The sequence below is a fragment of the Rothia sp. HMSC071B01 genome (assembly GCF_001808945.1).
GTDB lineage: Bacteria > Actinomycetota > Actinomycetes > Actinomycetales > Micrococcaceae > Rothia.
Genome location: NZ_KV795081.1, coordinates 230,620 through 288,290, shown reverse-complemented (window position 1 = coordinate 288,290; position 57,671 = coordinate 230,620). Strand labels below are relative to the sequence as shown.

42 protein-coding genes, 1 tRNA gene and 1 riboswitch (2 of these 44 only partly in view) are annotated in these 57,671 nt (G+C 61.0%); of the genes, 34 read left to right on the top strand and 9 right to left on the bottom strand.

Translation table 11 applies throughout. The annotated features are described in order from the left end of the window. A protein-coding gene (locus HMPREF2527_RS09300) for a DnaJ domain-containing protein (RefSeq protein WP_070507931.1) crosses the window boundary here: on the top strand, positions 1-866 show its 3' portion. The gene continues 127 nt to the left of window position 1, outside the view; 866 of the gene's 993 nt are visible here — the last part of the coding sequence; the start codon falls outside the window, past its left edge; the stop codon is at positions 864-866. A 3-nt stretch (positions 867-869) separates the two neighbouring features. Further along, positions 870-1,376: a heat shock protein transcriptional repressor HspR gene (locus HMPREF2527_RS09295; protein ID WP_070507929.1), complete on the top strand. Its 507-nt coding sequence runs from the start codon at positions 870-872 to the stop codon at positions 1,374-1,376. A gap of 258 nt (positions 1,377-1,634) precedes the next feature. On the opposite strand, the gene trmB is transcribed toward HMPREF2527_RS09295, so the two are convergent. Together trmB and HMPREF2527_RS09285 are read right to left on the bottom strand one after the other, a co-directional pair. Further along, positions 1,635-2,441, bottom strand: a complete 807-nt coding sequence (trmB, locus tag HMPREF2527_RS09290) for a tRNA (guanosine(46)-N7)-methyltransferase TrmB (protein ID WP_070507927.1) — start codon at positions 2,439-2,441, stop codon at positions 1,635-1,637. Positions 2,442-2,647: 206 nt separating this feature from the next. After that, positions 2,648-3,046, bottom strand: a complete 399-nt coding sequence (locus HMPREF2527_RS09285; protein WP_070507924.1) for a hypothetical protein — start codon at positions 3,044-3,046, stop codon at positions 2,648-2,650. A 500-nt stretch (positions 3,047-3,546) separates the two neighbouring features. Here HMPREF2527_RS09285 and HMPREF2527_RS09280 point away from each other — a divergent pair, with 500 nt between their 5' ends. Together HMPREF2527_RS09280 and HMPREF2527_RS09275 are read left to right on the top strand one after the other, a co-directional pair. Then, positions 3,547-5,028: an amino acid permease gene (locus HMPREF2527_RS09280; protein WP_070507920.1), complete on the top strand. Its 1,482-nt coding sequence runs from the start codon at positions 3,547-3,549 to the stop codon at positions 5,026-5,028. 460 nt (positions 5,029-5,488) lie between these two features. Continuing rightward, on the top strand, positions 5,489-6,964 hold the full coding sequence (locus HMPREF2527_RS09275; RefSeq protein WP_070507917.1) for an amino acid permease: 1,476 nt from the start codon (positions 5,489-5,491) through the stop codon (positions 6,962-6,964). 148 nt (positions 6,965-7,112) lie between these two features. On the opposite strand, the gene HMPREF2527_RS09270 is transcribed toward HMPREF2527_RS09275, so the two are convergent. Beyond that, the gene (locus tag HMPREF2527_RS09270) at positions 7,113-8,738 is read right to left on the bottom strand and encodes a dehydrogenase (protein WP_070507914.1); all 1,626 of its coding nucleotides are present in this window, start codon (positions 8,736-8,738) and stop codon (positions 7,113-7,115) included. Positions 8,739-9,151: 413 nt separating this feature from the next. Here HMPREF2527_RS09270 and HMPREF2527_RS09265 point away from each other — a divergent pair, with 413 nt between their 5' ends. Continuing rightward, entirely contained in the window at positions 9,152-11,704 is a 2,553-nt protein-coding gene (locus HMPREF2527_RS09265) for a helix-hairpin-helix domain-containing protein (protein ID WP_210390390.1), read from the top strand. 217 nt (positions 11,705-11,921) lie between these two features. On the opposite strand, the gene HMPREF2527_RS09260 is transcribed toward HMPREF2527_RS09265, so the two are convergent. Further along, positions 11,922-12,758 (bottom strand): aldo/keto reductase, encoded by an 837-nt coding sequence (locus HMPREF2527_RS09260; protein WP_049350026.1) that lies wholly within the window; start codon positions 12,756-12,758, stop codon positions 11,922-11,924. Positions 12,759-12,976: 218 nt separating this feature from the next. Next, positions 12,977-17,149, bottom strand: a complete 4,173-nt coding sequence (locus HMPREF2527_RS09255; protein ID WP_070507911.1) for a DEAD/DEAH box helicase — start codon at positions 17,147-17,149, stop codon at positions 12,977-12,979. A gap of 265 nt (positions 17,150-17,414) precedes the next feature. Then, positions 17,415-17,549, top strand: a riboswitch (SAM riboswitch). Between the two features lie 35 nt (positions 17,550-17,584). On the opposite strand from HMPREF2527_RS09255, the gene HMPREF2527_RS09250 reads away from it, so the two are divergent. The 3 genes from HMPREF2527_RS09250 to HMPREF2527_RS09240 all read left to right on the top strand — a co-directional run bounded on the left by HMPREF2527_RS09250 (position 17,585) and on the right by HMPREF2527_RS09240 (position 20,876). Beyond that, positions 17,585-17,812 carry a hypothetical protein gene (locus HMPREF2527_RS09250; RefSeq protein WP_005506796.1) on the top strand — a complete coding sequence of 76 codons (228 nt, stop codon included), beginning with the start codon at positions 17,585-17,587 and terminating at the stop codon, positions 17,810-17,812. Positions 17,813-17,822: 10 nt separating this feature from the next. Beyond that, positions 17,823-18,257: a PIN domain-containing protein gene (locus HMPREF2527_RS09245; protein WP_070507908.1), complete on the top strand. Its 435-nt coding sequence runs from the start codon at positions 17,823-17,825 to the stop codon at positions 18,255-18,257. A gap of 129 nt (positions 18,258-18,386) precedes the next feature. Continuing rightward, positions 18,387-20,876 (top strand): cell division protein PerM, encoded by a 2,490-nt coding sequence (locus HMPREF2527_RS09240; protein WP_070507905.1) that lies wholly within the window; start codon positions 18,387-18,389, stop codon positions 20,874-20,876. Positions 20,877-20,888: 12 nt separating this feature from the next. Here the strand turns inward: HMPREF2527_RS09240 and HMPREF2527_RS09235 are convergent, their stop codons facing one another. Continuing rightward, positions 20,889-21,407, bottom strand: a complete 519-nt coding sequence (locus tag HMPREF2527_RS09235; RefSeq protein ID WP_070507902.1) for a 4-hydroxyphenylpyruvate dioxygenase — start codon at positions 21,405-21,407, stop codon at positions 20,889-20,891. Positions 21,408-21,655: 248 nt separating this feature from the next. On the opposite strand from HMPREF2527_RS09235, the gene purN reads away from it, so the two are divergent. The 5 genes from purN to HMPREF2527_RS09210 all read left to right on the top strand — a co-directional run bounded on the left by purN (position 21,656) and on the right by HMPREF2527_RS09210 (position 27,545). Next, positions 21,656-22,222, top strand: a complete 567-nt coding sequence (purN, locus tag HMPREF2527_RS09230) for a phosphoribosylglycinamide formyltransferase (protein ID WP_070507899.1) — start codon at positions 21,656-21,658, stop codon at positions 22,220-22,222. Positions 22,223-22,434: 212 nt separating this feature from the next. Continuing rightward, entirely contained in the window at positions 22,435-24,045 is a 1,611-nt protein-coding gene (gene purH / locus HMPREF2527_RS09225; protein ID WP_012904095.1) for a bifunctional phosphoribosylaminoimidazolecarboxamide formyltransferase/IMP cyclohydrolase, read from the top strand. Between the two features lie 268 nt (positions 24,046-24,313). Further along, positions 24,314-24,895 carry a TetR/AcrR family transcriptional regulator gene (locus tag HMPREF2527_RS09220; protein WP_049341495.1) on the top strand — a complete coding sequence of 194 codons (582 nt, stop codon included), beginning with the start codon at positions 24,314-24,316 and terminating at the stop codon, positions 24,893-24,895. A 291-nt stretch (positions 24,896-25,186) separates the two neighbouring features. Then, positions 25,187-26,461, top strand: coding sequence for a serine hydroxymethyltransferase (glyA, locus tag HMPREF2527_RS09215; RefSeq protein ID WP_012904094.1), 1,275 nt, complete (start codon positions 25,187-25,189; stop codon positions 26,459-26,461). 205 nt (positions 26,462-26,666) lie between these two features. Then, on the top strand, positions 26,667-27,545 hold the full coding sequence (locus tag HMPREF2527_RS09210; RefSeq protein WP_005508973.1) for a bifunctional methylenetetrahydrofolate dehydrogenase/methenyltetrahydrofolate cyclohydrolase: 879 nt from the start codon (positions 26,667-26,669) through the stop codon (positions 27,543-27,545). Positions 27,546-27,667: 122 nt separating this feature from the next. Here HMPREF2527_RS09210 and HMPREF2527_RS09205 read toward each other — a convergent pair whose 3' ends face one another. After that, the gene (locus tag HMPREF2527_RS09205; RefSeq protein ID WP_049350032.1) at positions 27,668-28,501 is read right to left on the bottom strand and encodes a GntR family transcriptional regulator; all 834 of its coding nucleotides are present in this window, start codon (positions 28,499-28,501) and stop codon (positions 27,668-27,670) included. An 80-nt stretch (positions 28,502-28,581) separates the two neighbouring features. On the opposite strand from HMPREF2527_RS09205, the gene HMPREF2527_RS09200 reads away from it, so the two are divergent. The 3 genes from HMPREF2527_RS09200 to HMPREF2527_RS09190 all read left to right on the top strand — a co-directional run bounded on the left by HMPREF2527_RS09200 (position 28,582) and on the right by HMPREF2527_RS09190 (position 31,238). Continuing rightward, positions 28,582-29,457: an exodeoxyribonuclease III gene (locus HMPREF2527_RS09200; RefSeq protein WP_005506814.1), complete on the top strand. Its 876-nt coding sequence runs from the start codon at positions 28,582-28,584 to the stop codon at positions 29,455-29,457. An 86-nt stretch (positions 29,458-29,543) separates the two neighbouring features. Continuing rightward, positions 29,544-30,608, top strand: coding sequence for a tryptophan--tRNA ligase (gene trpS, locus HMPREF2527_RS09195; protein ID WP_049350033.1), 1,065 nt, complete (start codon positions 29,544-29,546; stop codon positions 30,606-30,608). A gap of 51 nt (positions 30,609-30,659) precedes the next feature. Further along, positions 30,660-31,238: a 2'-5' RNA ligase family protein gene (locus HMPREF2527_RS09190; RefSeq protein ID WP_070507896.1), complete on the top strand. Its 579-nt coding sequence runs from the start codon at positions 30,660-30,662 to the stop codon at positions 31,236-31,238. Positions 31,239-31,342: 104 nt separating this feature from the next. Here HMPREF2527_RS09190 and HMPREF2527_RS09185 read toward each other — a convergent pair whose 3' ends face one another. Together HMPREF2527_RS09185 and HMPREF2527_RS09180 are read right to left on the bottom strand one after the other, a co-directional pair. After that, entirely contained in the window at positions 31,343-32,755 is a 1,413-nt protein-coding gene (locus HMPREF2527_RS09185) for a hypothetical protein (protein WP_371440209.1), read from the bottom strand. Between the two features lie 286 nt (positions 32,756-33,041). Then, positions 33,042-34,151, bottom strand: a complete 1,110-nt coding sequence (locus tag HMPREF2527_RS09180; protein WP_070508013.1) for a mannose-1-phosphate guanylyltransferase — start codon at positions 34,149-34,151, stop codon at positions 33,042-33,044. Positions 34,152-34,498: 347 nt separating this feature from the next. On the opposite strand from HMPREF2527_RS09180, the gene sdhC reads away from it, so the two are divergent. From sdhC to ilvA, 18 genes are all read left to right on the top strand, one after another. After that, positions 34,499-34,957, top strand: coding sequence for a succinate dehydrogenase, cytochrome b556 subunit (gene sdhC, locus HMPREF2527_RS09175; RefSeq protein WP_005508964.1), 459 nt, complete (start codon positions 34,499-34,501; stop codon positions 34,955-34,957). Between the two features lie 3 nt (positions 34,958-34,960). Continuing rightward, entirely contained in the window at positions 34,961-35,446 is a 486-nt protein-coding gene (locus HMPREF2527_RS09170) for a succinate dehydrogenase hydrophobic membrane anchor subunit (RefSeq protein ID WP_005506820.1), read from the top strand. 51 nt (positions 35,447-35,497) lie between these two features. Beyond that, a complete protein-coding gene (gene sdhA / locus HMPREF2527_RS09165) occupies positions 35,498-37,261 on the top strand; it encodes a succinate dehydrogenase flavoprotein subunit (protein ID WP_070507889.1) in 1,764 nt (587 codons plus the stop codon). A gap of 1 nt (position 37,262) precedes the next feature. Next, positions 37,263-38,051 (top strand): succinate dehydrogenase iron-sulfur subunit, encoded by a 789-nt coding sequence (locus HMPREF2527_RS09160; RefSeq protein WP_005508960.1) that lies wholly within the window; start codon positions 37,263-37,265, stop codon positions 38,049-38,051. Positions 38,052-38,293: 242 nt separating this feature from the next. Then, positions 38,294-39,544, top strand: coding sequence for an amidohydrolase (locus HMPREF2527_RS09155; RefSeq protein ID WP_049346821.1), 1,251 nt, complete (start codon positions 38,294-38,296; stop codon positions 39,542-39,544). A gap of 248 nt (positions 39,545-39,792) precedes the next feature. Beyond that, positions 39,793-43,515, top strand: a complete 3,723-nt coding sequence (locus HMPREF2527_RS09150) for an ornithinee aminotransferase (RefSeq protein WP_070507886.1) — start codon at positions 39,793-39,795, stop codon at positions 43,513-43,515. A gap of 88 nt (positions 43,516-43,603) precedes the next feature. Continuing rightward, on the top strand, positions 43,604-44,350 hold the full coding sequence (locus HMPREF2527_RS09145; RefSeq protein ID WP_070507883.1) for a nucleoside triphosphate pyrophosphohydrolase: 747 nt from the start codon (positions 43,604-43,606) through the stop codon (positions 44,348-44,350). 371 nt (positions 44,351-44,721) lie between these two features. Next, complete coding sequence (gene eno / locus HMPREF2527_RS09140; protein WP_005506838.1) at positions 44,722-46,002, top strand: phosphopyruvate hydratase; 1,281 nt, start codon at positions 44,722-44,724, stop codon at positions 46,000-46,002. Positions 46,003-46,225: 223 nt separating this feature from the next. Continuing rightward, complete coding sequence (locus HMPREF2527_RS09135) at positions 46,226-46,870, top strand: septum formation initiator family protein (protein ID WP_070507879.1); 645 nt, start codon at positions 46,226-46,228, stop codon at positions 46,868-46,870. A gap of 84 nt (positions 46,871-46,954) precedes the next feature. Continuing rightward, a complete protein-coding gene (locus HMPREF2527_RS09130) occupies positions 46,955-47,554 on the top strand; it encodes a DUF501 domain-containing protein (RefSeq protein ID WP_049352121.1) in 600 nt (199 codons plus the stop codon). 153 nt (positions 47,555-47,707) lie between these two features. After that, positions 47,708-48,661 carry a Ppx/GppA phosphatase family protein gene (locus HMPREF2527_RS09125; RefSeq protein WP_005508954.1) on the top strand — a complete coding sequence of 318 codons (954 nt, stop codon included), beginning with the start codon at positions 47,708-47,710 and terminating at the stop codon, positions 48,659-48,661. A 63-nt stretch (positions 48,662-48,724) separates the two neighbouring features. Beyond that, positions 48,725-50,323 carry a S8 family peptidase gene (locus HMPREF2527_RS09120; protein WP_070507876.1) on the top strand — a complete coding sequence of 533 codons (1,599 nt, stop codon included), beginning with the start codon at positions 48,725-48,727 and terminating at the stop codon, positions 50,321-50,323. Positions 50,324-50,779: 456 nt separating this feature from the next. Further along, positions 50,780-52,165, top strand: coding sequence for an NAD(P)/FAD-dependent oxidoreductase (locus HMPREF2527_RS09115; protein ID WP_012904069.1), 1,386 nt, complete (start codon positions 50,780-50,782; stop codon positions 52,163-52,165). A 261-nt stretch (positions 52,166-52,426) separates the two neighbouring features. Continuing rightward, a tRNA-Leu gene (locus HMPREF2527_RS09110) sits at positions 52,427-52,500 on the top strand. Between the two features lie 312 nt (positions 52,501-52,812). Next, positions 52,813-53,697: a Cof-type HAD-IIB family hydrolase gene (locus HMPREF2527_RS09105; protein ID WP_044150733.1), complete on the top strand. Its 885-nt coding sequence runs from the start codon at positions 52,813-52,815 to the stop codon at positions 53,695-53,697. A gap of 197 nt (positions 53,698-53,894) precedes the next feature. Next, positions 53,895-54,884 carry a Bax inhibitor-1/YccA family protein gene (locus HMPREF2527_RS09100; protein WP_044150729.1) on the top strand — a complete coding sequence of 330 codons (990 nt, stop codon included), beginning with the start codon at positions 53,895-53,897 and terminating at the stop codon, positions 54,882-54,884. A gap of 172 nt (positions 54,885-55,056) precedes the next feature. Then, on the top strand, positions 55,057-56,331 hold the full coding sequence (locus tag HMPREF2527_RS09095) for an AI-2E family transporter (protein ID WP_049358313.1): 1,275 nt from the start codon (positions 55,057-55,059) through the stop codon (positions 56,329-56,331). Between the two features lie 233 nt (positions 56,332-56,564). Continuing rightward, positions 56,565-57,671, top strand: partial view of a threonine ammonia-lyase gene (gene ilvA / locus HMPREF2527_RS09090; RefSeq protein ID WP_049358314.1) — the 5' portion only. The gene runs 147 nt beyond the window's last position; only the first 1,107 of its 1,254 coding nucleotides appear in the window; the start codon lies at positions 56,565-56,567; the stop codon falls past the right edge of the window.

Here is a 57,671-nt window from a genome sequence, read left to right as displayed (position 1 = left end):
CCGGCGACGCCGCAGCAGAGAAGAAGTTCAAGGAAATCTCGGAAGCATACGACGTGCTCTCCGATAAGAAGCAGCGCGAAGAGTACGACCAGATTCGCCGCTACGGTGCCGCAGGCATGGGCGGATTCGGAGGCGGCGGCTTCGGCGGTGGCAGCTACACCGGCTACCCCGGCGCGGACGCATTCGGCGGCTTCAGCAACGGCGGCGCAGGCATCAACATTGACGACCTGCTCGGCGGCCTCTTCGGCGGTAGCGCAGGCGGCTCCCGACGCTCCGCAGGCTTCACCAGCGCCGACTTCGGCGGCATGGGCGGTGGCGGTTTCGGCGGCGCACAGCACGCAGCCCCCGAGGAAAGCACCACCAGCACCCGCATCAGCCTCGCTCAGGCATACACCGGCGCGACCGTGACCGTGTTCCTGCCGGACGGCTCCCACACCGAGGCACGCATCCCCGCAGGCATTAAGGACGGCCAGAAGGTCCGCCTGCGCGGCAAGGGCCTGCGCGGCGGCGACCTGAAGGTCACCGTGCGCGTCTCCGATGACTCCGTGTACTCCCGCGAGGGCAACAACCTGATCCTGCGCGCACCCGTCACCCTCGCCGAGGCCGTCGACGGCGCAGTGATCGAGGTGCCCCTGCCCGACGCATCCACCGTGAAGCTGCGCCTGGCACCCGGCCAGGTCGGCCGCCGACTGCGCGCTAAGGGTCGCGGCTTCAAGGCTAAGGGCGGCGACGGCGACCTGCTGGTCATCCCGGAGATTGTACTGCCCACCGAGCTGAGCGCAGAGGCACAGGAAGCATTCGATAAGTTCGTAAAACTGGCACCGCAGGAGAACCCGCGTAAGGATCTGTTGAAGAAGGCGAAGTAAACCATGGCATCTCGAGAATCATCATCTAAGTCCCGTAGCGGCAAGCCGTTGCACAGTGTGGACCTGCCGGTTTTCGTGATTTCTGTGGCGGCTGAGCTGGCGGGCATGCACCCGCAGACCCTGCGCCAGTACGACCGCATTGGCCTGGTCCAGCCTTCGCGTGCGCCCGGTAAGGCGCGCCGCTATTCGCAGCGTGACGTGAACCGTCTGCAGCAGATTCAGCAGCTCTCGCAGGAGGGCGTCTCCCTGGAGGGTATTCGCCGCATTATTGAGCTGGAGTCCCTCGTGGAGGAGCAGCAGGAGCAGATTGCGGCGCTGCAGCGTCAGGTTGAGGATGCGAAGGTGAAACTGGGCATGGTGGAGCGCGTGTTCGCAGCCGGTACCAGTGGCGATGTGGTGCATATTGCCCGCGGCACCCGCCCGGCGCCTCGTCAGCGTTCTTCGGCGGTGGTGCTCTACCGTCAGCGTCACCAGCCGGCTACGGCGGATGATACGAAGCCGCAGCGCTAAACCGGCTAAACCCGCTACACTGGGATAATCGGTTCGGCTGTTCTAGCTCATTTGCGCTAGTCAGCCACCCATATAGGCTTGTGCGTCTTTGTGTATACGCCGCGAGGGAGGGTAGACCCCCGCCCCGCATGCACTCAGACCCACACACAAGGAGGTGAGGCTCCCCGAATAATCGGGGAGCCTCACCTGCTTTAACGTATGCACTTTGCGCGGTGGCGGGAAATCACCTGGCGGTAACTCTCGCTAACGCTGACCCGCTTACTTACGGCGGTAGGTCAGATCGTGCGCGCGGCGGCCTGCCTCCTGAGCCTTACGCTCAAAGCTGGTGAGGGTACGACCCTCCCAACGCGGAGCCCAACCACCCAGCGGATCCTCCTCGGTCGCACCGGCGCCGGGGTTCACGTTCTCAAAGTCGGGGTGCGCCTCCAGAACCTCACGCATGACCAGGGCGTACTCCTCCCAGTCAGTCGCCAGACGCCAAATGCCGCCGGGCTTGAGCACGCGCGCAACCTTATCAGCGAACGCCGGGGACACCAGGCGGCGCTTGTGGTGGCGGGACTTGTGCCAGGGGTCCGGGAAGAACACCCACAGCTCGTCCACGGAGTTCTCCTCAAGCATGTTGTCGAGCAGTTCGGGCGCGTTCGCCTGAGCCACACGCACGTTCTCCACGCCTGCGTTGCCCATCTTCAGCAGCAGGTCCGCAATACCGGGGGTGTACACCTCAACGGCGAGGAAGTTCGCCTCGGGCACCTCAGCTGCACGGTGCACGATCGCCTCGCCCAGACCGGAACCGATCTCGACGACCTGGTACGCCTCGCGGCCGTAAATCTTGACCGGGTCGAAGGTCGCCTCGGGGGATACGGAGGTGTCGGTGCGCAGGCGCGGAATGTCCAGCACGTGGGTGGGGGAGTAGGTGTCCCACGCCTTCTGGCGGCGCGCGGTGAGGCGGTCGCCGCGGCGGACGAAGGAGTAGGGCTGGCGGAAGAATTCCTCAGGAACCGGCTTCTTGACCTTTTCTTCGGTGGATTCGGGTGCCTGGCTAGGCTGCGTGTTCTCAGTAGACATACCTAAAAGAATAGCGTAGCGCCGCTACACCGTGCGGTTTCGCGGCGCGCAGGGCTGGCGTGACGCTGAACTAGCCGGGCGTGGGGTGGGTGCGGTGTACGTCCGGCGGGCGTAGAAATTTAGCGCGCAGACAAAAGTGCGGCGGGAACGAATACTGTTCCCGCCGCACTTTCGTGAGGTCGTCTGAGTGAGTTAGCGTGTGGGGCTTACTTCTTGGAGCCCAGCAGCGCCAGACCCGCGCCGAGCATCACGATGTTGTTTGCGAGCTGCTGGCCGTCCTGGGTGGGGCGGAAGTACTCGTCGTGCATGTCCGGGTTGCGGAAGTACATGGTCATCAGGTTTGCCGCGAATGCGGTCAGGCCTGCACCCGCCAGGCGGGAGGGGACGAAGGGGGTCAGCAGGGTTGCGCCGAGTGCGGTCTCTGCGCCGGAGATGAGCTTACCGAAGGTTGCTGCGTCCAGCTTGGAGACTGCGGGAACACCGGTTGCCGCCATCTGCTGCAGGAAGGCGTAGGTGCCTTCGTCTGCCTTGAGCTTCTTGACGCCTGCGTCGAGGATGAGTGCGCCGGCGGTGATGCGCAGTGCTGCGTTGGAGAACTTGCCCATGATGTTGTCCTTCTGTTCTGTAGTTGGTTGGTTAGGTTTTTGTTGAACGGTTTCTACTCTAGACCCGGTTTCTCGCCTTGTAAAGTTTTACACGTAAAGTTTCTAAATATTTTTGAAAACCCGGCAGAAGCGTGCAGAGAAGGGGTGCAATCTAAGGGCGATGCGGGGCGTGTTTCGGGTGGAGGTTGAGAGAAGCCGCAGGCTCGCCCCGTCTCAATTGCCCCGTCTCAAAAATCTGGTGATGTTGTATTCCTTGTACTTGTGTGGGTATGAGGGGGTAAAATTTGAAATTATGCATTCTCTGCATAACCCTTTATCGGCGATGCAAGAAATCGGAAGCCCCGCGAAATCGGAGCCCACAAGCCCAAGCGCACCGCGCCGGCTCGGGAAGCGCGGGAACCGCCTCTTGGCGCGCCGTTCAGGATTATGCACGAATACCAACCACCCGGACTCGCCCCCGAGTGAAATTTAGGGCGAATCGACGCAGAAAAGAGGAATACGTGACACAGCAGCCAACGCAGCACAACTCCGTCACTGGCCTAGACTCCGAAGCTGAGCACTCCAAGCTTCAGCGCGGACTAAGCTACCGACACATCCAGCTGATCGCTATTGGCGGCGCCATCGGCACCGGCCTTTTCCTCGGCTCGGCAAAGACCATCGCCCTGACCGGCCCCTCCATCGTCTTTGTCTACGCCATTATCGGTAGTGTCATCTACTTTGTTCTGCGCGCCATGGGCGAGATTCTGCTCTCCAACCCCAAATACAAGTCCTTCACCGACTTCATCACCGACATCCTCGGCCTGCGCGCCGGCTTCTTCGTCGGCTGGTCGTACTGGTTCTTCTGGGTCGTCACAGGTATCGCGGACGTCATTGCCATTACCGGCTACATCAAATACTGGTGGCCGGAAATCCCAGCCTTCATCCCGGCGCTGACCGTTATCGTGGCTCTGCTGCTGCTGAACCTGCCCTCGGTGAAGAACTTCGGTGAAATCGAATTCTGGTTCGCAGTCATTAAAATCGTCGCGATTGTCGCCCTCATTATTGTTGGTGCGCTCATGGTTGCCTTTAGCTTCACCGCGCCCGACGGTACCGTCGCCTCTGTGGCAAATCTCTGGGATCGCCCCGGCCCCTCCGGTAGCGGTATCTTTACCCAGGGCCTGACGGGCTTCCTGGGTGCCTTCCAGATTGCGCTCTTTGCCTTCGTGGGTGCTGAGCTGGTCGGTACCGCCGTGGCGGAAACCGAACACCCCGAACGCACCCTGCCCAAGGCGATTAATGCGGTACCCTTCCGCATTGGCCTCTTCTACGCGCTGCCGCTGCTGACCATCCTCGCCGTCACCCCCTGGGACAAGTTGGATAAGTCCATGAGCCCCTTCGTGGGCATGTTCTCCCTGGCTGGCATTGCTGTTGCCGCCTCCCTGGTGAACTTTGTGGTGCTGACCTCCGCGGCGTCCTCGGCGAACTCCGGTATTTTCTCGACCTCCCGCATGGTCTACGGTTTGGCGCACGACGGTGCCGCACCCTCCGCGCTGGGTAAGCTCACCAAGAACGGTGTGCCCGCTAACGCCCTGTACCTGACCACCGTGATGCTGCTGTTTAGCCTGGTCATGCTGTATGCCGGTAGCGGCATCATGGAGGCGTTCACCGTGGTGACCTCCGTGGCGTCGATGATGGGTATCTTCACCTGGAGCATGATCCTGATTGCGTACCTGGTCTACCGTAAGAAGTTCCCGGAGCGCCACGAGGCGTCCGCGTACAAGATGCCTTGGGGTATTGGCATGAGCTGGTTTGGTCTGGTCTTCTTCGCCGTCATGGTCTACGCCCTGAGCCTGTACCCGGACACCGCAATCGGCCTGGCACTGACCCCCATCTGGTTCATCGCTCTGGCTATTGGCTACGAGATTCTGACCCGCCGTCACGCGGCGAAGCGTGCTCGTGCGCTGGCTGCTGGCAATGTTGTTGACAAGGCTGGTCAGCAGTAGTTTCTGTTCTTTCTGCGGCGTTTATGTAGTGTTTCTGCGGCGCTGTTGGTAAGCCCCGTTTCTGCATTCTTTTAGGATGCGGAGGCGGGGCTTTCGCGTGCCCTCGTGCCTGCCTGTTTACGTTCCGGGCGGCATTTTTTACACCGCTTGATATGACGTAAATAATAGAAACAGGTCACATTTTTGCCGTAAATCCTGTTTTCTTGCACTTAACACCTGTAGAATAACTATCCAAGTAGCTGTGAGGGCTCTCAGAAAAACTCCGCGTCAATCGATAGCGTGACACTTTCGAGCACCGCGCGGTAGCTGGTAGAGCCCCAGCCTCGCCCCGAAATCCGGGGACACCCCGCAAAGCAATGACCGCATATTCATGCACTAGCTATACCTCCTGAATCTTAATGATTCTCATTACACTAGGGGTACATGCGGCACGGGGTACAACCGCTGAAAAGAGGACGTCGTGACTGAACAGAACAACGTCAGCCTGAATCCTAAAGCTCCCGAACAGGGAGAGCGACTGCACCGCGGTCTGAGCAACCGCCACATCCAGCTCATCGCCATCGGCGGAGCCATCGGCACCGGCCTGTTCATGGGCTCCGGCCGCGCCATCTCCATGGCGGGTCCCTCAGTTATTTTCGTGTACATGCTCATCGGCGCCGTCATCTTCCTGGTACTGCGAGCTATGGGCGAGATTCTGCTCTCCAACCTGAGGTACAAGTCCTTCTCTGACTTCACCACCGACCTTGTCGGCCCCATGGCGGGCTTCTTCCTCGGCTGGTCCTACTGGTTCATGTGGGTGGTTACCGCCGTCGCGGACATCATCGCAATCGTCGGCTACCTGCACATGTGGTGGCCCGACCTGCAGCCATGGATCCCGGCGCTCGCCGTCATCGGCGTTCTGCTGACCCTGAACCTGGTCTCCGTGAAGAACTTCGGAGAAATCGAATTCTGGTTTTCCATGATTAAGATTGTCGCCATCGTCGCCCTGATTATCGTTGGCGGCGGCATGATTGCCGTCGGCTTCACCTCGCCCAGTGGCGCACAGGCCTCCGTTGCAAACCTCTGGAATGACGGCGGCATGTTCCCCAACCACTTCATTGGCTTCCTCGGCGCGTTCCAGATTGCTGTCTTCGCGTTCATGGGCTCAGAGCTCGTCGGTACCACCGCCGCAGAAACCCAGGACCCCGAAAAGACCCTGCCCAAGGCAATTAACGCCGTGCCGGTACGTATTATGGTCTTCTATGTGGGCGCGCTCGCCGTGATTCTGATGGTCACCCCCTGGCGCCTGGTCAGCCCCGATAAGAGCCCCTTCGTCGCCATGTTCACTCTGGCGGGTCTGGGGATCGCCGCGCACATCATCAACTTTGTGGTGATTACCAGCGCGACCTCCTCAGCTAACTCCGGTATCTTCTCCACCTCGCGTATGGCATTCGGCCTGGCACGCGAGCGCAGTGCACCGCAGTTCCTGGGCAAGATTTCCAAGAATGGCGTGCCGCATAACGCGCTGTTCCTCTCCGCCGTGATGCTGCTGTCCTCGATTGTGCTGCTCTACGCGGGTGACTCGATCTCTCGTGCGTTCAACCTGGTCACCACCGTGGCTGCGGTGCTCGTGATTTTTGCGTGGGCCATGATTATGGTCAGCTACCTGATGTACCGCAAGAAGTTCCCCTCGCGCCACAAGAAGTCGAAGTTCCGTCTGCCCGGCGGCCGTTTCTCCGCGTGGCTGGCTCTGGCGTTCTTCGCTTTCACCATTGGTGTGCTGACCATGAACGAGGAAACCCTCATGGGTCTGCTCGCGATGCCCGTCTGGTTCGTGATTCTGGGTATCGGCTGGGTCTTCAAGCGCCGCGCTGATGCCCGCCGTCACGAAGCAATCTCGACCCGCACCGCGCAGATTGCGATTGTGGAGGCGTCCGAGATTTTCTCGGCACGCTAAGCACCCCACGCTAAGCCATACTGGTTGCCAGTACCGGCTATCAGCGCATGCGTAAAGCCCGCGTCACCTGCTCCTCTCAGGGAGCGGGGACGCGGGCTTTCGCTGTCTCCAGGGATGAATCCGACGAGAGGCTCACGGGAGTGCGCGCTTAGACGGAAGCCACCTCAGCCTCTTCGGCAAGCGGGTCGTTGTCGTCATCGGTGCGGTAGAAATCCCAGCGTTCACAACCGCAACCGGAACGCATCGCCTCAATGACGGCGGCAGCTGCCTCCAGCGGGTCGAGTGCGTGCAGGTTCCACAGTGCATGCACCGGTACCGGGTGCCTCCAGCCGTGCTCCTGCAGGAACTCCGGGTCGAAGGCGGGCAGCGCCTCGACGGTGGGTTCGAGCTCGCAGAGGAAGCCGGTGGGGGAGCGGAAAACCGTCACCACGGGGGTCGGGTCGGCGTCTTCCAGGCAGGCGCCGTCGAAGAAGTAGTATGTGCTCAGGCGGCGGTTCCAGGCAAGCTGCGCGAGGCGTTCGCCGAAGACTTCCACCGTCTGCTCCCACTGGGTGCGGTGGTACGCCGCCAGGTCGGTGTGGGCGGTCTGCACCACGCCGATGCCCTGCTCGGTGAGTTCGCGGGCGCTCAGACGCGCGGGCTCTGCCGGTTCTGCGGGATCTGCTGGTTCCGCGGGAGCGTCCGCAGGGGAGCCGCCGTCCGGGGTATCCAACTCTGCTAGTTCTGCTTCGGGGAGCTCAGCGTTAGTCAGCTCAGCGTCGAGGAGCTCAGTGTTAGTCAGCTCAGCATCGAGGAGCTCAAGCTCCTCAGCCGCGCTCGCCTCGGTCTCGTTCGACTCAGCGGCAGCTGCGTTTGCTTCGTTCTTCGTCCACAGGCGCAGCTCGCGGGCAATCTGCGTGCGTCCGCGATGCAGAGTCGTCTGCCAGGAGCCGAACTTGGCGCGTACCGCACCCAGCGGCGGCACCTGCTCAATGAGCGTGGGAATGGTAGACCAGTAGCCGTAGTTCAGCGCCGTCGGCTCGCGGTCGTAGCGGGCGCAATAGCTCAAAAACAGGCTCAGAGTCTTCGGCGCAAAATCCTCGGGTACCGCCGCGGCGTCGATATACCACTCGTTCTCGAGCGCCTCCGCCGGGTAGATGCCGGTGCGGAGCATGCCCAAGGACCAGTCGCCGTCACCGAGGTAATCGTTGACGGTCTGAACCGGTGCCGGCCACGCGGATTCGCCCTCCATACTGGCGGCGAGCAGGGTGTACAGGCTACCGCCCTCGGTGCCGATTTCTTTCACGCCGCGCCGCCTGATGTCCTCGAGGGTCTGCGCGTAGGCTTCTTCCTCCAGCTGGGAGTAGGGGTGTGCGGCAAGGTACTTGAGCGTTGCACCAATCTTCGCCAGAACGTGCGCAATGTCTTCATTGTTGAAGTGGCGTGCCTCCAGCGCGGACGGCAGGTCGTGAATAATATCGCAATCAAGAATCAGCGCCGCGTACTCGGGCTCCGGAGGCAAATCATAGGCTTCCGCGAAAACGTACCAGAGGCCGCATGCGAGCACCGTGTAGCTCGGGGCGTCTGCCGTGACCGGGCCAAACTGCCAGATGCCGGAGCTCAGCGCATAGTTCAGGTACTTCTTGTTGATGTGCGGGTACAGAAAGTTGAGGCGGCGGAGAACCTGGGTAGGGGTGAACCCCAGCGCGGCGAGTTCGGCGATGAGTTCCGCGTACTCGTCGTGAAAATCTAAGTAGCCCTCCGGCGCGTTTGATAGCGCGGCTTGTTCGCGCATGGGTCCCTCTTTCATCTGCAGGATGTGGCGGCACCATGTCGTACCGTGCCGCCGAAACCCTGAACGTGTGCACGCAGATAAGGGTGTTTGCGTGGCGTGAGTCCAGCTCTTATCTGCACGAATAAGAGATATTTTTTCAAAAAAATATGCTCTTTTATCTAAATTTATCGCTGAAACTAAGCACTATTCAAATACGTGAACCCCTAACACGGTTTCTTACGGAAAGATGACAAAGTTTAGCGCACTCACAGGGCAAAATGTGCGCAAAGACTCGTAATCTGCACTGGAAGATGCGATGGAAAAATACGCTTGCTCGCACCCGCACAGGCGAGCAAAATATGCCCCGGGCTGACTCTTATCCCAGCATTACCGGCCAACCCATGAGCCGCGGCGAAATATGCGAAACTGGAGGGATGAGCGAACACCCCCTCCCGAGCAGCATCCGCCCGCGCGCGGATCGAGCTGCAGACCCCGCGCCCAGTAGCGCCGCCGGCAATGAACCCAGCAGCGCCGCACACCGTGAAAAACACGAAACCGGCGGCAAGACTGAGCAGCCCACCGAGCACCTCATCAACGCGCTCGCCATAGAAACCGGCATTGCGCCGCACCGCATCCGCGCAGCTGTGGCACTGCTTGATGCCGACAACTCCGTGCCCTTCATCGCCCGCTACCGCAAAGAAGCGACGGGCGCACTCACCGACACCCAGCTGCGCACCATCCAGTCGCGCCTGGGCCAGCTCCGCGCCCTCGAAGAGCGCCGCAACCGCGTGCTCGAAGCGCTCACCGAACGCGCCGACGAAGGCCTCATCGACCCGCTCACCCTGCTGCAGCTGCGTTCCTCGCTCATGAACGCCGCCACCATCGCAGACGTGAACGCTATTTACGCCCCGTACCGCAGCGAGCGTGTGACCCGCGCCCAGATGGCGCGTGCCGCCGGGCTTGATTCCCTCGTCGAAGACCTGCTGGAGGTGCCCCTCGCCGAGGCGCACGCCATCGCCGCCGCATACATTACCGACGGCACCGAAGACGACGGGGACGATGGGGATGATGAGGACGAGAGCATTGAGGTTGCAGAGGCGGACGAAGCCCTGCAGATTCACAGCGCCGAAGAGGCCCTCGACGGTGCCCGCGCGATCCTGGTTGACCGCGCCCTCACCGACCCGGTGCTGAGCGAAAAGCTCCTCAAGCGCCTGCGTGAAGGCGGCGTGATTGAGTCCCGCGTGATTGCCGGTCAGGAAAGCATTGGTGCGAAGTTCTCCGACTATTTCGCCTTCTCGGACCGTATTCGTTCGATTCCGCCGCACCGCGTGCTGGCGCTGCACCGCGCCAAGGACGCCGGCGTAGTGCGCCTCAAGGTGGATGTGGCACCCGCCCCCGTGGCGCTCAGCCGCCTGCGCGGTGCCGCCCGCGCCGAAGCTGAGGCCGCCGCAGAAAATTACGAGAACGTCCGTTCTGCATACGAGCGTGAAGTCGCCGCCGCGCTACGCATCCCCGTGCAGGTGCTCAACACCGTCGACGACGAAGACCGCGTACTCGGCTGGCTCGCCGCCACCGTGCGCACCGCATGGCGCAGCCACCTGCGCCCGCGCCTCGCCGAACGCATCCGCCACCAGCTCCTCGACGCCGCCGCGCAGAACGCTACCGAGGTGTTCGCATCCAACCTGCGCGATATTCTGCTCGCCGCACCCGCCGGCCACAAGACCACCCTCGGCCTGGACCCGGGTCTGCGCCACGGCGTGAAATACGCCGTGGTTGACGGCACCGGTGAGCCGCTGCGCGTGGGCACCGTCTACCCGCACGCCCCGCGCAACCAGTGGGCAGAAGCACTGCGTGAGCTCGCCACCGCCTGCCGCGAGCACGGCGTGGAACTTATCGCCATCGGCAACGGCACCGCAAGCCGCGAAACCGATAAGCTCGCCAGCGAACTGATCCGCACCCTGCGTGAGGAAGGCGCCGAAGCACCCCAGAAGGTGACCGTCTCCGAGGCGGGCGCCTCCGTCTACTCCGCCTCCGCGCTGGCTGCCGCCGAGCTGCCCGACTATGATGTGACCGTACGCGGCGCCGTCTCCATTGCCCGCCGCCTACAGGACCCGCTCGCCGAGCTCGTCAAAATCGATCCGCAGTCCATCGGCGTGGGGCAGTACCAGCACGACGTGCCGCCCGCCGCCCTGCGCCGCGCCCTCAACGACACCGTCGAAGACTGCGTGAACGCCGTGGGCGTGAACCTCAACAGTGCCTCCGTGCAGCTGCTCGCGCACGTGGCGGGAGTGGGCACCGCAACCGCCGAACGCATCGTCGCCTACCGCACCGAACACGGCGCCTTCGCGAACCGTCAGCAGCTGCTGAACGTGCCGCGACTGGGCGCGAAAACCTTCCGCCAAGCGGCAGGATTTATTCGCATCCGCGGCGGTGAGGAGCCGCTGGACGCCTCCGCCGTGCACCCGGAAGCCTACCCGCTCGCGCGCCGCATTATTGCCGACGCGCAGGCGCGCAATGGCGCCCACTGGGTTGCCGGCGCCCTGGGCACCTCGGATGGAACCGACCCGCTCGACGGGCTGAACCCCGCCGACTACGTGCAGGATAGCGATACTCAGGCGAGCGCGGACGAAGGCACCGCCGGCGTGTACACGGTCGAGGACATCTTCGCCGAGCTGCGCCGCCCCGGCCTGGACCCGCGCGGTAGCTTCCGCACCGCCCGCTTCTCCGAGTCCGTCTCGCACTTCGAGGACGTGCGCCCCGGCATGGTGCTCGAAGGTACCGTCTCGAACGTGGCGGCATTCGGCGCGTTCGTGGATATTGGTGTGCACCAGGACGGCCTCGTGCACATCTCGCAGATGAGCCGCGGCTACGTGGCGAACCCGCACGATATTGTGCGCAGCGGCGACATTGTGCAGGTGCGCGTGGTGGAGGTTGACCCGGTACGCCGCCGCATCTCCCTCTCCCTGCTGGTGGAGGACGAGAACTAGCGGTGAAAGATAAGCTGCGGAGCGCTCGCTAAGGATAGCTCTACAAAAACCATCCAATCCGAGAACTCCAATCCGAGAACGAGCGTTCGCTAAAAACTTGCCCCTGAGAGCGTCAACCCTGAGAACGCAATAAAGCCCCGACAAGCACTATCTGTGCCTGTCGGGGCTTTACTCTGCCTAGCTTCAAGCCCCTAGACGCGGGACTCTACGCTCCAGCTTAGAAATCAATGTTCGCCGGGTCAGCGCCAATACGACCCTCGGGGCTGGAAAGCGCATCCACAGCCGCGATGTCCTCGGCGGTCAGCTTCACGTTCACCGACGCCAGGTTCTCCTCAATGCGGGAGGGGGTCGCGGACTTCGGGATAGCCACGGTGCCCTTAGCCAGGTGCCATGCCAGCACGACCTGCGCGGGGGTTGCGCCGTGGCGCTCCGCAATCTCAGCCAGCACGGGGTTCTGCAGCAGATCGCTACCGTTGCCCAGCGGGCTCCATGCCTGAGTCGCGATGCCGTACTCAGCGTGAACAGCACGCAGCGCCTCCTGCGAGAAGTAAGGGTGCAGCTCAACCTGGTGGATGACCGGAACCACGCCGGTCTCCTCGATAATCTCGCGCAACTGCTCCTCGGGGAAGTTCGAAACACCAATCGAACGGACCTTACCCTGCTTCTGCAGCTCAATCAGCGCACGCCAAGAATCCAAGTACAGGCCCTGCTGCGGCTTAGCCCAGTGAATCAGATACATGTCAACGTAGTCGGTACCCAGCTTCTCCAAGGAAGCCTCGAACGCCTCGAAAGCGCTCTCGTAACCCTGGTCAGAGTTCCACAGCTTGGTGGTGAGGAAGATGTCTTCGCGAGCCACGCCGGAGTTAGCGATAGCGCGGCCCACGCCCGCCTCGTTGCCGTAGCTAGCGGCGGTGTCGATGTGGCGGTAGCCGATCTCCAGGGCGGTGCTCACAATCTTCTCGGCGACCTCGTCCTCAATCTGCCACACGCCGTAGCCCAGCTGCGGAATGGATCGGCCGTCGTTGAACTTTACATTGGGTACGTTGTAGCTCATGATGCTCCTTTTGAATCTGTGGGGAGGCGGCGCCTCCGTAAGTAGTCGTACCAGGTTACGCCTCAGAGCCCCCGTTGAGAAGGGCCACAGCAGAATCGGGCGTGAATCTAGCCCGAGGCGTAACCAAGTAACGAAAAATGACGGGCGTCAGGCATATCAGCAGACCCGAAGTCTACCGCTCAGTCTGGAAGGCGGCTACCGCTCAGATTGGAGGGCGGCTATCGCTCGATAGCCGGCGCAAAGAGCTCACGCACATCCTCAGCCGTCACCGCTGCGGAGGCGAACTCGCCCTCACCGACCACCGCATCGAAGAGCGCGGCCTTCGACTCCTTGAGCTGCATGACCTTCTCCTCAATGGTGCCCTCGGCGACCAGACGGTAGACGTGCACCTCCTTGTCCTGGCCGATGCGGTGAATACGGTCCACCGCCTGCTGCTCGGCGGCGGGGTTCCACCACGGATCCATGATGAACACGTGGTCCGCCTCGGTCAGGTTCAGGCCGAAACCGCCAGCCTTGAGCGAAATGAGGAACACCGGCTCCTGCCCGCTCGTAAACGCCTCGATAACCTCGGCACGGTTGCGGGTCGAACCGTCCAGGTACAGGTGACCGATGCCCTCCTTAGCCAGGCGTGCCGAAATGCTCTTGAGGTAGCCGGTGAACTGGCTGAACACCAGCACTCGGTGGCCCTTCTCGAGCAGGTCGGGCAGCTGCTGAACCAGGTAGTCACGCTTGACCGACGACACCCCGGCGTAGGCTTCCGGATCAATCAGCGCGGCATCGAGCGCCAGGCGGCGCAGCAGGGTCAGCGACTGGAAGATCGTGAACCGGTTCTTGTCCATATCCTCCAGTAGACCCAGCACCTTCTGACGTTCACGCTGCAGATGCGTGTCATAGATGCGGCGGTGACCGGGAGCCAGCGGCAGGTTCACGCGCGTATCGTTCTTCGCCGGAAGCTCCGCCGCCACCAGCTCCTTGGTGCGGCGCAACATAAGCGGGCGGATGCGCCGGCGCAGACGAGCCGCCGTCGCCGCGGCGTGCGCCGGGTCCTCAGCGGACTCCGCCGGGCGAGCGTACAGGTCACGGAACGCACGGGCGGAGGGGAACAGGCCGTCCGCCACAATTGCCAGCAGCGCCCACAGCTCCATGAGGTTGTTCTCAATGGGCGTGCCGGTCATCGCGATCTTGGTACGGGCGGGCATCGCGCGGGCGATGGACCAGGCGCGGGTACCGGTGTTTTTGACGAATTGCGCCTCGTCCAGCAGGAGCGCGCCCCAGCCTTCGGGGGCGGATAGTTCGCCCGTGGAATCGTCAACGGCGCGGCCTAGCGTGCGAGCGTAACCGGTGTAAGCGTCCTCATCCATGCGCAGCAGCGTGTAGCTGGTCAGCACCAGATGCGCCCCGGCGATGCGCTCGGCAAGCGGGGTCTTACCGGCGGTGGTTTCGGTGATGGTCACGACCTTCGCCTCGGGCAGGAAGCGTTCGGCCTCCGCCGCCCAGTTCGCAACTACGGAGGTCGGCGCAACCACGAGGAAGGGCGCGAACGGCTCAACGCTCTCACCGCGCTCGGCGGCACGCTCAGCTGCGGCGCGGTGCTCCTCGATGGCGTGGGCGAGCAGGGCGAGAGCCTGCACGGTCTTACCCAGGCCCATGTCATCTGCGAGGATGCCACCCAGACGGTGCTCGTACAGGAACGACAACCACTGGAAACCCTCCACCTGGTAGGGGCGCAGGGTCGCCTGCAGACCGGTGGGCACCGGGCAGCTCGGAATAATCTGGCGGGGGTTCTTCTGGCGGGAGGTCTTCTTGCCGGAAGTTTTCTGGAGCGCGGGGGAATCCTGAGAGCCCTTGTCAGGCACCTTTTCGGTGCTTTCTTCGGCATCCTCCAGACCCTCAACCAGCTCCAACAGCGAACGCACCTGCGCATCCCACCGCGCGGTCGTATGCACGCTCGCCGCCAGCGACTCCAGCTCCGAGAACAGCCCCGCCTGGTGCCGGTTAATGCGCAGCTCACCGCCCGCATCGTCGAGTTCTCGAGCCTCCGCAATGAGGGTGCGCAGGGTCTTAAACTCGGGTCGACGTAGCGAGAAATAGGTGCCGTTACCGAGCAGAATACGGTCCGCCCCGCGGTCCAGCGCCTCAAAAATCTGGGCGAAGGGCACGGTCCAATTGTTGACCTTCACGGCAATGCCCAGACCGAACCAGTCGCGAGAATTACCCTCGCTCACGGTGATTTCGATGAGCGCGTCGGTTGCCTCCACGAACTCCGGCGGGGTGCCGTTAAAACGCACCTGAAAAGCGGAAACGCGGCGAAGCTTCGGCAGAATCGCGCTCAGCAGCTCGCGGGTTTCCCAACCCTCGATGCGGCGCTCCTCCAACCCGGAAAGCGCCGGATGGGCGGCAAGAATTGCGCGCACCGAACGCAGCACGCGCGCCTCAAAACGCTCATCGCGAATCTCGCCGCCCTCTTCACCGGGGTAGCCGAAAACGGGCAGGGACTGCACCTCGGAGGCACCCGCAGAATCCTGCGCGCTCGCCTCCTCTGAGCTGTCCTCCGCGAAGGGGTTCAGCGGGTACTCCCAACGCCAGCTCAGCTGCGCGTCGTGGCGTACCTGCTCGTCAAAGCTGATTTCAAGCACCAGATGCGGCGGCTTCACGCGCGGCAGCGCCAGCGCCGGATCGGGGGTTAGCGAGGGAATGGAACGACTGAGCGCGGGCAGGTACTCCTTCTGGAACGTGGCGCGTTCCGCGGCGGGAATGTGCACGGTTCCGGCGCTAATGAGCGATTCGGAGGCGGCATCGAGCGGCTCGACCAGGGGGATGAGCGCCAGTTCCACGCCCTCGGACAGTTCGGGCACGGCGGGGGAGTAGCGCACCCGCTCACCCTGTACTGGGGCAATCGTCGGTGCGCTATTCTCGGCTTCCTCAGTCGGCGCCTTCAGCGCGTCCTTTTGCACGAAAGATTCGCGACCCACTTCATCCAGTGCGCCGGGGCGCGCGGTCTTCCAGTGCACCGCCTTTGCCGCCTGCTCGTACTCCTGCTGAACCAGCCCGCCCAGGGCAAAGAAGCCGGTGCGCGGGGTGCCGATGGGGTGGCAGTGCGCGGCGGGTAGCCAGAGCTGGCGTAGCAGTTCGCCTTCGCGTCCTTCCCAGCTGAGCGCTGCTTGAAGCTGCAGACCGGCGCCCTCGTCGTGCGCATCCTCGCTGGCGGCGGCGTGCAGGCGCACCTGTGCGGGGCTCAGCACGGCGTAGTTCACCTCGCGACCGTTGACGAGCAGGGGCAGGCCAATATCCTCCGCGCGGGCGAGTACATCCCAGAGCAGAGTGGAGGCAGAAGCGCTGATTGAGATCCAGTCGCGGTGTGAGGAGTACATGTTCTGCCAGGGGCGGGCAATCGAGTAGAGTTCGGCGAAGAATCGTTCATGTTCGGGGTAGATTTCGTGCCGCCCGACGGGTCCGCCCACGCTAGAGGCGAAGGTTTCCCAGCTGAGTCCGCCCTTGATCCAGCGCCCGGTTTTGGACGCCATGAGCGGGCGGGCGAGCAGGTTAATGCTGGGGGTTGCCCCGGGCATATTGCGGCCGCGCGCGTAGGAGCCGGAGACGCTCAGCGAGAAATCCAGGGCGCCGCTCACGCGCATTGAATCAATGCCCGCAAGGTCCTGACGTGCGGAAAGAACGGAGGAGAGGTCGCGTCGCCATGCCGAGATTTTGGTGGCGGATGCCTCTGCCTGCAGGCTCGGGGAGGCGCCTAGCTCGTTGAGTGCAAAGCTTCCCTGGGGGTTTTCGGGCTCGGCAGTTGCTGCATCGGGCGCGGGCAGTTTCGCCGCGGTGGTGAGTGCACCGGAGGCGCGCAGCGCCGCGAGCGGGTCGGCGGATTTCTTCGCCTCCGCAACGTCCGCGCTCTTTGAATCTGCAGATCCCTTTATTGCTGATCCTTTTGCATCTGTCGCACCCTTCGCAGCGGTAGCCTTCGTTACGGCACCGGGTACGCCGACCGGTCCGGGGTGTTCGCTGAGTGCCTTTTTCGCTACGGAGGCGCGGTCGAGCGCGGTGAGCATGAGCGCTACGGCGTGCTTGCAGTCGGTGAGCACGGGGCAGGTGCAACGGGCGGTGAAGGTTGCGGAGCCGCTGACGGCGGGGAAGAAACGAATGGTCACTTCGTAGGGGATGATGGTGCTTCCGTTGACGAGCCCGGTGAGGGTTCGCTCGTCTTCATCGTAGCTGTAGCGGATGACTTCGCGGTTGCGCTGGTAGGCGACGCCGCGCTGGTAGGTGCGGTGCCCGGCCTGGCGAATGATCTGCGGTACGGTGACGGGAATTTCGGGGAAGGGGTTGTTGGCGCTCACCAGCTCATTATCGCGTATTGTGCGGGTATGCGCCTTGTTGCCGGTCATTTGCTGGCGGCTGCCGGGCTGACTGTTGGATTGACTGTCGGGTTGGTTGCTGGGGCGACTATTGAGCGGTGGTTTGGGGCGTATTTCGTATTTTTGGCGGGGAGTTTTTGACGCATAAAAACACCGGTATTCACATAAGATATTCCGCACCGTATCAAAAATTCACACCATTTAAAACGTTCCCACAAGCCAAAATGCTAATAATCTAAATCTCTTTCACAAAACGCTTTACTTAACTTGAGAAAATGCTGTAAGCTAAACCCAGCTTCAAGAGTTTCGACTGATAAGCTCCGACTATGGTCGAACGCCAACCCCATGTTCACGGGTGGCTCGGATGACGAAGCGGTTTGTATTCACCACCGGAATAACCGGTGGTAATTGGTACAGACAAGAGCAACGCGAAAGGATCGCGCCACTCACGGCGCAGGTTGTCACATGTACAACGGCTCTGCAACCGAAGCAGCAATCTCTCTGAACCCCTCCCGCTCCTACCAGGAAAGCCTGCGTGCCGCAGCTGTCCCCGCGCGAGGCGGATACACCGCAGTCAGCATTGACGATTACTCCCGCATTTCTTCTAAGCGCGACGAGTTCCTGAACTTCCTTCTTCTGCCGAACCCCGAGGGCATCCCCGCTATTGAGTACGCCGGTCTGCGCGTAGCGTAGCATTAGGGGTATGAATTTCTCCGGTATGCTCCTGGACTCCGACGTTCTTGCGGAGATCCGTAAGGCGGATCCAGACCCCGCCGTGGTCGCTTTTCTGCGCCGCCGCTCGTTCCGGCACATGTACATTTCTGTGCTGAGCATTGGCGAGCTGAAGGGCCTGTACCCCTACCCGGAAACTGATCGCTGGATTACCGAACTTCTTGAGCGCTTTGGCGACCACGTTATTAATGTGGATGCGCGCGTGAGCCTCGAGTGGGCGGGCCGTCAGGCGCCGCGCGGCGTGCATGCTGTGGGTCGTGATGATGCCGGTCCGCTGCCTACCGCCGCCCTGGAGGGTCTGATGGCGGCGAGTGCGAGCGCCTATGATTTGGAGCTGATTTCTTCTAAGGCGCAGGTGTACCGCGCCTGGGGTGTTCAGGCTTCCAACCCGTGGACTGAGCAGTAAAACTTCGCCTGATACACGTCCTCGCGTGCGCGTCTGGATGAATACCTGTGTGAATAGTTGTGAGAACCCGCTTTCGAGTGTTAATCGGAGGCGGGTTTCGTCGTTAATTCGTGGCATGATTGAAGGACGATGAAAAGCACCTCACCTATCTCGCGTTATTCCATGCCCATGCCTCTGTGGCTTCAGGGTGTTGTTGAGCTAATTGTTACTGCCCTGTTCTCTGCGCTTGCTGTGTTTGCGGCGATGTCTGCCGTGTGGGCAACCAAAGGTTTTGGCGACATGGAGTTCTCCTCCGTGGCCGCCATGTCGGCGCACCTGTGGCTTCTGATTCACGGCGTTCCTTTGGATCTTGCGGCTGCTTTTGGTGCTTCTGCCGGCACGATGACGCTGGTGCCGCTGGGTTTGAGTATTCTGCCTCTGCTGCTCTGTTACCGTTCGGGTCGTCGTCTGGCGCGCGCTTCGTATGAGGGTGAGTTTTTGATTCCGGTGCTGTCCGGTTCGGTGACTTACGCGCTGATTAGTTCGGCGATGTACGGTTGGGCGAGCCCGCATCCGCAGCCTCTTCAGGCGTTGAATGCTGCCCTGGTGCCTTTGGGTATTGTGGTGGCTGGTCTGATGTGGGGTGGCTACCGTGAGGCGCGTTCGCTCTCGCGCATGGTGGGTGTTGATACTGCGGAGCAGATTTCGCAGATGAGTCAGTATTCGCGTTGGGCGGGTTCGTATGCCTGGGCTGTGGTGCGTGCCGCGGTGGTTGCTTTTGTGGCGCTGGTCGGTCTGGGCGCGGTGCTTTTGGGTATCGGTATTTTGGCTGGCTGGTCGCAGATTGTTGCCACCTACCAGGAGCTGCATGCGGGCGCTGTGGGTGATACTGCGGTGACTCTGTTGCAGTTGGGTTTCTTGCCGAACCTGGTGATTTATGCGATTGCGTGGTCGACCGGTGCCGGTTTCTCCTTTGGTGCGGGTACCTCGGTTGGCTTGACCAGTAGCGATGTTGGTACTTTGCCGATGCTTCCGATTCTGGGTGCTGTGCCCGAGTCGATGGGCACGTTCGGTCTGGTGGGTCTGCTGGTGCCGCTGGGTGCCGGTGCGATTGCTGGCTGGTGGTTCTTGCGTGAGGGTGAGGATCACCTGGATGAGTGGGTTGCCCTGAAGGTTCCGTTCCGCCCGCTGTCTGCGCTGATTTCTGCGGTGGTGCTGGGTGTGATGACCGGTATTATGACGTCGTTTGGTGCCCTGTGGCTGGGCTGGATTTCGTACGGCTCCCTGGGCATTGGTCGTTTTACGGAGGTTGGTGCTGAGCCGCTGACTTTTGCGGCGCATACCGCGTTGACGGTGGGTGCCGGCGTGACTTTCGGTATGTTGCTGAGCCGTGCCCTGGTACCGGATAGTAGCCGTGAGCTGCCTCGTTTTGCGGATGAGCGCCCGAATCTGGGTGAGCGTCTGATGAGTTTTACTGCCTCGACCCGTGAGCGTTTTGCGCAGGGCCGTGAGCGTTTTGCGGAGCGTCGTGAGGAGCGTGCGCAGGCGCGTGCGGAGCGTATGGAGCGTGAGGCTGAGGAAGCTGCGGCACGTGAGGCGGCTGAGCGTGAAGCTGAGGAAGTCGCCGCTCGTGAGGCTGCAGAGCGTGAAGCAGCTGAGCACGAGGCGGAAGAGACGGCACGCGCGGCTGCCTCTAAGAAGGCTTCTGAGAAGAATGTCTCTGAGCCTGAGCAGTCTGTTGTATCTGAGGTGGCGACCGGTCACGTGCCGGTGCATCCGCAGGAGCCGGTGGTTGCCGTCCCCGTGGAGGCGACCGAACAGCTGGCGCAACGTGCGGCGGCGGACGCTTTCGCAGACATCGTTGAAGAGCGCGAAGAGGTGGCTGAAGAGCCCACCTCCGAAGAGGCTACTGCTGAAGAGAGCCCCGCTGAGCAGTACGAGCCGATTGAGGCCGTTCAGCAGGTCGATTACCTGCACTCTGCACAGGCTGAGGATTACGAGAGTATCGAAGCATCTGTTGAGCCTGCCTCCAACGAGCACACTGCATACGAACACAGCACCTATAACCCCGCCGTGTACGCTCATGACCCCTCCGAGGAGGAGACTCGCGAGCTGATTCAGGAGCCCGTCTACGAGGCTGCCGAACCTGTGGCTGCTGAGCGTGAGAACGCTGTTGAAGAGCCCGCAGAGCAGGCGCCGCGTTCGAAGGGCCGCGCGAGCCGCATTATGGCGTACTTCGGCTTTGGTATTGAACAGCCTGCCGCAGCGCAGGATGAATCAGTGCAGGATAACTCGGCTGATGCCGCCCATGCTGAATCTGCCGCGCAGGACCGCGCCGGCGATGATCGTACTAGCGACCGTGCGCTTGAGCGTGCGCAGAAGCGCGAGGCGAAGAAGGCGGCTAAGGCGGCACGCAAGAAGCGGAAGAACGACCTAGAACGTGATTTTGTGGATCGCGAGCTGGATGTCCTCTCTGCTGATCAGGCGATGAGCCGCATCTTTGAGGTTCGTAGCCAGACCGGCATCCTTCCGCTGGTGACCGATGAGGCGTCTACCGTGGAGCTGCCCCCGCTGGATGTCAGCTCCTCGAAGTCCCAGGGCTCTAATGCGCAGGGTTCTAACGCCCGCAAGAAGAACTAGCGCGCAGAACCCCTAACGAGCTGCAGAAGAGCTAGAGTTGGACGTGCCGGTGAGTTTGTCCATCGTGCCCTGGAACTTCTGGTCGCAGGTGTACATGTCGGTCTGGGTCAGCGCGGCGGCGCGGCACTCGCGGTACTCCTGCGCGCCGGGCATGAGGGCAAGACCGATGCCGCCGAGCAGGGTCATCGCGCCGTAGATGATGCTGACGCCCGCGGCAATGTAGAAGAACCAGGGGCCGCGGTAGACTGCGGTGCGCACGATCGCAATAATGCTCAGGGTGATGCCGGCGAGCGCGAAGAGGAAGAGCGCCAAGAAAAGCGGCATCGTGGAGAGCACGAAGGAGGACGCCGCAAAAATCACCAGCGCGGCAACGATTAGCATGAGCGAGGTGCGAATATTCGCTTTCTGCTGTTCGATGGGGTCGATGGGCTTGCGCGGTTTCTTGCCCTGGGGTCCTCGAGGCTGCGGCATCATGTTCTGAGGTGCCTGCTGCGGTGCGTTGTTTGGAGTGTTCTGCGGGGGAGTAGACATACCTATAAGGGTACCGCCCCGTCTGCCCTCGACCTATTGAGTATGTGGCCTATTGAGTTCGCGATCTGTTGAGTTTGCGCCCAGCAAACCCCGGTGAAGCCCTATGAACTCCAGTGAACCCCGGTGAGGATTTGTCCCGCCGGGGTTTCTTTGTGCTCACCTTTGGGTTTTGGGTGCGTTGTGAACCTCTTACCCCCTTTGGATAAGGGTGTGAGACGGGTTATACTAGTCGGGTGCGAATTGTGGTTATGGTATCCGGCTCCGGAACGAATCTTCAGTCCATCCTCGACGCTGTAGCAGCGGGCGAGCTTCCCCTCGACATTGCGGCAGTGGGCGCCGACAAGCCCTGTCTGGGTATTGAACGTGCCCAGGCGGCGGGTGTACCCACCTTCCTGGTGAAGCCCGGCGACTACGCCGACCGCCCCTCCTGGAACCGCGCGCTGGAAGAAAAGATCGCTTCCTACGACCCCGATTACATTGTGTTCGCCGGCTTCATGCGCATTGTTGACGCGCAGCTGGTCGAACGTTTCAGCAACCGCATCATCAACACTCACCCCGCCCTGCTGCCCTCCTTCCCGGGTGCGCACGGCGTGCGTGACGCCCTGGCGCACGGTGTGAAGATTACCGGCCTGACCGTCCACTTTGTGGATGCGGGCGTTGACACCGGCCCCATCCTCGCCCAGGCGGCAGTGCCTGTTCTGGAGGACGATACCGAAGAGACCCTGCACGAACGCATTAAGGTGCAGGAGCGCCGCCTGCTCGTGCAGACCATCGCGTCTCTCGCTGAATCTCACAGTGCTGCATCTGACAGCTAATTCCGCCCACTAAATTTTTCGCGGCGGAATGAGCCGAGCTCAAACCCCGCCGCCCATACACGTTCCGTTGTGCCCATTCGACGCGTTCACCTTAGCGTCACGCACAGCGGCGGGGAATACCCCCACACATGCCCTGCCTATCCGGGCATGCTACGTCCATCCACCAGCTGTGCCGCCGAGAACCGGCGCACGTCTAAAGCATCGGAGTATTTGTGTCTCTCATTGAGCTCGATCGCGTGCCCCTGCGCCGCGCCCTCATTTCCGTCTACGACAAGACCGGTCTGGAGGAGTTCGCCCGCGGCCTGCACGAGGCTGGCGTCGCGCTGGTCTCCACCGGCTCCACCGCATCAACCATCGCGGCAGCAGGCGTACCCGTCACCGAGGTCACCGAAGTGACCGGTTTCCCCGAGTGCCTCGAAGGCCGCGTGAAGACCCTGCACCCGCGCATCCACGCCGGTATTCTGGCGGACCGCCGCAAGCAGGAGCACATCGACACCCTCGAAGAGCTGGACGTTGAGGCATTCGACCTGGTGGTTGTGAACCTGTACCCCTTCGTTGAGACCGTTGCCTCCGGTGCCGATCAGGACGCCATCATCGAGAAGATCGACATTGGTGGCCCCTCCATGGTTCGCGCTGCCGCGAAGAACCACGACGCCGTCGCTATTGTTGTGGACCCCGCCGACTACGCGCGCACCGTTGAGGCCGCTAAGAACGGTGGCTTCTCCCTGGATGAGCGCCGCCGCCTTGCTGCCGGCGCATTCGCCCACACCGCCGCGTACGATACCGCTGTGGCTACCTGGACCGCATCCCAGTTCCTGCAGGATGAGGACGCTAACTTCTGGCCCCCGTACGCTGGCCTGGGCTTCGAGCGCAGCGAGACCCTGCGTTACGGCGAGAACCCGCACCAGCGTGCCGCCCTGTACGTTGACCCCGCCGCTGCCCCCGGCATTGCTCAGGCGGAGCAGCTGCACGGTAAGGCGATGAGCTACAACAACTACGTTGATGCTGATGCCGCTCTGCGTGCCGCTTACGACTTCGACGAGCCGGCTGTTGCCGTTATCAAGCACAACAACCCCTGCGGTATTGCTGTGGCAACCCCCGGCGCGGCTGACCCGATTGCGGACGCTCACGCGAAGGCGCACGCTTGCGACCCGCTGTCCGCATACGGTGGCGTGATTGCCGCTAACCGCCCGGTGACCGCCGCTATGGCTCAGACCGTCAAGGGCATCTTCACCGAGGTGATCGTGGCTCCCGGCTTCGAGCCCGAGGCGCTGGAGATCCTGCGTGAGAAGAAGAACCTGCGCCTGCTGGTTCTGCCCGAGAACTTTGCCCGCGAGGCTATCGAGTACCGCCCCATTTCCGGTGGCGCACTCTTCCAGGAGGCTGACCGCCTACAGGCTGAGGGTGACGACCCGAAGAACTGGACCCTGGTTGCCGGTGAGCCGGCTGACGAGGCAACCCTGCGTGACCTCGAGTTCGCGTGGCGTGCACTGCGTTCGCCCAAGTCCAACGCTATTCTGCTTGCCGATAACGGTGCCGCCGTGGGCATCGGCATGGGCCAGGTGAACCGCGTGGATTCCTGCAAGCTTTCGGTGGAGCGCGCGAACACTCTCGGCGGTGAAGGTAACGAGCGTGCCCGCGGTGCGGTTGCCGCATCCGACGCGTTCTTCCCCTTCGCTGACGGCCTGCAGGTGCTGCTGGACGCCGGCGTGCGTGCCGTCGTGCACCCGGGCGGTTCGATCCGCGACGAGGAAGTTATCGAGGCGGCTAAGGCTGCTGGCGTGACCATGTACCTGACCGGTACCCGCCACTTCTTCCACTAAAAATGTGTAGCGGGCTCAGCCTGCGCTGAGCTGCCCGCTGTGAGCGGGGCATTCTAGGGTGAACCTTCTGGTGAGCCTGGGATGCCCCGCTTTTTCATACTCTCCACCTGGGACATTCGTGTTGGAACATCTGCGGTGGAGCATCCGTATTGTGGGCAGTCGTATTTATAGAATTTTTGCTCTATTTTGCGCCGGATTTGCGCATGAGGGCGCGTCAACAGCGACCAGGATGCGCACGGATTGGCTAAAAGTTCGCTAGGATTAGGGTGTGCCTAAAGTCAGCGAAGAATACAAAAAGAACAGGCGTTCTCAGATTGTAGAGACCGCCCGCGAATGCTTCATCAAGCAGGGTTATCAGAAGGCTTCGATGAGCGAGATTATTGCGGCCACTGGCCTGTCTGCTGGAGCGATTTATAACCACTTCTCCTCCAAGGATGAGATTATCCTGGCGGCAGCCCGCATGGACATGGCGCCCTTCGACCGCATCCGCGCCGAACAGCCCTGGGACTACGTGTTCGGGTGCCTGAAGGTGCTGGACACCCCCAAGATTCGCCGTCACCTGCTCGTCACCTGGGGCGAGGCTGTGGCAATGCCGCAGCTGGCGACCGTGGTGTCTGAACAGCTGAGCTACCTGCGCGATCAGTCCCTGGAACGCTACCGCGCCTGGGGTGCCGCTGAGCTGGACTTCACCGAAGAAGAGCTTGAAGAGTGGCTGACCGTTATCGGTGCCGCGGTGCTGTCGGTGCTGACCGGTTACGTGGTGCAGACCCAGCTGGTGGCTGGCGGTAAGAAGGAGAGCGCTCGCGAGGCGTACCTGGAGTACGCTTCCGCTATTCTGCGTCAGGCGTAGGGCGCACAGACCTGCGTAAACTGCCGCCAATAAGCCCGCCGGGGTGTGTTGTGCGCCCCGCGCCGGACTCGCGCAGACACCGTGAAAACTTCATCGTGATGCTTGGTAAAGCCCGTTTTCCTTCTCGAAGGAAAGCGGGCTTTACGGTATTATGAGGTGTAGCTCATATTTTTTTCATTCGGGGTTTTCAGTTGGAGGCGCCCGCCGCCTCCTGAAGAACGCCCGGCATACGCCGCGGAAACCCCGATGATGAGCGACCGAAGATAACGCAAAAACACTCCCAGGAGCGTAATGTCCGAGCAGAAGATCCTCGAGATGCCCCTCGCCGACCTCGACCCCGAGGTTGCAGAAGCCATTGAGCTGGAGCGCAAGCGCCAGCAGAACACCCTCGAGATGATTGCATCCGAGAACTTCGTCCCCCGTGCCGTCCTCGAAAGCCAGGGCTCGGTGCTGACCAACAAGTACGCTGAGGGTTACCCCGGCCGCCGCTACTACGGCGGTTGCGAATTCGTTGACATCGTTGAGTCCCTCGCTATTTCCCGCGTGAAGGAACTCTTCGGCGCTGAGCACGCAAACGTTCAGCCCCACTCCGGCGCGCAGGCGAACAACGCCGTCATGCATGCACTGCTGAACCCCGGCGACACCATCATGGGTCTGTCCCTGGCACACGGCGGCCACCTGACTCACGGCATGAAGCTGAACGTCTCCGGCAAGCTGTACAACGTTGTCGCCTACAGCGTGGACGAGAACGGCCGCGTTGACATGGAGCAGGTGCGTGAACTGGCGCTGGCTGAGCGCCCCAAGCTGATTATCGCCGGCTGGTCCGCGTACCCCCGTCAGTTGGACTTCGCTGCGTTCCGCGCGATCGCTGACGAAATCGGCGCGTACCTGTGGGTGGACATGGCCCACTTCGCGGGCCTGGTGGCTGCGGGTCTGCACCCGAACCCCGTCCCGCACGCACACGTGGTCTCCTCCACCGTACACAAGACTCTGGGCGGTCCCCGCTCCGGCTTCATCCTCTGCACCGAGGAGCTGAAGAAGAAGATTGACTCCGCAGTGTTCCCCGGCCAGCAGGGTGGCCCGCTCATGCACGTGATTGCCGCGAAGGCTACCGCGTTCAAGGTCGCCGCATCTGACGCGTTCAAGGACCGCCAGAAGCGCACCGTTGAGGGCGCACAGATCCTGGCGAACCGCCTGCTGCAGCAGGATGTGAAGGACGCCGGCGTTTCCATCGCATCCGGCGGTACTGACGTTCACCTGGTGCTTGTTGACCTGCGCAACCACGCCCTCAACGGCAAGGAAGCAGAAGACCTGCTGCACGATGCCGGTATTACTGTCAACCGTAACGCTGTGCCGAACGACCCCCGCCCGCCGATGGTGACCTCCGGTCTGCGTATCGGTACCCCTGCTCTGGCGACCCGCGGCTTCGACGCCGAGGGCTTCACCGAGGTTGCCGACATTATCGCTTCCGTACTGCTGCCGAACCCGGACATCGCTGCGCTGCGTGCCCGCGTTGAGGCACTGTGCGCCAAGTACCCCCTCTACCAGGGTAGCGAGAACTGGTAGACCCATGAATGACCCCGTTCGCTCAACATTCCCTGTGGGTGCTGAGCGGGCGGGGTTATTTCGCCCTCTTACTTTTTGCTGCTCTACCCGCCACATTCGTTGAGGGACGTAGCGGGGGAGTGGTACCTCTAGGGGCACACCCTAGAACCCAACACACAGACCGTCCGTTTCGGCGAACCCGCCGCAATCTATGGAAGGAAAAACAATGCCCCAGATTCTAGACGGTAACGCAACCGCCGCAGCCATCAAGGAAGAGCTGAAGGAGCGCGTCGAGGCGCTCAAGGCTAAGGGTATTACCCCCGGCCTGGGTACCGTGCTGGTCGGTGACGACCCCGCATCCCGCTCGTACGTGGGCGCTAAGCACCGCGACTGCGCAGAGATCGGTATTAACTCCATCCGTGTGGACCTGCCCGGTGACATCACTCAGGAAGAGCTCGACGCAGAGATCGACAAGCTGAACAACGACCCGGCGTGCACCAGCTACATTGTGCAGTTGCCCCTGCCCAAGCACCTGGACACCAACCGCGTGCTGGAGCGCATCGCCCCCGAGAAGGACGCTGACGGCCTGCACCCGACCAACCTCGGCAAGCTCGTGCTGAACGTTTCTGAGCCGCTGGATTCCCCGCTGCCCTGCACCCCCAACGGTGTCATTGAGCTGGTGAAGCGCCACGGCATCGACTGGAACGGCAAGAACGTTGTGGTGCTCGGCCGCGGCATTACCGTGGGCCGCCCGCTGGGTCTGCTGCTGACCCGCCGCGAGGTGAACGCGACCGCAACCCTGGCGCACACCGGTACCGAGAACCTGGACGAGGTACTGCGCGAGGCTGACGTCATTGTTGCCGCTGTGGGTGTTCCGCACGTGCTGAAGGCTCACCAGGTCAAGGACGGCGCAATCCTGCTGGACGTTGGTGTTTCCCGCGCTGAGGACCCGGAGACCGGCAAGAAGAAGCTCTTCGGCGATGTCTCCCCGGAGGCTGCGCAGAAGGCATCCTGGGTTTCCCCGAACCCCGGCGGTGTGGGCCCGATGACCCGCGCGGAGCTACTGGTGAACGTGGTTGAGACCGCGGAGCGTCAGGCGGCGTAAGGCCCGCAGCATTTTAGAGCTGAAATATTTCAGAGCTGATAACTCAAAAGGGCGGTGCCCCGGTAGAACAATCTACCGGGGCACCGCCCTTCACACTGTCATCACAAGAGAAAAGGCAGGTGCTAGAGAATCATCTCGTAGAAGTAGGCATCGGCAAGGTACAAGGTCTCTGCGTACTCTACGGGGCTACCTTCTTCGGTGTAGCCGGTCGCGCAGACCTTGAACGCCGCCTCGCCCACGGGAACCTGCTGGTTGAACGCCTCGGCGTCGGCGTCGGTGAAGAGCGCCGCGCTGGTGCGTACGCGGGCGTGCTTAATGGCGTTGGGGGTGTCGGCAAGCTGGTCTAGCGAGCTCATCGCACCGGACATCTCCGCCATCATGGCGTCCAGGATGCTACTTGCGGCGGCCTTGACAAAGTAGGAACGCTCAAAGCCGATGACTTCGTGGTCGGCAAGACGCAGGCGGCGCACGAACAGCACCTGCTCGCCCACCGGCACGGATAGGTGGGTGGAAATCTCTTCGGTGGCGTCCACCCAGCGGGTCGCAATCATGCGGGTGGAGCCCTCAAAACCGCGGCGGCACATATCGTCAACGAAGGTGTCCACGCGCGGAATGTAGGTGGCGTCGGTGCGCTCGGCAACGTAGGTGCCGGAGCCCTGCACGTTGTAGAGCAGGCCGCGTTCAATCAGGACCTTCAGGGCGCTACGAACCGTCTGGCGGCTCACCCCAAAGTTCTGCTGAATCATACGTTCGGTGGGCAGCTTATCGCCGGGCTTGCCGGGAATAATGTAGCGCTGCTCAATGTAGTGGATGACCTGCTCGTACTTCGGGCCGGGAATCGGGGGTAGCTCGTAGCGGCTCTCAGTGTTGTGAGCGGTACTTTCGGAGGCGGAGGTGCCCGCAGAATGTGAGGGGGTACCGTGGTCGGTGGTCTGTGAGGAGTGTGAATTCATCACCCAATAGTTTACCGTTCAGCCAGAGAAAAAACGCGCACGAGTGAAAATTTCTCTTCCTTCAAACTGGCATAATTAAGACTATGCATTTTTCTAACACCCCTGCACCGCGCCCGAGCGGTCTGCTTCGCGTGGCGAGCGTGAATGTGAACGGTATCCGAGCCGCCTACAAGAAGGATATGGCGGCGTGGTTGGCGAGCCGTGACATCGACATTCTCTGCCTGCAGGAGGTGCGCGCCCCCGACGCTATCGTGCGTGAGCTGCTGGACGAATCCCAGTGGCATATTCTGCACGCGGAGGCTGCCGCGAAGGGCCGCGCCGGTGTACTGGTGGCGACCCGCCGCACCCCGAACTCGGCCGGTGAAGTCCTGGAGAATCAGCCGGTGGCGACCCGCTCGAATATTGGCGAAGAGTACTTTGACGATTCGGGCCGCTGGGTTGAGGCGGACTACGTTCTGCCCAACGGTAAGACCCTGACCGTGGTCAGCGCCTACGTTCACTCCGGTGAGGTCGGCACCCAGAAGCAGGACGATAAGTACCGCTTCCTGGAGCGCATGCTGGTGCGCATGCCTGAACTGGCAAAGCACTCGGACCACGTGCTCATCGTGGGCGATTTGAACGTGGGCCACACCGAGCTGGACATTAAGAACTGGAAGGCTAACCAGAAGCGTGCCGGCTTCCTGCCGGAGGAACGCGCCTACTTTGACCGCTTCTTCGGCGATATCGGCTACCGCGATGTGGCTCGTGAGCTGGCGGGTCAGGTGCCCGGCCCCTACACCTGGTGGTCTTACCGCGGCAAGGCGTTCGATAATGACGCAGGCTGGCGTATCGACTACCACATGGCGACCCCGGCGCTCGCCGAAAGCGCCGTGGAGGCGGTCGTGGACCGCGCGGCAAGCTACGATGAGCGTTTCAGCGATCATGCGCCGCTCGTGGTTGACTACCGCATCGGTGAGTAAGACGCGGACCCACCTACAGATAAGTTTTTGAAGATGTGCTGCACCGTCCGCAGCACCGCACAGGAAGAACTGCACAGGAAATAACTATGGCAGACGAAAAGAAGCAGGATAAGTCCCTCATCCCTAACGCCTCTCAGCAGAAGGCACGTATCTACTCGGGTGCGCAGCCGTCGGCTGATTCGATGCACCTGGGTAACTACATTGGTGCTGTGAACAACTGGGTGGCGTTGCAGGACGACCCGAATAACGAATGTCTGTTCTTTATCCCGGATATGCACGCCATCACCGTTCCTCAGAACCCCGAGGAGCTGCGTGAGCGTACCCGCCTGACCGCGGCGCAGTATATCGCCTCCGGCATTGACCCGACCCGCACCCCGCTGTTCGTGCAGTCGCACGTGCCCGAGCACGCCCAGCTGGCGTGGGTTCTGAACTGCTTCACCGGCTTCGGCGAGGCCTCCCGTATGACCCAGTTCAAGGACAAGTCCCAGAAGCAGGGCGCCGAGAACGCCTCCGTGGGCCTGTTCACCTACCCGATTCTGATGGCCGCCGACATCCTGCTCTACCAGGTGGACGGCGTGCCCGTGGGCGAGGATCAGCGTCAGCACCTGGAGCTGACCCGTAACCTGGCTCAGCGCTTCAACTCCCGTTTCGGTGAGACCTTTGTGGTGCCCGATCCGGTGATTCTGAAGGAAACCGCTAAGATTTACGACCTGCAGGACCCGACCTCGAAGATGTCCAAGTCCGCGGCATCCGATAAGGGCCTGATTAAGCTTCTGGACACCCCCAAGACAACCCAGAAGAAGATTAAGTCCGCCGTGACCGATGACGGCTCCCTCATCGCCTACGACCGCGAGGCTAAGCCCGGCGTCTCCAACCTGCTCTCCATCTACTCGGCAATGACCGGCGAGAGCATCGACGAGATCGTGGCACGCTACGAGGGCAAGATGTACGGCCACCTGAAGGTCGACCTTGCCGATATTGTGGTGGAGCGCCTCACCCCGGTGCGTGAGCGTACCCTCGAGCTGATGGACGACCCCGCCGAGCTGGACCGCCTGCTGGCTGTGGGCGCATCCGCTGCCCGCGAGATCGCTACCGTCACCATTGAGAACGTGTACAAGAAGGTTGGCTTCCTGCCTGCCGCCGCAATCTAGCGCGCTGTTCAGCCTGCCCGGCTGAGACGCCGCATTACCTGCACGATTGAGATGACAGCACAAGAGAACTCTTCGAGCCCCACGACGGCTCCTGTATCCCCGACCCTGAAACCCGGTCGCCGCTACCTGAGCGTTATTGCGCACGTGAGCGGTGAGAATGTTCAGCGCCTGGAAGAGTGGAAGCGCGCGGTAGCCGGTGGTGCGGTGGCGCCTATCAGCACCCACGTGACCGTGTACCTGACGGAGCTGAACGAGTCTCTAATGGCTGAGGTGCACTCCCCGCAGTTCCGCGAGGCGCTGGACACGCCGCGTTTTGAGGCGCGCTGGGGTTCGGTACACTCCTTCCGCCCGGTCACCGAGGTGGAGTACCTGAACCTGGAGGCGGGTAGGGCCGAGTTCGAGCAGATTCACCAGAAGCTGGTTGAGCTATTCGGTGCCGGCGCGGCGTCCTTCCCCTATGTGCCGCACGTGACCCTGGGTCACGGGCTCACGGAAGAGCAGGTGGCGAACGCCCGTGAGGTGTTTGATGCTCTGCCCGCCGAGCAGCGCACCTTCACCGTGGATCACCTACACTGCTACTCCTACGACGGGCAGAACTGGGAAGAGATGACGGTTCTGCCGCTGCGTTAGTGGCTGGCGCATAAACCCTGCATACATAAAGAGAGATGCGACCGATAGGTTATCGGTCGCATCTCTCTTTATGCTTTCGCTCGGTTTATCTCAGCGCGAGAGCCCTAGTGGGAGTGGCCCTCATGAGCCTCGCCGGACTCGTGCGCGTCAGCCGAAGCCGAGGAGGAAGCAGTGCCGTGTGCCTCAGAGCCGTGAGCCTCAGCCTCAACCGGTGCAGCGTTCGAGGAGGAGACACCCAGAATCTCGTTCGGGGTCTTCGGAAGCTCCACGCTCATCAGCTCCTTCGGAGCTGCCGGGTTCGACAGGGACACCGCAATGAGCTTCTTGGTCGCCGGGTCGGTCACGTAGGCGGTCTTACCGTCCACCCACAGTGCCGGACGCTCGTCCTGCCACGTCTCAGACTCGGTCCACGCCTCCATGAGCTGTACGGAGCCCAGCTCGGCACCGGTTGCCGGATCGAAGATGCGCAGCTTGCCGTCGGTGGTCAGCAGCAGAGCCTCACCCTGAGGGCCGCGAGCCAGCGAACGGAAGGTGTAGCTCACGCCGGAGGGCAGGGAGTAGACGGTGCGGGTTACCGCAACAGTGTCGATGATGGAGAACTTCTCGGGACGCTCCAGCTTAGCGTCCTTATCGGTCTTGTAGTCCGCCAGAACGTACTGCGAGTCAGCCTTACCGGACTGGTTGCCGGAACGCGAGTACGGGTCCTCGGGGTTGGTGATCTTGGTGAACTTGCCGTCCTTGTAGACCAGCGCACCGTCGGTGCAGCCGATGGAGAACGCGCCGTTCTTGGCGATGGCTTCACCATGAACGCCGGGGCAGGCGGGGCTCTCGGTGACGGTCTTGCCCTGAGCATCCACAACAGCGGCACCGGTGCGGGTCTTGGAGTCGCCGACCGCTACCAGGTACTGGTCGTTGGGCAGCGGGATTGCGAAGCCGTGGTGAGGCTTCGGCAGGGTGACGGTCGTGGTCTCCAGGGAGGAGGCGGTGCGCTTGTCGTGGGTCAGCTTCGCCGGGTCGTACACGGCGAAGGAGCCGGTGCCGTCAGCGAATGCCGCGACCTTGCCGTTGTCCTTGATGACGTGACCGGTGTGGTCAGCCGCCAGAGACAGCGAAGACAGCGACGGGGAAGTGGTGTAGTAGTGCGAGTGGTCGCCGTGCGCTACGGACCATACGCCGGTGTCCAGGAAGGTGTAGCTGTTGCCGTCTGCAACGACGAGGTGGCGGTTATCGCCAGCGTCGGAGAGGCGCAGGAAGCCTTCCTTGGGGATGTCTGCGAGCAGCTTCATGTCCTTGGCGTCGTAAACGAGTACGCCACCGTCGTAGGTGATGGCGACGCGGCTTGCGGCGCCCTTGCCTTCGGTGATGGGTGCGGCGGTTGCGCTCGCGGAGGTGGAGGCGCTGGGGCTGGTCTGTGTATTCTGGCCGGTCTGGGTGGTCTGGGAGCCACATGCGGTCAGGGCGAGTGCGGCTACTGCGCCGAGTGCGCCGGCGCGGGTGAGGAAAAACTTACGGGTCATGTGCATGCACCAAGACTAACATGAGAATGGTTCTCTATAGTGGTTGATCCTTGGCTCGTATCAGAGTCTGGAAGCGCAGCCCACGCCGGGTGCGTAAGGCATTCCGACCCCCGCCCAGCCGCAGGGAGCATCCTTCCGCACCCCACTAGGCAAAAGCCTTGAAACCGCCCGCAAAATGAGCCATTAGGGCAAAAGAAAACCGGCTCCCTTCCGAAAAGAAGAGAGCCGGTTTCTAGAGGTATCTTTTGCTCGAGTAAGGCTCATGTACCTACTCAAGGCCAAAAATTTAGAGGAGGTTGTTCAGACCTCGCGCCTTAATCTCGCCCACGGCATCCTTGACAGCCTGTGCCTTGGAACGCGGTGCGACCAGCAGAGCATCGGGGGTGTCAACCACAACGATATCGTCCAAGCCAATCACGGAGATCTTGCGCTCGGTGTTCGCGACAATAATGCCGGAGCAACCGTGGTTAATGACGTTGTCCTTCTCGCCGAGGATGGTCAGCTCTTCGCCGCTCTTCTCGGTGTTCAGGCGAGCCACAGCGTCGAAGTCTCCAACGTCGTCCCAGCTGAAGGAGCCGGGAACCATGGCGACGTCACCTGCGGCTGCGGCGGGCTCTGCCACGGCGTAGTCAATAGCGGTCTTCGGCAGAGTCTCCCAGACACGCTCCATAACGGCCTCGCGCTCGGGGGTGTCCCACGCGTTAGCAATCTCCATAATGCCTGCGTACAGCTCAGGCTCATTCGCCTCGAGGTGCTTGAGCATCAGGGCGGCAGGTGCCACGAACATGCCTGCGTTCCAGGTGTATTCACCGGAGTCCAGGTACTTCTGTGCGGTGGCGGTGTCCGGCTTCTCCACGAAGGTGTCCACTGCGTGTGCGTTGGGAGCACCCTCGATGCCCAGGGGCTCGCTGGCATGAATGTAGCCAAACGCGCTGGAGGGCTCGGTGGGGGTAATGCCGATGGTGACAATCTTGCCGGTTGCCGCGGTGGTGACAGCTTCGGTCACCACACGGTGGAACTCATCCACGGGGCTGATGACGTGGTCAGCTGCGAAGGAGCCGATGATGGCGTCCGGTTCGCGGCGGTGGATGATAGCGCAAGCCAGACCGATAGCTGCAGCCGAGTCCTTGGGGGAGGGCTCCAGCACCAGGTCAGCGGCACGCAGCTCAGGAATCTGCTGGGTAACCGCATTGGCGTGCGAAGTGCCGGTAACTACCATGACGGAACCGTTGCTGAGATCGATGAGACGGTCGTAGGTGTCACGCAGCAGGGAATTGCCCGACGAGGTAAGGTCGAGCAGGAATTTCGGGGCATGCGCGCGGGACAGGGGCCACAAACGCGAGCCAACACCGCCGGCGGGAATAAGCGGGCGGAATCGAGTGAGTGCAGTATTCATCGCTTCAAGAATAGCGGGTGAATTTGTCATATATCGAATTCTTTTAGGTTTTAACAAAAAAGTGTCAGGCGGCTCTCATTTAGGTGATGTTTGAGGTTAGGTTAAGGTAAGTTCCGTACAAACACAGGGGATTAGGGGATATCGTAAAGAAAATGTGCCCTAATTTGCTTTTAGAACCTGTAAAAAAACCCTAAACAGGGTGTCAGTAAGCTGTGAATTTACCTGATATCTTGGAAGTAACAGACGAACAAAAGCAGTCGGTGAGCACACAGCTGTGCCTGGAAGCTGGGGCCTAAAAATGCGGTACCAGAACCCAGACGCTCGCCGTCGCAGCAGGAGGTTATTCAGTGTTGAATGGTTCTAAAGGAACCCTCTACCGCGGCCGCTGGGGCATGTGGTCCTGGGTTGCTCATCGCATTACCGGTATCGCGATTTTCTTCTTCCTTCTTGTACACATCCTAGATACTGCCGTCGTGCGTATCTCCCCGGAGGCCTACAACGGTGTACTGAGCCTGTACAAGAACCCCATCATGGGCCTGGGCGAGACCGCGCTTGTCGCCGCCATCGTCTACCACGCGTTCAACGGTATTCGTATTATCCTTATTGACTTCTGGGGTAAGGCAACCAACTCGCACGTGGAGCACATCCAGGCGAAGAACAAGGACGGCAACGTCGAAATCAGCCAGAAGGCAACCTACATGCACATCAAGATTCTCTGGGTTGTGCTTTTCCTCTGGGCAATCACCGTTGCTGGCTTTGCCGCACGTCACCTGCCGATCGTTTTCTCGCACATGGGAGGTCACTAAACTATGGCTACTCCGCTTAAGCCCCGCACCTATGTACCCCGTCTGCGTGACAACCGCATCGACGGTGTGAAGTACAACCGCTCCTCCTCCAAGCGCAACAACTTTGAGATGTTCGCTTGGCTGGGTATGCGCCTGTCCGGCGTCGTACTCGTCGTGCTGATTTTCGGTCACCTGTTCTCCAACCTCATGGTCGGTGACGGTATCCACGCCATCGACTTCGGCTTCGTGGGCGGCAAGTGGGCTAACCCCTTCTGGCAGGTCTGGGATCTGCTGCTGCTCTGGCTGGCTATGCTGCACGGTGCTAACGGCATCCGCGTCATCATCGATGACTACGCTGAGAAGGACCGCCTGCGCGTTTGGCTGAAGGTCATCCTCTTCGCAGCATGCGCATTCGTCCTGCTGGTTGGTACCCTCACCATCTTCGCGTTCGACCCCTGCCCCTCCGGCGCAGCGGCTGAACTGCTCCCCAGCTTCTGCTCGGCACGCTAACGGCGACGTATCCGAGACAAACGAAAACATCTAAAACACAGAAAGAACATCATGCAGGTACATAAGTACGATGTAGTGATCGTCGGTGCCGGTGGCGCAGGTATGCGTGCCGCCATTGAGGCCGGTCAGCGAGTTCGCACCGCGGTACTGACCAAGCTATACCCCACCCGCTCCCACACCGGTGCTGCACAGGGTGGCATGTGCGCCGCTCTGGCTAACGTCGAAGAGGATAACTGGGAGTGGCACACCTTTGACACCGTCAAGGGTGGCGACTACCTGGTCGACCAGGACGCAGCAGAAATCATGGCTAAGGAAGCTATTGACGCTGTGCTCGACCTGGAAAAGATGGGTCTTCCCTTCAACCGAACCCCCGAAGGCCGCATTGACCAGCGCCGCTTCGGCGGTCACACCCGTGACCACGGTAAGGCTGCTGTGCGCCGCGCATGCTACGCAGCTGACCGTACCGGCCACATGATTCTGCAGACCCTCTACCAGAACTGCGTTCGTCACAATGTGGAGTTCTACAACGAGTTCTACGTTCTCGACCTGATCCTGGTCAATGACGAAGAGGGCAAGCCCCGCCCCGCCGGCGTTGTCTCCTACGACCTGGCAACCGGCGAGGTCCACGTCTTCCAGGCTAAGTCCGTGATTTTCGCATCCGGCGGCTGTGGCAAGATTTTCAAGACCACTTCCAACGCACACACCCTCACCGGTGACGGCATGGCTATCGCTCTGCGTGCAGGCCTGCCCTTGGAGGACATGGAATTCGTTCAGTTCCACCCGACCGGCCTGGCTGGCCTGGGCATTCTCGTCACCGAGGGTGCTCGTGGTGAAGGCGGTATTCTCCGTAACGCTGACGGTGAGCGCTTCATGGAGCGCTACGCACCCACCATTAAGGACCTCGCACCCCGCGATATCGTGGCACGTGCAATGGCAAACGAGGTGCGCGAAGGCCGCGGTTGCGGTCCCCACAAGGACTACGTGCTGCTGGACCTGACCCACCTGGAGCCCTCCCACATCGACGAGAAGCTGCCCGATATTACCGAGTTCGCTCGTACCTACCTGGCAGTGGAACCGCACCACCAGCCCATCCCGGTGTTCCCCACCGCGCACTACGCAATGGGCGGTATCCCCACCAACAACGAGACCGAGGTCTACCGCAACAGCGAAGAGACCATCCCCGGCCTCTACGCAGCTGGTGAGGTTGCTTGCGTGTCCGTCCACGGTGCAAACCGTCTGGGCACCAACTCCCTGCTGGACATCAACGTGTTCGGTAAGCGTGCAGGGCGCAAGGCAGCAGAGTACGCAGCATCCGCTGAGTTCGTACCCGTTCCGGACGACGCAGCAGATCGCGTTCTCAACATGCTCAACGGCATCCTCGAAGGCAAGGGCACCGAGAAGGTTGGCGCTATCCGCGCAGACCTGCAGAAGGCTATGGAAGCTGACATGCAGGTGTTCCGTACCGATGAGACCATCCGCGCAGCACTGGCAACCATCGCTGAACTGGAAGAGCGTTACAAGAACATCTCCATCCAGGACAAGGGCAAGCGCTTCAACCTCGACCTGCTTGAGGCTGTTGAACTTGGCTTCCTGATTGAGCTGGCAAAGGTCATGTCTGTTGGCGCACTGCACCGTAAGGAATCCCGTGGTGGTCACTACCGCGAGGACTTCCCCAAGCGTGACGACGTCAACTTCATGAAGCACTCGATGGTCTACCTCGACCCCGAATCTGAGTTTGAGGGTGTCAAGGGCCTGCGATTCGACACCAAGCCCGTTGTCTACACCCGCTACGAGCCGAAGGAGCGTAAGTACTAAAATGGCTGAAAACGAACTCCCCGAACCGGAATCCGTCAAGCTGTTTGAGGGTATGACCGGCGGCGACTCCGACTCCATCCCCACGTACGATGTGGTCATCAAGATTCGTCGCTACAACCCGGAAGTTTCCTCCGAGGCGTACTGGGATGAATTCCCGCTGACCATGTACCGCACCGACCGCGTGCTGGATGCTCTGCACAAGATCAAGTGGGAAGTAGACGGTTCCGTCTCCTTCCGCCGATCCTGCGCACACGGTATCTGTGGCTCGGACGCAATGCGCATCAACGGTCGTAACCGCCTGGCTTGCAAGACCCTGCTGAAGGACCTTGACCTGACCAAGCCGATTACCGTTGAGCCCATCAAGGGTCTGCCCTGCGAGAAGGACCTCATCGTTGACATGGAGCCCTTCTTCCAGGCATACCGTGAAATCATGCCGTTCTTCATCAACGACTCGAACGAGCCTGAGCGTGAGCGTCTGCAGACCATTGAGGACCGTGCACGTTTCGATGACACCACCAAGTGCATCCTCTGTGCAGCATGTACCTCGTCCTGCCCGGTCTTCTGGACCGACGGCCAGTACTTCGGCCCCTCCGCTATCGTGAACGCACACCGCTTCATCTTCGACTCGCGCGACGATGCAGGCGACCTGCGTCTGGAAATCCTCAACGACAAGGAAGGCGTGTGGCGTTGCCGCACCACCTTCAACTGCACCGAGGCTTGCCCCCGTGGCATCCAGATCACCAAGGCTATTGCCGAGGTGAAGCAGGCAATCCTGAGCCGCTCGCTCTAATCTGAGTACGCGGTATCAGCTGATACAGCATTGACGATTCAAGCCGTCACCCACACCGGGTGGCGGCTTGAATTGTTTGACAGAAAAAGTCTGATGGAAATGATGGCACAGAGCATTTTCAGGGGCTTCGGCGTGCACAAAAACTCTTCACAATCTGTCATAAAGTCATAGATATTCTCGAGGGCTGTCAGAAAGGGGGAGCGGGTAGGTAAACCCCGGCGGGCGGCGTTATTCTACTGTGTATGGTTTTCGCTAATTCTCGCTACGATTTGTCCACCCCTGTCTTCGACGACTGGGTGGAGCGCATGATGGGTACCCTCGTGCAGTTCCGCCGCGAAGTGCACGCCAACCCGGAGCTTTCCTTCCGTGAAGTGGCGACCACTGAGCGCCTCATGAATCGACTGCGAGAAGCCGGCATGAACCCCGTTGCTTGCGAAGGTACCGGCTGCTACGTAGATATCGGGAGCGGCCCCTTCGCTGTGGCTCTGCGCGCCGATATTGACGCTCTGCCCATTGTTGAGCAGACCGACCTGCCCTATGCTTCTACCGTGCCCGGCGTGATGCACGCCTGCGGTCACGATATTCACCAGACCGTCATGCTCGGTGTGGCGCTGGCACTGCACGAGCTGAACGAGAAGACCCCGCTGGGCCGTAGCGTCCGTATTCTCTTCCAGCCCGCTGAGGAGCAGTTGCCCGGCGGTGCGGTGCAGATGATTTCGCAGGGTCTACTCAAGGATATTCCGCGTGCTTTCGCTCTGCACTGTGACCCGAAGGTGGACCTGGGCCAGATCGGTACCCGCATCGGTGCGATTACCAGCGCCTCGGATACCGTGAAAATTCATCTGAGCGGTCACGGCGGCCACACTTCTCGCCCGCATCTGACTGAGGACCTCATCTATGCGATGAGCCAGATTGCTGTGCAGGTTCCCGCCGTGCTAACCCGCCGCACCGACGTTCGTTCGGGTGTGCTGGTGGCATGGGGTCAGGTCAGTGCTGGCGTTGCCCCCAACGCTATTCCCGCCGAGGGCTACCTGGCGGGTACCATGCGTTGCCTGGACGTTGAGGTTTGGCGCCAGGCAGGCAACCTGCTGGACGAAGTGATCGAGCAGGTCGCTGTACCCTTCGGCGTGAAGGCGCGGGTGGAGCACATCCGCGGCGTACCCCCGGTCGTGAACACCGATCTGGAAACCACCATGCTCGAGAACGCAGCCCGCGCCGAGCTGGGCGAGGACTCCATCGTGCTGGTCGAGCAGTCCATGGGTGGCGAAGACTTCGCGTGGATGCTGCAGGAAGTTCCCGGTTCCATGTTCCGCCTGGGTACCCGTGCCCCCGGCGACCCCACCTATGATCTGCATCAGGGCGATTACGCCCCGAGCGAGCAGGCAATCGGCATTGGTGTGCGCGTCATGGCGGCAACTGCCCTGCGCGCCGTCCGCTTTGAACTGGCGAAGGCTGCGAAGGCTGCGAACCCCATCCGCGATGAGGCGCGCTAAAGAGCCACTCGAAAGCTTATGAGTCAGGCGTAAAGACGCGACTATTTCGCCACATCAAGCCTTGAAAGCTGTACAAGTTTCACCCCGTCACCTCTCACCGAGTGACGGGGTGAAACTCTATGCACGCGATAGAATTAAAGGGATTATGAGGACATTTGCGTTATGTTCCCGACCCCGTGCCCACACACCCTCGGGGGATGAAGGAAATGGCGCATCATCACACGGCGCACGCCGGAGGAGGACACCCAATGAGCTTCTTTGGAATCGGCAAGAAGAAGTTGGATGAACAGTCGCGCGAAGAACAGAGCGCCGAAACTGCCAAGGCTCAGAAAGAACAGGCAAGCGAAGACGCTCCCAAGAGCGCACGACTGAGCGAAAAGATTATGGAACAGCAGCAGTGGGAGGACTCCCTGCGCCGCTTCGTGAAGTCTGAGAGCGCACGCCACCAGAACCAGGACGATGAGCAGAGTGAAGAGCACCGTGCTGTTGAGGATCTCAAGCGTGCCCTCCTGCACGATGACGAACAGGTTGAAGAGAATCCCTCTGCTGAGGAACTGACTGAAGAGCAGGTTGAGGAGCAGGAGCGCCGTAGCCTGTTGGCGGCGCTTGGTGCTTTCCCCCAGGAATCTGAGGAACCTGTTGAGGTTGAGCAGGTCGCTGAGGTCCAGGACATTGAAGAAGATGCTGCTCCGGTTGCTGAAGCACCCGAGCCGGCTACCCCTGCGTTCCTGCGTGATGATGAAGAGGTTACCTCGGAGGCTGAGGAAGCGTCGGTTGATGCTGAGGAGCCGAAGGATGCTGCGGAGGATGCGCGATCCCAGTTTGAGAAGCACCTGCGTGCTGTGCGTGCTGAGAACACCGAAGATGAAGCCGATGAAGAACCTGAGGTGACTGCACCCGCAGCTGTAGAGGCAACTGAGGAAAAGTCAGAGAACACTCATTCTGTATCTGAGGCTTCTTCCGCCGATGCTGAGGAAACCCTGACTGTTGAAGACATGAAGGCAGCTCGTACCCGTGCCGCCGTCACCGAGGCAAAGAACGCTGGTCTGGATGATTTGGCGGCAGCCTACGCGGCACGCCTGGGCATCACCCTCGATAGCGAAGAAGAGACCTTTAGCGAGGTTGCTTCCGACGAGGTGACCGCTGAGGAAACTACTACTGAGGTAGTTGCTGAGGATGCAGACCCTGCTGAATCCGCTGAGATTACTGAACCCGTCGAAGAGGCTGAAGAAGAACAGATTGAGGCTGTCGTTGAGGCACCCGAACTGTTGGCGGCTGAAATCGCTGACGAGGAGAATGCGGTTTCTGACGAGACTGAGCTGATGTCTGCTGTATCCGTTGAGGAGGAACGTGAAGTATCCGCCTCTGAATCGTTCGAAGCTGAGAGCCTTGACGCTGAAGAAGAGAACACCGCTGAGCTAATTTTTGATGCTTCCGCTGTTGAAGAAAGCGCAGCGGAAGAACCCGCTGTGGAAGAGACCGAAAAGGTAACCTCCGAGCCGGTAGCATCCGGAACCAAGGTTGAGGACTCTGCATCTGAGGAATCTGAAGACACCGACTCTGCGGACGACGAGCCCACCAAGAGTACCTCTGCAGCTCCTGGTGTCGCGCTTGCCGCCGCTGTTGCGGCACCCGCCGCTGCGGTTGCTGCTTCGACTGCCTTCAAGAGCGAAAACGCGGATGAGAAGGCAGAGAAGGGCACCTCTCAGGGCGTCGCGCTGACCGCAGAGGGCATCGATAAGAGGGAAGCAGAGAAGCACGAGTCTGCTGCTCGCGAAGAATCCGCTGAGGAACCCGCCGCTGAGCTGAAGGAAACTGAGCAGAAGCTCAGCGAAGACGAAGCTGAACTGGTTGCCGAATCCATCATCCTGAGCGAGCCCGTTGAGGGCGCGGCAACCCTGCCCGCTCTCCCCGAGCAGCGCGCTCTCCACGGCCTTGCGGAGCTCATGCGCACTCGCGGTTCGGGCACCATGAGCCTGGAACTGCGCCAGGTTGATGAGGATATGCACTACCGTCTGCTGCACCGCGGCCGCGAGGTCGAAACCGGCATTGTTGTGCCCGGCATTGACTGGTTCGCACCCGTGGCGGCACTGTACACCGAGGCTCAGCAGGCCGGCGCAACCTGGAACCGCGCGGCGGTCTCCCTGAACCCGCGTCTAGGTGACGGCCTGGAGGTTCACGCATCCTACCTGGGTATGGCGGACGGCCAGACCACCCGTGAGAGCTTCCTGCTGGAGGGCACCGCTGTCGAGGCTAAGCCCGTTGCGACTGCTGAGGCCGCTGAGGCTACCGTTCAGAGCGTTGACTCGGTTGAGGCTGAACGTGAGGCTATTGAGCGTGAGCTGGAGGCTGAGCTTGCTCAGAAGCAGGTAGCTAACGAGGTTGAGGCCGCTGTTGAATCTGCTGAAGAGCCCGTTGCTGAAACTGCTGAAGAGCCTGCCTCTTCGGGCCTGGCGGCTGCTGCAGGTCTTGCTGCGGCCGGTACTGCTGTCGCTGGTTCTGCTGTCGCTTCTGCGCAGGAGAAGGAAGACGTAGAGGAGGCTGTTGAAGCTTCTGCCCAGCCTGCCGCCCAGCCTGCCCAGGCTGAGTTTGCACCGGTTGAAGCTGAGTTCGAGCACGATTACGAGAACGACCCGGTCTTCGGTGCGGCTACCGTAGAGCCCGAAACTGAGCATGCCGAAGAATCTGCCGCTGAGGTAGTCGAGGCATCTGCCGAGGACTCTGTAGAGCCCGGCGAAGACATGGAAGCCGCCCTGGCCACCATTGTCGCCAACGCTCAGAAGAAGCTGGACGCCGAGGAAGAAGCTCCTGCCGCTGAAGCTCCTGCCGCAGTTGCTGAGGAAGCGCCCGCTGAGGAAGTTGCTGCTGTTGAGGACCAGAAGGTTGCCGCTCCCGTGGTTGCTGAGTCCTTCACTCTGAATCGTACCCAGCCCGTTGAGGAATCCGCAGAAGAGCCGGTAGCAGAGAAGGCTGAAGAGCCTGCCCTGCCCGCGTTCCTGGATGACTCTGAACTGCTGCCCGAGCAGGAGACCTCCACCGAGGCTGCTTCCGCTGAAGCTTCTGCAGAGGCACCCGCTCTGGAGGACGCTGAGCCCGTCTCCGAGAGCGCATCTGTGGCTCCCGGCCTGGCTGGTGCTCTTGCCGCAGCTGCCGCTGTGGGCACCGCCGGTGCTGCTGGGAAGGCTGCTGGTGCTCAGGAAGAAACCGCTGAGAAGGGTGCCGAGCTCAAGACTGTTGAGGTGACCCCCGCGGCTAAGATTGCTGAGGCACCCGCATCGGCTGAACCCGCCTCCGAGGCTACCGCTCAGACTGCCCCCGCAGCATCCGCAGCACCTGCCGTAGCTTCAGCCCCCGCCGCTCTGCCGGAGACCGCTCCCGCGGGCCTTTCCTCCAGCATCTCGGCATCCGCGCTGAGCGAGCTCAACCAGCTGCCCACCATCGTGGCTGAGCCGGACACCCCCTCCGCCGCGGTGCAGAGCCCGCTGGTTCCCTCGGAGACTCAGCTGGCATCCGGCAACCTGGTTTTGACGGAGGCTCAGGTCGCTCAGCGTCTGGCGCCGGTCGTCGAGCACCTCTTCGGTGAGAACGGCACCGCAAAGGACGCCACCACCGTGCTGATTCGTGTACGCGCCCTCGGATCCTACTACGACGCCCTGACCCACGTGCGCCGCAACGGCTTCTGGGAGCAGGTCCGTACCTTCGAGCTGATTCCCGAAACCATGTTGGACATTCCGGCGCTGAAGACCGACTCGTACAGCGAGGGCGAGGGCTCGCCGCTGGCTATGAGCCTGACCTTCACCCCGGGCGTACCGGTCCAGGCGGCATTCGATTATGCGAATGAGCAGGCGTTTGTCACCTACCCGCGTCCGCTGGATGCTGAGCGTTACGTTGAGGAGCTGCGTATGTTCCCGCGTCTGGGTTCGAAGATCCCGGCTCATATGACGAGCGCGCTTTCGCACTGGAACCTCTAAAACCTTGTAAGGTTCGCCGCGCCGGCTCCCCGTGTGGGGGTCGGCGCGGCGCGCTATGTTTGTCATTTTTTCGACGAGGAAGATTGTTATGACTGATACCCCTAATACTCCTGAGGCTTCTGCGGCGCAGAACGTTCAGGACACTGCCGCCCGCGCGGCTGAAGCCTTTGGCACCCTGGTGGAAACCATGGCGCTGTTGCGCGCACCGGGCGGTTGCCCGTGGGATGCTGAGCAGACTCACGCCTCCCTAATCCGCTACCTGGTGGAGGAAGCCTACGAGGTTGTCGAGGCGGTAGAAACCGGTGGCGCGCCGAATATGCCGCTGTTGCGTGAGGAGTTGGGCGACGTGCTGCTGCAGGTGGTGTTCCATTCCGATATTGCTGCGGCAAACCCGCAGGGCTTCGACATTGTGCAGGTGGTTGAGGGCCTTGTGCAGAAGCTTCGTTCGCGCCACCCCGATGTGTTCGCGGCTGAGTCTGAGGGCTCTTCGGAGGCGCCCCGCACCGCAGCTGAGCAGCAGGCGGCGTGGGATGCGTTGAAGAAGAAGGAGAAGAGTGACCGTGGCGCGCTGGACGGTATTCCGCCGCATCTGCCGGCGCTCGCTATGGCTGAGAAGACTGCTGTGAAGGCACGTAAGGCGGGTATTATTCTGCCGCCGGAGCCTACGAGCATGGAGGACGACCTGCGCTATATGCACACTGAAGAGGAGTTCGGCGAGCTGCTCTTTGCGTTGGTGAGCCGCGCACAGCGTAATGGTTTGGATCCGGAGCGTGCCCTACGTTCGTACACTCGCCGCTATATTGCTCAGCATACGCATGATGAGCCGAGCTATTAGAAACGCTGGTTGAGTTCTTCTGTGAGGCGCTTTGAAATCTGTTCTCTGAGGGAATAAGAGGTTTCAAAGCGCCTTCTGTTTGTTTGGGGTTGTGTTGGGCGGTCGTGAGGATGCTCGTGGCACATGCCCCGACATTTGGGCTCATGTTGTGCTTTGGTCGAGTACCCACACCCTCCCAATGTGGGGGAGTGTGGGTCTTGTTCCGCTTTGTAGCGCCTGACTAAGGGTTATTTAGACCTTCAATAAGGCAATAAAAAAGCGGTGGCAACTAGTGTGTTTGTGTGGGAGTTTTGCTAGAATTTAGGGGACGCGACTTGTCCACTACCGGGTGAGCCGTTCACATCCTTGACATCTCATAAGGAGAACAATTCATGGCTGTTATTACCGCAGTTCACGCACGCCAGATCCTGGATTCCCGTGGCAACCCGACCGTTGAGGTTGAGGTTCTGCTCGAAGACGGTGCTTTCGCACGCGCAGCTGTGCCCTCGGGCGCATCCACCGGTGAGTGGGAAGCTGTTGAGCGCCGCGATGGCGACAAGTCCGTATACCTGGGCAAGGGCGTTCTGGGTGCAGTGAAGTCTGTTATCGAAGAAATCGCTGAAGAGGTCATCGGCATTGAGGCTTCCGACCAGCGCGCTGTTGACGCAGCCATGATTGCTCTGGATGCAACCAACAACAAGGGCAAGCTGGGCGCAAACGCAATCCTGGGTGTCTCCCTGGCTGTTGCTAAGGCAGCTGCTGAGTCCGCTGACCTGCCCCTGTACAAGTACCTCGGCGGCCCGAACGCTCACGTTCTGCCCGTCCCCATGATGAACATCCTCAACGGTGGTTCTCACGCAGACTCCAACGTTGACATCCAGGAGTTCATGATTGCTCCCATCGGCTTCGACAACTACTCTGACGCTCTGCGCGCAGGTGTTGAGGTTTACCACTCCCTGAAGTCCGTGCTGCACGACCGCGGCCTGGCAACCGGCCTGGGCGACGAGGGTGGTTTCGCACCCAACCTGGAGTCCAACGCAGCTGCACTGGACCTGATCGTTGAGGCAATCGAGAAGGCTGGCTACAAGCCGGGCGAGCAGGTTGCACTGGCACTGGACGTTGCATCCTCCGAGTTCTACAACGACGGCGCATACGAGTTCGAGGGCCAGAAGAAGTCCGCAGCTGAGATGAGCGCATACTACGCTGACCTCGTTGCAAAGTACCCCCTGGTTTCCATTGAGGATCCCCTGGATGAGAACGACTGGGAGGGCTACAAGACCCTGACCGAGCAGATTGGTGACAAGGTCCAGATTGTCGGTGACGACCTGTTCGTGACCAACCCCGAGCGTCTGGCTCGCGGTATCGAAGAGGGCGCAGCTAACGCTCTGCTCGTGAAGGTGAACCAGATCGGTTCGCTGACCGAGACCCTCGATGCAATGGAGCTGGCACAGCGCCACGAGTACCGTTGCATGGTTTCTCACCGTTCCGGTGAGACCGAGGACGTCACCATCGCTGACCTGGCTGTTGCAACCAACGCTGGCCAGATCAAGACCGGTGCTCCCGCACGTTCCGAGCGCGTTGCTAAGTACAACCAGCTGTTGCGCATTGAGGAAGAGCTGGGCGAGGCAGCTGTTTACGCTGGCAAGTCCGCATTCCCCCGCTTCAAGGCATAAGTTACTGAAGCATCCGACCGCGTGAGCGGTTAGACGTCAGGGAGGCGGTGCTACCCCGTAGGGGAGTGGCACCGCCTCCTTCTCTGTGTGCGGTCTATCAGCTCAGGTATGTCGTGGCAGGGTAGAATGTATCGCTTACAACATAGAGCTGGGGAAGCCCTCCGAACCCGGTAGAATATGAAGGAAGCGCTTAGCGGTACAGAATGGAACGAGGGATAGAGCAATGAGCCAGCGAGCAAACCAGCAGACCCGGTCGCACTCTCAGAGTTCTACCGAACCCGCTCAGGGCGCTGCCTCCTCCAATGCGCCGCGTGGCGCCGCTAAGGAAGCCCGCACCTCCCTGATGAAAAAGGCTAGCGCCCTTTTCTTTGGCGTAGGCTTGAACCAGCGCCACCCCGAGCGTGAACGTCAGGCGCAGGCTCGCCGTGAGGAGCGTGCCCGCCGCCGCGCCGCAGCCCAGCAGGGCAGTGAAGAGGGCGGATACGATGCCCCCGTGGCGGCTCATATGTTCTCCGGTCGTAGCTTCCTGACTGCTGTTGTGGTGGGCGTGATTGCGCTCGGTACTGCATACCCGGTGGTCACCTATATTGACCAGGATCGGGAAATTAAGCAGATCAACGCGCACATTTCCCAGTTGCAACAGGAGAACGCCCAGCTGAAGGCGGAGCAGACCTGGTGGAACGACGACAACTACGTTCGCCAGCAGGCACGTAGCCGCCTCTACTATGTGAACCCCGGTGACACCCCCTACGTTGTCACCGGCATTACCGAGGACTCCACGAAGGCTGACGGTACTTCTGCGAATGCGAAGAACGCCCCCGAGGACGCCTGGACCACGAAAATCTGGGATTCTCTCGAAAAGAACTAGCTCCAGCCACCGGCAGGAACCCTGCCTTGGCAAGCACCCGGCACAAGCGGACGAGGTGACCCCTCGTTCCAGGAACTTAGGATTATGAGCACCGAAAACACTATTGAAGAGCTGAAGGCACGCACCCCCGGCGGCTTCGGCGTAACTGTTGAAACCCTGACCCCCACCGAGCAGGACATCCGCGTTCTCTCCGCGCAGCTGGGCCGTAAGGTCCGCGACGTGGTTGAGATTCCGGCACGCTGCGTGTGCGGTAACCCGCTTGTGGCTGCGACCGCGCCGCGCCTGAGCAACGGCACCCCCTTCCCGACCGTGTTCTACCTGGCGCATCCGGTGATTACCGCTGCGGCTTCCCGTCTGGAGGCGGGCGGCCTGATGTACGAGATGACCGACTCGCTGGCTGAGGACGCCGACTTGGCGGCACAGTACGCTGCCGCACACGAGAACTACCTGGCTGAGCGTGAGCGCATCCGCCTAATCAGCGGCACCGAAGAGGTCCCGGAGATTGACGGTATCTCTGCCGGCGGTATGCCGACCCGCGTGAAGTGCCTGCACGCTGTTATCGGCCACACTCTGTCGGTGGGTCGCGGCGTGAACCCGATGGGTGACCGCGGCCTGGACGCTATCGCCGAGTGGTGGACCCCCGAGGTCTGCTCCTGCGACCCCGCGTGGCGTGAAGAAGCCTAAATATTGATTCTGGTGCGCCCGCATCGTCTTGAAGGACGGTGCGGGCGCATAATAGATAGAAGAAAGAGCGCCGAAAAGCGAAAATTTTTCGCCTACGGCGCTCGCGTTGCCTTTTGGCACTGATTGGTATTGAAGACCTGAAAGGAACCCACCGTGCGCGTTGGAGCGATTGACTGCGGTACGAACTCTATTCGCCTGCTGATTGCTGATTCCACTACTGAGGTGGTGGACGGGGTCGAGAAGACCGTCCTGAAGGACGTTGTGCGTGAGATGCGCATTGTGCGTCTGGGTCAGGGTGTGGACGCGACCGGCTGGCTGGCGCAGGAGGCGCTGGACCGTACTTTCGCTGCGGCTCGTGAGTACGCGCAGTTGCTGAAGGAGCACGGCGCTGATTCGGTACGTTTTGTGGCGACCAGTGCGACTCGCGATGCGGGTAACCGTCAGGTGTTTGTGGACGGTATCCGCGAGATTTTGGGTATTGAGCCCGAGGTTATCAGCGGTGATGAGGAAGCTGCTCTGTCCTTTGCTGGTGCGGTGCGCGCTGTCGGTTACGGTGATGGCGATACCCTGGTGTTCGACCTGGGTGGCGGTTCGACTGAGTTCGTGCTCGGTGACGAGTCGGGTGTGAAGGCTTCCCGCAGCGTCAATATTGGTTGTGTGCGTCTGACTGAGCGTCACATGATGAGCGCCCCGTCGACTGACTCGCAGATTGCCCGTGTTGAGGCTGATACTGACGAGGCTCTCGAGGTGGCTCGTAAGACTGTGCCCCTGCAGGATGCACGCCGTGTGGTGGCTGTGGCTGGCACCGCGACCACTGTGGCTGCCGCTGCGCTGGGTCTGGACCGCTACGATTCTGAGGCTATTAACGCTCAGAGCTTCTCCGTAGAGACCGTTCAGAAGACTGCCCGCTGGTTGGCTTCGCTGAGCCGTACTGAGCGTGAGGAGCTCGGCTACATGCACCCCGGTCGGGTGGATGTGATTGGTGCCGGCGCGACGATTTACGCCCGCATCCTGACCCGTCTGAATGAGATGACTGATGGTGCCGTGGATTCGGTGACCGTCAGCGAGCACGACATTCTGGACGGTATCGCTCTGTCCCAGCTGTAGGCTTGAGCGCTCGCGCCGTGAACCGATGGTGGTTCACGGCGCGGCTCAGCTTGAGGAGTTTTAATGGTTCGTTCTGAGCATCGGCGAGGTATGTCCCTGACCGGCTGGTCTTTTGCGTCGTCTTGCGCCTGTGCGTCTCGTGTATTTGGTGTGCGCGCCTCGGTTGGTTCTGGCCGAGGCGCTACTCGCCGCATCCGTAAGGTTGCAGCTTTGGGCGCCAGTGCCGCGTTGACTCTTCTGCCGTTGTGGACCCCGCTGACGCCTGCCGCCTGGGCGACGGACCCGACCCCTTCTGCTTCCCCGAGCCCGAAGAGGGAGGTGACGGCGACTCCTTCGCCGTCGGCTACTGCGGTGCCGAAGACTTCTGCGACTCCGAGTCAGGGCGCGTCAACCACGAATGGTGATGATGTCCGTCAGCGTGAGTACTGGCTGAAGGAGTACGGCATTACGTCCTTGTGGTCGCAGGCTACGGGTAAGGGCGTGACGGTTGCTGTGATTGATACGGGCGTGGACGGTACCCACCCGGATCTTGAGGGTAATGTTCTGCGCGGTTATGACGCCTCGGGTGTTGGTAGCGAGGACGGCTGGAAGGGCCTGGGCGCTGAGCCGATGCACGGCACGGAGGTCGCTTCTCTGATCGCCGGTCACGGTCACGATACGCGGGGCTATTCTGCAATTGCAGGTCAGCCGGGTAAGCCGACCGGTGTGATTGGTGTAGCTCCCGATGCGAAGATTCTGCCGATTTCGCTGAATATGGGTACGACCGGCGGTAAGAGCATTGATGAGCAGATCCCGGCGGCGGTGCGTTACGCGGTCGATAATGGGGCTCAGATTATTAACATGTCCATTGGCTCGAATAAGACGAGCTGGCCGCAGAGCTGGGATGAGGCGTTTGCCTACGCTGAGCAGAAGGGCGTGCTGATTGTTGCGGCTGCGGGTAACCGCGGTAGCGGCTTGACGCAGGTTGGTGCTCCGGCGACGATTCCTGGCGTGCTGACCGTGGGCGGTATTGACCGGAAGAAGGCTGTTGCTGAGGGGTCGTCGACTCAGGGCATTTCGATTGCTGTGGTTGCTCCGAGTACGGATATGATTGCGGCTGCTCCGGGTAACGGGTACATGATTTGGTCTGGTTCTTCGGCTGCTGCCCCGCTGGTGACGGGTGTTGCGGCGTTGTTGAAGCAGAAGTATCCGAAGGAGTCTGCGGCTCAGCTGGCTCAGCGTTTGATTGCTTCGGCTGATGATGCTGGTGCGACGGGCCGTGACCCTTTGTATGGTTACGGTATTTTCAATCCGCAGGATGCGATGGCTTTGGCGGCGCCTGCGGTGACGGCTAATCCGTTGGGTTCGATTTCTGAGTGGATTGCTGTGCACCGTAAGCAGCAGGTGAGCGATCCGACTCCTAGCGATGCTGCGCCGGTCCATGAGGAGGGTGAGAGCATTGTGAAGGCGGCTGCGCCGGATGCGCGTCGCCCTCCGGAGGATCGTGGCTGGTTGCCGCCGGTGATTTTGGCGGCGCTGGTGTTGTGGCTGACGATTATTACGGCTGGTTCGGTGCATCGTTTGCACAGGATGCATGTGAGCGCGGGGCAGGCTACGCGGATGGCTCGTGCGGCGGCGCATCATCCGGGGTCTCATCGGGGTACTCGCCGGACCTCTCGTTAGTACTGTTTGATGACGTTTTTCTGTTGTACAGTGGCTTTTCTGTTCGCCCGGGGCTGACTTTTGAGTTGGCCCCGGGCTTTATTGTTTGGGTTGGGGGTTCTGGCAGGATAAGCAGTAATAAACGAAAATATCGAACACGCCGCGTAAAAATCAGAAAGGGTGTTTTTGACCGTAACCACCATTAAGGGGTGAACCCCGTTCAGATGCGCAAAACTTTTAACTTAGGGTGCGCCCTGAGACGGCATAAGTGCGAAATTACCTAAACAAAGGCGTAAAATAGAAGATAACAGGTATGTGATAGACAGGCTCGTGCTGCTAGCCACTTCGCGTTGCGCAAGGACTTCCAGAGCGGGCCGCTTTGTTCGTCAGGGGAGCTTTCGGAACGACCCGAAAGTTGCACATACCACCCTACCGGGGCTACCGAACCTCGGTACCTAAAGACTAGGAAGTAACAAAATGGCATTCACTAAGGTGGCACAGGACCGTCCTCGCGTCCTGATCGTCGGTGGCGGCTACGTCGGCTTCACCGTTGCTAAGAAGATCCAGAAGGCTATCAAGGAGACCGGTGGCGTTGTCACCATCGTTGAGCCGAACCCCTACATGACTTACCAGCCCTTCCTCCCCGAGGTTGCAGCAGGTTCCATGGAAGGCCGTAACGCAACTGTGCCGCTGCGCCAGCACCTGCGCGACACCGAGCTGATCCCCGGCCGCGTTCTCTCCATCGACCACGCAAACCGCACCGCTGTAGTGGAGCCCACCGATAACGGTGAGCCCTTCGAGCTGAAGTACGACGAGATCGTCCTCGGCGCAGGCGCTGTGACCCGTGCATTCCCGATTCCGGGTCTGGCAGAGGTTGCTATCGGTCTGAAAACCATTGAAGAGGCAGTTTCTGTTCGTAACTGGGTTCTGGACCGCATCGAGGTCGCATCCATGCTGTCCGACCCTGAAACACGTCGTCGTGCCCTGACCTTCGTCGTTGTTGGTGGTGGCTTCGCTGGCGTTGAGACCATCTCCGAGCTCGAAGACATGGCACGCGTTGCTGTTGAGCGCAACGAGCGTCTTTCCGTTTCTGACCTGCACTTCGTCATGATTGAGGCTGCACCGCGCATCATGCCCGAGGTTCCCGCAGACCGTGCAGAGAAGGTCGTTGCAGAGCTGCGTGCGCGCGGCATCGAAATCCTGCTGAACACCTCCCTCTCCGACGCAACCGACGGTAACCTGCAGCTGATTAACATGGCTGACAAGTCCCCCGCAGGCGAGATCAAGACCGACACCCTGATCTGGACCGCAGGCGTGGCAGCATCCCCGATGCTGAAGAACACCGACTTCCCGATTGACGAGCGTGGCCGCGTTCGCGTGAGCGCAGACCTGCGCGTCACCGGCGACGACGGCGTGGTTGAGGGTGCTTGGGCTGCAGGCGACAACGCAGCTGTTCCGGATCTCTCCGGTGGCGGCGTGGGCGGCTTCTGCGTTCCCAACGCTCAGCACGCTTCCCGCCAGGCTGTTGTTCTGGCTAAGAACCTGCTGGCTGCTCGCCGCGGCGAGCCCCTGACCGACTACTACCACGAGACCATTGGTGTTGTGGCAGGTCTGGGCCTGTGGAAGGGCGTTGCAAACTTCAAGGGCAAGACCATTGGCGGCCCGCTGGCATGGATCATGCACCGCGGCTACCACGGCTCTGCAATCCCCACCACCGAGCGTACCGTTCGCGTTATGACCACCTGGGCTCTGAACCAGATCTTCGGTCGCGACACCTCCTCGATTCGCCACCAGCGTTCCCCGCGCCTGGCATTCCAGGAAGCAACCGGTACTGCACCGGCACGCCAGAAGGCAAAGCTCTAAAATAGCCTGACTTAGGGGTACGCCCCTGGGATAGCGCATTTGAGATAAAAGCAATGGGCGGTGCGGAAGACTTTGGTCTTCCGCACCGCCCGTTTGCGTTCCCGGAAACTCATTAGCTACCCAGTTTAGCCACCCACCAGTGCTTTTGCGTGGTGATTGCTGTGGCTGAGCGTGAGGAGCCGTTTGAAATGTGTTTCTGCTTAGGCTCGGGTGCGTTTTCGTGGAATAATAGGTGTTTGTGCCCCGAACTGTTCGGGATACGCCCTCATAGTCCAATTGGCAGAGACAGAGGACTTAAAATCCTTGTGTTCTGGGTTCGAGTCCCAGTGGGGGCACTGCATAGACACGCGTAGATGCGCGGTATAGATAGGCGGCGGCTCTTCCCGTAGGGGAGGAGTCGCCGCTCGCGTGTTTGAAGGTTTACATGTCTGGGTTTTTGGGGGGGGGGGTAAAAGACGATGCCCCCGACCAGTTCGGTTGCCATGGGGATGCCCACCTGCTCGAAGGAAGCGATGGTACCCGCGGGCTCCACGCTCAAAAACGCCCGCATACCGTCTTCCGGAGCTTAAAAACGTGAGACCCTAGAAGAGACACAGCCACAGATACACCCCAACCTGAACGGGGGAGCAGAGTCAGAAAGGCACAGCATGCAGACTAAACCCTCCATCATTGCCGTCGATATGGACGGCACCTTCCTCACCGACTCCAAAACCTTCGACACCGAACGGTTCGCGCGCATCCTGCCCCGCCTGCAGGCGCAGGGCATCCACTTTGTTGTGGCGAGCGGAAACACCTACGCCAAGCTGCAGGACTATATGCGCGGCTTCGAGAACCAGGGTCTCATCTATATCGCTGAAAACGGTGCGTATCTTGCCGATGAGAGTGGCAAGCTTGCCGTGCATCCCTTTCTGGACGAAGATGTGCCGCGCATTATTGAGGTAGTGCAGGGATTGGACCGGATCGGTCTGCTGGTTTGCACCACCGAAGGTATCTACCTGCCCAAGGACCGTTGCGACCAGATTGTGCACATGATTCGCGGCTATTTTGAAGACACCGGTCAGGAGCTTCCCGAAACCCTCACGTTGGAGGACTTTGCGGCGTTCTTCTTCCCCGGCTCGGTCATGGTTGACTCTGTTGAGGATTTTGAGGGCGCACCCATTAAGTTCCCGCTGTTGACTCCGCCTAAGCAGACGCAGCAGTTGAGCGTTTACCTGCGTGAGGTTCTTCCGCAGACCGTCACTCCGATGGTTAGCGGCTTCGGTGCCATTGATCTGGTGCGTACCGGTGTCAATAAGGCGACCGGTCTGGAGGACCTGTGCGAGCGTCTGGATGCTGATCCGGCGGGCATTCTTGCCTTCGGTGACGGTGAGAACGACATGGAAATGCTCCGCTACGCGGGCTGGGGTGTTGCCATGTCTAATGCCCCGGAGGTTGTGCGAAATGCTGCTGATGAGGTGATTGGCTCGAACGAGGAACAGGCAGTTCTGGAGTATCTGGAACAGCTCCTGGACCGTTTGGAAGCTTCGCACTAGACGCTTCACAAAGAGACGCGCAGAAGCCTTTGCATGCGGGGCGGCGCGGGCCTGGGTGAACCTCAGGTAAACACCGCCCTGAAATATTCTGGCAAGGTCGCTAGAAGCCCATGCTGGTAACGAACAGCGCCCGTGAGCACAGAATCTATCCGATATAATTAACAGAATTAGTTTTGTACCCGTTTAAGGAGAGAAAGATGGCGGGAAACCCGCTTCTGAATTCAATGACGAAGAATGTCACTCAGGGTGACTCTCGTTTCGGTCGTTTTGGTGCGCAGCCGCAGCAGACCAGCCAGCAGGCGCAGTACGGTCAGCAGGCACAGTACGGTCAGCAGCAGACCTATGGCCAGTACGGTCAGCAGTATGATCAGCAGGGCTACGGCCAGAACACCTACGGCCAGCAGCCCTATGGCCAGCAGTATGGTCAGCCCCAGTACGGTCAGCAGGCACAGTACGGCCAGCCGTACGGTGAGGCTGACTACGGCGTAGCAGCCCCCACCTACTCGGAGCCCATCCCCGCCGGTGAGCGCCTGACCATGAACGATGTCTTGGTTAAGACCGGTATCAACCTGGGCCTGGTCGCTGTCGGTGCCGCTGTTGCATGGAATGCACCGGTGCTGCTGCTCCTGGGCATGGTTGGCGGTCTGGTCCTGGGTCTGGTGAACTCCTTCAAGAAGAAGGTTTCCCCGATTCTGGTCATGACCTACGCGCTCATGGAAGGTCTGCTACTCGGTGGTCTGTCCGCTGTTGTGGATATGCGCTACCCCGGCGTGGCAGTTCAGGCGGTTCTGGCAACCCTCGTGGTTGCGGGTGTGACCCTGGCTCTCTTCGCCAACGGCAAGATTCGCACCACCCCCAAGCTGAATAAGATTTTCATGATTGGTGCGCTCAGCTACCTGGGTTACGGCCTGGTGTCCATGCTGACCGCGGGTATCTTCGGTTCCTCGCTGAACAGCTTCTCTATTGGTGGTATTCCGCTGGGCCTGGTGGTTGGTCTGTTCGCTGTTGCGCTGGCAACCTACTCGCTGCTGCTGGACTTCACCACCACCTCCGAGGCTGTGGAGGCTGGCCTGCCCGAGCGTGAGTCTTGGCGCCTTGCTTTCGGCCTGACCGCTTCTCTGGTCTGGCTGTATGTTGAGATCCTGCGTGTTCTCATGTACCTGGCAAGCATCTTTAGCAACGACTAAAGCTCGTTATGAGGCGGCGGTACCGTGATGGTGCCGCCGCCTTTGCCGCTTTACTTCCCCGATGTATCGAGGCGCAGGGGAGGGGCGCAACAACATCACCACATACCGCCTCCGCTGGGGCAGCCGAAGCTGCCCCGCGCGGGCGCGACACCGATAACGATTTGGAGACACCGTGAAAATTACACCTATTGCAGAAGAACATGTAGCCGAGGAGAAGCGCGGCTACCGGGTGCCTTTTGCTATGGAAGTTGCTGGTGCTTGGGCGTGGCGCATCATTATGATTGCCGGTGCCGGTTGGATCCTTTGGAAGGGCCTGGGGCACGTCTCCCTGCTGGTTATTTCTCTTCTGGTGGCTCTGCTGCTGGCGGCTCTGCTGAGCCCCGCCGTGATGCTTCTGCGTAAGAAGGGCGTTCGTGCCGGTGGCGCGGCGGCTATTGCCGAAATCGGTATGATTCTGGTGCTCGCCGGTATTATTTCGCTGACCGGTCAGCAGATTCTGCGCGGTTTTGTGTCCATGGCGGATAAGGCGATGCAGGGCTACCAGCAGCTGATTGGTTGGCTGAAGGACCTCGGTTACGAGTTCGGTGCAGACCAGCTGAACCAGCTGCTGGAACAGATGGAGAGTGCTGCAACCAATAACCCCAGCTCCGTGCTGCACGGTGTGTCTCGGGTGGGTTCGACTGCGGCTGAGGTTGCAACCGGCACCCTGTTGACCCTGTTTACCCTGGTCTTCTTCCTGATGGAGGGCGAGCGTATCTGGCTGTTCGTCACCCGCCTCTTCCCGAAGGATGCGCGTGCCGCCGTCAACGGTGCGGGTCGTGCGGGTTGGAAGTCCCTGGGCGCGTACGTGCGCGTTCAGATTCTGGTGGCGGCTATTGACGCTATCGGCATTGGCATTGGTGCCGCAATTCTGGGCGTGCCGCTGGCTATCCCGCTGGGTGTGCTGGTCTTCCTCGGCTCCTTCGTTCCGGTGATTGGTGCTCTCATTTCCGGTGCTGTGGCTGTGCTGCTGGCGCTGGTTGCTCTGGGCCCGGTGCAGGCGCTGATTATGCTCGGTATTGTTCTGCTGGTTCAGCAGCTCGAATCCCACATTCTGCAGCCGCTCATTATGGGTAAGGCTGTCTCCCTGCACCCGCTGGCGGTTATTTTCTCGGTGGCTGGTGGATCCATGATTTTTGGTGCGGTGGGTGCTCTGTTCGCTGTGCCGACTCTGGCTGTGGTCAACGCGGTGGTGCGTTACCTGGCGAACCGTGACTGGGAGAAGGAAGCACCTCGTGAGGAGGAGTTCCTCTTCCCGCACGAGGTGGCTCGCCGCGAGCAGGCTGAGGAGAAGGCCCAGGAACGGCAGGAGAGCGTCAAGAATCTGGCCTCCCGGGTGCCGAGCCGTCAGAAGGCTGAGGAGCCTGAGAACCAGGCTTCCGAGGCTTCGGACTCCTCCGAAGACTAGGGGCCTGCATCGAGCGGGAGGTTTTGGCGTAGGGCACCCCGCCACCCTCGATAACGCACCGCTAACTCGTCCCGGCGATACCGCCGGCCGCGATGCCGTCTACGGCGGTGTCTCGCCAGGGGGCTACTTGCGACCGGGTAGCCCCCTTCGCTGTACCCATCCTCTAAAATGGGATGAGCAATACATCACCATCCCGCGCCCGCGGGACAACGCACCGTCAGAATGGAAAACCCGTGAGCGTAGATCTCGACTCCCTGCCCGTGACCATTACCGATATTGAACGTGCCGCAGAGCTGCTCGAAGGCGTTATTGAACGCACCCCGGTCGCCCATTCGCGTGCCCTGAGCCAGCGCCTGGGTTCCGAGGTGTTCTTCAAGTGTGAGAACCTGCAACGCGCCGGTTCGTTCAAGGTGCGCGGCGCGTATGTGCGCATGGCAAAGCTCTCCGAGGAGGAGAAGAAGCGCGGCGTCGTGGCGGCGAGTGCAGGTAACCACGCTCAGGGTGTGGCTCTGGCTGCTGACCGTCTGGGCATTAAGGCTCGCATTTACATGCCGCTGGGTGCGGCACTGCCTAAGATTACCGCAACCCGCGATCACGGCGCTGAGGTTGAGCTGCACGGCCTGACCGTGGATGAGGCTCTGGCGGAGGCGAAGCGCTACGCCGAAGAGACCGGCGCGGTGTTCGTGCACCCCTTCGACAATGAAGACATTATTGCCGGTCAGGGCACTATCGGTCTGGAAATCCTGGAGCAGGTTCCGGACGTTGACACCGTGATTGTGGGTGTTGGCGGCGGCGGTCTGCTTGCTGGTCTGTCCGCTGCTATCCGCGCGAAGGAGCAGAAGCTCGGTAAGAAGATCAAGATTATTGGTGTTCAGGCAGAGCACGCGGCGGCGTACCCGCTGTCGCTGGCTGCGGATGCTCTGGTGCCGCTGAAGAAGGTTTCCACCATCGCTGATGGTATTGCGGTGGGTCGCCCCGGCCAGATGCCTTTCTCCATCATCAAGGAGCTGGTGGACGATGTGGCGACCGTGAGTGAAGACGATATTGCTCGCGCCCTGATCTTCCTGATGGAACGTAACAAGCTTGTGGTGGAGCCTGCCGGTTCGGTGCCCGTGGCGGCGCTGATGAATGGCAAGCTGAAGGAAGAGTACGGCGACCTGGGTACGGTCGTGTGTGTGCTCTCCGGCGGCAATATTGACCCGATGCTGATGCTGAAGGTGATTCAGCGCGGTCTGTCTGCGGCTGGCCGCTACATGACCGTGAAGATGATGCTGTCTGACCGTCCGGGTGAGCTGGCGACCATTTCCCGCATTATTTCTGAGAATGATGCGAACGTGACC

Bases quoted from the DNA above. Each gene is read 5' to 3' on its own strand.
- HMPREF2527_RS09295 (WP_070507929.1), top strand. From the start codon at position 870: ATGGCATCTCGAGAATCATCATCTAAGTCCCGTAGCGGCAAGCCGTTG.
- trmB (WP_070507927.1), bottom strand. From the start codon at position 2,441: ATGTCTACTGAGAACACGCAGCCTAGCCAGGCACCCGAATCCACCGAA.
- HMPREF2527_RS09285 (WP_070507924.1), bottom strand. From the start codon at position 3,046: ATGGGCAAGTTCTCCAACGCAGCACTGCGCATCACCGCCGGCGCACTC.
- HMPREF2527_RS09270 (WP_070507914.1), bottom strand. From the start codon at position 8,738: ATGCGCGAACAAGCCGCGCTATCAAACGCGCCGGAGGGCTACTTAGAT.
- HMPREF2527_RS09265 (WP_210390390.1), top strand. From the start codon at position 9,152: ATGAGCGAACACCCCCTCCCGAGCAGCATCCGCCCGCGCGCGGATCGA.
- HMPREF2527_RS09260 (WP_049350026.1), bottom strand. From the start codon at position 12,758: ATGAGCTACAACGTACCCAATGTAAAGTTCAACGACGGCCGATCCATT.
- HMPREF2527_RS09255 (WP_070507911.1), bottom strand. From the start codon at position 17,149: ATGACCGGCAACAAGGCGCATACCCGCACAATACGCGATAATGAGCTG.
- HMPREF2527_RS09250 (WP_005506796.1), top strand. From the start codon at position 17,585: ATGTACAACGGCTCTGCAACCGAAGCAGCAATCTCTCTGAACCCCTCC.
- HMPREF2527_RS09245 (WP_070507908.1), top strand. From the start codon at position 17,823: ATGAATTTCTCCGGTATGCTCCTGGACTCCGACGTTCTTGCGGAGATC.
- HMPREF2527_RS09240 (WP_070507905.1), top strand. From the start codon at position 18,387: ATGAAAAGCACCTCACCTATCTCGCGTTATTCCATGCCCATGCCTCTG.
- HMPREF2527_RS09235 (WP_070507902.1), bottom strand. From the start codon at position 21,407: ATGTCTACTCCCCCGCAGAACACTCCAAACAACGCACCGCAGCAGGCA.
- purN (WP_070507899.1), top strand. From the start codon at position 21,656: ATGGTATCCGGCTCCGGAACGAATCTTCAGTCCATCCTCGACGCTGTA.
- glyA (WP_012904094.1), top strand. From the start codon at position 25,187: ATGTCCGAGCAGAAGATCCTCGAGATGCCCCTCGCCGACCTCGACCCC.
- HMPREF2527_RS09210 (WP_005508973.1), top strand. From the start codon at position 26,667: ATGCCCCAGATTCTAGACGGTAACGCAACCGCCGCAGCCATCAAGGAA.
- HMPREF2527_RS09200 (WP_005506814.1), top strand. From the start codon at position 28,582: ATGCATTTTTCTAACACCCCTGCACCGCGCCCGAGCGGTCTGCTTCGC.
- trpS (WP_049350033.1), top strand. From the start codon at position 29,544: ATGGCAGACGAAAAGAAGCAGGATAAGTCCCTCATCCCTAACGCCTCT.
- HMPREF2527_RS09190 (WP_070507896.1), top strand. From the start codon at position 30,660: ATGACAGCACAAGAGAACTCTTCGAGCCCCACGACGGCTCCTGTATCC.
- HMPREF2527_RS09185 (WP_371440209.1), bottom strand. From the start codon at position 32,755: ATGACCCGTAAGTTTTTCCTCACCCGCGCCGGCGCACTCGGCGCAGTA.
- HMPREF2527_RS09180 (WP_070508013.1), bottom strand. From the start codon at position 34,151: ATGAATACTGCACTCACTCGATTCCGCCCGCTTATTCCCGCCGGCGGT.
- HMPREF2527_RS09170 (WP_005506820.1), top strand. From the start codon at position 34,961: ATGGCTACTCCGCTTAAGCCCCGCACCTATGTACCCCGTCTGCGTGAC.
- sdhA (WP_070507889.1), top strand. From the start codon at position 35,498: ATGCAGGTACATAAGTACGATGTAGTGATCGTCGGTGCCGGTGGCGCA.
- HMPREF2527_RS09160 (WP_005508960.1), top strand. From the start codon at position 37,263: ATGGCTGAAAACGAACTCCCCGAACCGGAATCCGTCAAGCTGTTTGAG.
- HMPREF2527_RS09155 (WP_049346821.1), top strand. From the start codon at position 38,294: ATGGTTTTCGCTAATTCTCGCTACGATTTGTCCACCCCTGTCTTCGAC.
- HMPREF2527_RS09150 (WP_070507886.1), top strand. From the start codon at position 39,793: ATGAGCTTCTTTGGAATCGGCAAGAAGAAGTTGGATGAACAGTCGCGC.
- HMPREF2527_RS09145 (WP_070507883.1), top strand. From the start codon at position 43,604: ATGACTGATACCCCTAATACTCCTGAGGCTTCTGCGGCGCAGAACGTT.
- eno (WP_005506838.1), top strand. From the start codon at position 44,722: ATGGCTGTTATTACCGCAGTTCACGCACGCCAGATCCTGGATTCCCGT.
- HMPREF2527_RS09135 (WP_070507879.1), top strand. From the start codon at position 46,226: ATGAGCCAGCGAGCAAACCAGCAGACCCGGTCGCACTCTCAGAGTTCT.
- HMPREF2527_RS09130 (WP_049352121.1), top strand. From the start codon at position 46,955: ATGAGCACCGAAAACACTATTGAAGAGCTGAAGGCACGCACCCCCGGC.
- HMPREF2527_RS09120 (WP_070507876.1), top strand. From the start codon at position 48,725: ATGGTTCGTTCTGAGCATCGGCGAGGTATGTCCCTGACCGGCTGGTCT.
- HMPREF2527_RS09115 (WP_012904069.1), top strand. From the start codon at position 50,780: ATGGCATTCACTAAGGTGGCACAGGACCGTCCTCGCGTCCTGATCGTC.
- HMPREF2527_RS09105 (WP_044150733.1), top strand. From the start codon at position 52,813: ATGCAGACTAAACCCTCCATCATTGCCGTCGATATGGACGGCACCTTC.
- HMPREF2527_RS09100 (WP_044150729.1), top strand. From the start codon at position 53,895: ATGGCGGGAAACCCGCTTCTGAATTCAATGACGAAGAATGTCACTCAG.